The organism is Thalassospira alkalitolerans, assembly GCF_002115745.1.
Taxonomy (GTDB): Bacteria; Pseudomonadota; Alphaproteobacteria; order Rhodospirillales; family Thalassospiraceae; genus Thalassospira; species Thalassospira alkalitolerans.
The window spans coordinates 1-57671 of sequence record NZ_JFKB01000014.1; the positions used below are offsets into that span (position 1 = coordinate 1).

A 57671-nucleotide genomic window follows, 5' to 3' on the forward strand; every position below is an offset into this window, starting at 1 on the left:
AGATTCTGACAAATCATGAAACGCTCTAGTGCTTTGTTTCTGAACCCCCTGCGTCTTTATCGCAGGGGGTTTAGTTCCAGCAAATCCCATTTGTTACCGTATAGATCGGCAAAGACGGCAACAATGCCATAAGGCTCGTACCGCGGTTCTTCCAAAAACACGACACCAGCCGTTTTCATCCGCCTATGATCGCGTGCCAAGTCATCGGTATTTAGGAAAAATCCAACGCGGCCACCTGTCTGGTTGCCAATTGCCGATGTTTGCGGTTCACCGGATGCTTTTGCCAGTAACAGGCGCGTTTCAACAGCACCTTTGGGGCTGATAACCACCCAGCGTTTGCCATCCCCCATATCGCTATCTTCAATCAGATCAAATCCGACCTTGTTGACATAGAAATCGATGGCATCGTCGTAATCGGTCACGACAAGTGTGACCAGTCCGATATGGGGCATGTTCGGGAATCCTGAGGGTGGGATACTTACATCAGACCAAGGGTTTTGAACGAATTATATCCGGCCTGGCTGATGATGATGTGATCGTGGATGGTGATTTCCATCGGCTTGGCCGCATCGATAATTTTGCGGGTCATATCGATATCGCCGCGTGATGGGGTGGCATCACCGCTGGGATGGTTATGCACCAGAATGATTGCACTGGCATGCAGTTCCAACGCGCGTTTGATCACTTCACGCGGATAGACCGGGGTGTGATCGACCGTGCCGGTTTGATGGCATTCATCGGCGATCAGCCGGTTTTTGCGATCCAAAAACAGCAAATGCAATTCTTCGGTCTTGCGATGGCCCAACCGTACCCGGCAATAATCAATCAGTTGTTCCCAACTGGCAATCACCGGCAGTTCCATGGCGCGTTCACGTGCAAGGAACTGTGCACTGGCTTCGGCAATCTTGATGGCGGCAATTCCGGCTTCGCCAAGGCCCTTGGCCTTTTGCAAGTCTTCGGGGCGGGCGGCAAGCACATTGGCGAAACTGCCAAACTGCGCAATCAGGGATTTTGCCAATGGTTTGACATCGCCACGCGGCATTGCCATGCACAGCATCAGTTCCAGCAATTCATAATCGGCCAGGGCGTTTGAACCGCCCTTGATAAAGCGTTCGCGCAAACGTTGCCGATGGCCATGGTAATGCGGTTTTGGCTTTTTTTCGGTGGTTTCGGAAATTGGCAGTTCGGGGCTTTGCCCGGCGGGGATGGCATCGCGGGTTTGATCAAAAAACACCCGTGTGCCATCATCAATCTGTGCGGGCTTCGCATCAGCACGGGAAGCAGCTTTGCGATTTTCTGTGTCGCTCAAATCCGCTTCCCCTTTTGTTTGCGCCTAGGCTGTTGCCTTATTCGGCGGCTGCACTGATATCGTATGGCGGTTTTTCAAGTCCGGCCGGTGAACGGGTAAAGATTTCAAACCCGTTATCGGTCACGCCAAGCGAATGTTCAAACTGTGCGGACAGTTTGCGATCCCGCGTCACCGCTGTCCAGCCATCAGGTAGAATTTTACATTCAAAAGTGCCCTGATTGATCATTGGCTCGATCGTAAATATCATGCCCGGTTCCAGAACCAGACCTTCGCCCGGCTTGCCGTAATGCAAAATATTCGGGGCATCATGGAAGACCTGGCCAAGGCCATGGCCGCAAAAATCACGCACCACCGAAAACCGTTCGCTTTCGGCATAGCTTTGGATGGCATGGCCGATATCGCCAAGGGTCGCACCCGGTTTAACAACGTTGATGCCGCGCCAAAGTGCCTCATAGGTCACATCAACAAGGCGCTGCGCCATGACCTTGGGTGTGCCTGCGATATACATGCGTGATGTATCACCGTACCAGCCATCAAGAATGACGGTGACATCGATATTCATGATGTCGCCATTCATCAGTTTTTTATCGCCGGGAATACCGTGACAGACAACATGGTTGATTGATGTGCAAATCGATTTCGGAAAACCGCGATAATTCAGGCAGGCCGAGACCGAATTGTGATCGCGGATATATTCATCACACAATTGATCAAGCTTGCCCGTGGTCACGCCCGGAATAACAAAAGGCGTGATGTAATCGAGCACTTCCGCAGCCAGCCGTCCGGCGGCGCGCATGCCCTCGAATGCTTCGGGTCCGTGCAATTTGACTTTTCCGTTCGCCACCCGAAATCTCCTTGATTCAGCCATAAATTCAATCGTCGCGACGTTGCGACATAATTCAATGACATAATCGGACCGGGCGAAATTGGCAAGGATAGCGTCACTTTCCGTTAAGATCGCGGATCGGCAAGGCCACATTTACCGTCACTGATGCCGTATCAATGACGCAGTCATAGGCAATTGCCTCGACCCCGGCTTTGGTGGCGGCGGCAAAGCGCGCGGCATAATGCGGGTCGATATCCGATGCCAAGGCAAATTGGTGACAATCATCGCGCTGTATCAGGTAAAACATAGCGGCGCGATGCCCCTCGGCAACCATGTCGGTCATCTCGTCCAGATGCTTTGCCCCGCGGGCGGTGACGGCGTCGGGAAATTCAGCCAGACCGGGCACGGCATCGTCACGTTTCAGATGAACGTTTTTAACCTCGACATAGCAAAGCCCGCGATCTGGATCGGACAGCAAGATATCGATCCGCGAATTTTTGCCGTATTTGATTTCGCGTTTAAGTGTCGCATATCCGGCAAGTTCGGGGATTTTCCCGGCCAGTATGGCTTCTTCGACAATCGCGTTGGGATGGGCGGTGTTGATCCCAACCATCGCATCATTGACCCGGCATAATTCCCAACTGTATTTCAGTTTGCGTTTCGGATTGTCCGAAGTGGATAGCCAAACATCAATCCCCGGTTCCTTTAACCCGATCATCCCGCCCGGATTGGCACAATGGGCGGTGACCATCTCGCCATTATCAAGTTCGATATCAGCCAAAAAGCGTTTGTACCGCTTGATCAGTTTGCCGTGGATCAGGGGGTGAGGAAGTTCCATATCAAACCTTTCGGAAAACTGTTCTGACACAAACTGTCAGGTGATGAACGCGGTCAGGGTGCCAATTTCGCGGTAAAATGGTCATACATCAAGCCCTTGCGACGAATGACGATCTGATAGGAGCCATCATGCGCCAAAGCCTGCGCGATAAAATCATTGCTGTTTGCGATCGCAAAATCGCCCAAAAAGGCCCAAATGTCGGCCTGTCATTCTATGCGTTCTTCGCCAACCGCAATGATGATCCGGCCCTTCTGATGGAAGTCGCCACATGGTGGATCGAAACCCACCGGCTGGATCATTTTGAAAAGGCCACCAAAATCCGCGGGCTGGTTTTAGCCGGGATGTGATCCATTTGGCTTCAAATCTTCATATTCGACAAAACGATGGTCGGGAAACCATCGGGTAGCTGGACGGGGGCAAGCAACTTGCGAAGCTTCCCAGCTTTAACATGCTTTTGTTTGTGCAGTGTCTCGCACAAGCTGTCGAACACAGCAGAATTCAGCGAAAAATACTGTTCGAGTAGGCTGAGATGGCGTTCGCGCAGCTCGCAAAGAGCTTGGTTGTTGTGCTCGATCTCAAGGGTGTTTGTTGGGGCAGGGTAGAAAATTTGACCAGGCTGTTGGCTTAGAAATCGTTTGGCCGCGTCCATCCAATGCTCATAGCTCTGTTGCGAACCATCATGGATGATGCCAAGTTTGAATTTTTCCGCAGCTTGACCGGCAAGACAACATAACATTGCCCATTGATATTCATTCGATGCGGCAGCTTGATGTTTTAAACCGGTCCCAACGGTTGCGCCTAATCCGAATTCTGAAGGCTTGGCTATAATTTCGACATAACCGGGAATCTCGTCAACAGCAGCAAACATCATCGCGTGGCCTGCTTCGTGTATTGCGACCGTTTCGTTATCCCTCTTTGAGAATGACGGGAGCACGAAGTTTTGTATGTTCCACGCAAGCGGGTTTGTCAGTTTGCCGAAAAAAAAGGCTATGATTGCGCCAAGACAGCAAAGTGCAAAAGCGCTAGCCAAGGCAGCGAGTTCTGCCGGATTTTGGCTGAAATAGTGATATGTAGCGCCGCCAAAAGCCGAAGCGAGCCACATGGAGCAGGCAATAAAGAGCATTCCCGCAAGCCAGCTACGCACACTCAATGAGAAGGGGAACAGCAGTTGGGTCAGGAACAGGAACGCCGGGAACAGCAGTAAATAGCCAAAAAGCGTTTTAGAAAAATCATCTGTGGGATCATCAATCTTTTTGAAAACGACAAGAATTCCGGCAATCAGTAGAACACAGATCAACAGCCCGGCAACGCTTTTGATTGTTGCCTTTCCGGCAAATCCGAACTTTTTGAATTTCACGTGCTTTTCCCCGAACTGTCATCCCCCAGAAAATCAACCAGACTGACTTGCCCTGAACCACGGCGCAGCGGTTTTGGCTGGCTTTCATCCGGGGCCCATGCGGTCAGATAGATAATCTGAAATTTTGCATGGATGCGGCCGTCTTCGCGCCCATGGCGTTCGTGATAAATTGCGGCCGCGCGGGCCAATGTGCTGCGTTTGGTGAATTTTTTGGATCGGATGGCAACCAGATTGCTTTCGCCCATCCCCGAAAGGTCGCGCATCAGTTTTAGCGCGTCGGGATAATCAATGGTGATGTCATCGCAATCAACAACCGGCAGGGCAAAGCCACTGCGCTGTAACAGCGACCCGGCATCGCGGACATCGACAAACGGCGAAACACGCGGTGAAACGCCACCTTCTTCTTCGGCCTCGGCGGTCATCAGGGCTTCGCGCAGATCGCGCAGCGTATCGCCGCCCAGCATACAGGCCAGAAACAGCCCGTCGGGTTTAAGCGCACGGCGCGCCTGAAGCAGCATACCCGGCAAATCATTGACCCAATGCAGCGACAGGTTCGACAGGATCAGATCAAGTGATCCGTCGGCAAAGGGCAGGAATTCTTCGTCGGCGACAAAAGCGGTATGATCGTTTCGCATTTGCGCCGAACGGGCATAGCCATATGAAATATCGCATTGATGCAGGGTTTTGATATCGCCACGTCCGCCAATGATTTGGCCCAGTTCACCACTGTGACAGCCAATATCCACCGCCAGCGGAAACTTGCGCGTTGTATCGTCAAGCCGGTCGGCCAGGCGTTCGGCGGTTTCGGCAAACAGGAAGTTGAATGCGCTGGCCCGCTTTGCAGCACGGTCGCGGCGCAGTTTCAGGATGTGGCGATCAAAAACGGTAATCGGATCGGCCATGGGGCGAGAAGCTCCGTCAAAAGTCGTTTTACAAGTTACGACCTAGATAGAACGTCGCGCCCGCCCATGCAATCCAAGACCTGATCAAAGCGCCAGTTCTAAAGTGCGAGTATAAGCGGTTCGGCTTTGTTGTCTTCCGTTGCGGCGGGAACGGCACAGCAGATCAATGCTTCATCCGGGGCGGTTTTGGCCGATGGTCGGGTTTTATAGGTCACGTGCCCTTGCCGGATTTTGGTTCGGCAGGTGCCGCAATTCCCGCCCCGGCAGCTTGCCTCTGGCGCAAGGCCTGCATCTTCGGCCAATTCCAGCAATGTCTTGGCATCTTTTGGTTGCCAGATGGCCGAGCGGCTTGATTGTGCAAAGTTGATTTGGACTTCTTTGGTGCTGGCCGGGGCCAGCTCGGGTAATTTGGCATCGGCATCGAGGGTTCGTTGTAGCGATGTGGGGCCAAAGGCCTCGGCATGGATGCGGTTATTGGCGATGTTAAGCCCGCGTAGGCCATCATACAGGGCCTGCATAAAGGATGGCGGGCCGCAGAGGTAAAAATCAAAATCGTCAAACGGCAGCAGAGAGCGCAATAAGTTCATGTCGATATGGCCCGATGCCTCGTAATCCTTGCGCGGCTCCGCATCGGTCGGATCGGCCAGCACCCGGACAAGACGAATGCTGCCCTGTGCGGCCTTTGCCAGTTCGATGATTTCAGGATCAAAGGCCCGGTCTTCTCGGTTTCGTGCGGCGTAAAACAGCCATGTCGGCCGAAAACCGCGTGTGCGCAGCCCTTCATAGACCACATGACGCAGCATCGAGATCATCGGCGTGATGCCGATCCCGCCTGCGATCAGAACTGCCGGGCGCTTTTCGTGGGCATCTATTGAAAAGTCCCCGGCAGGGGCGCGGGCTTCGATTACATCGCCGACCTTAAGGTCATCGTGTAAATGGCTTGAAACCACGCCCTCGCGCTTCACACTGATGCGATAGGTATTGTCCGATGGGCCATTTGACAGCGTATAGGTTCGGATCAATGGTTGGTCATGGCCGGGAAGAATAACCCGGATCGGCAGGTGCTGCCCGGCCTTGTGGGGCAGGGTTCCGGCTCCGTCGATCGGTTCGAGATGGAAGGATTTGATTATTCTGTTTTCCTTCACAATCCGGGCGATTTTGAAATTTTGCCACGTAATCGCGTTTTTCATTGCCGCCATTTTACGTTCTGCCGTTTCCCAGTCGCCGGTCAGAAGATTATTGGGTGATACACCGTCGATTTGATCGCGCCAGCGGATCGGCAGGGTGGCTTTGCGCAAAATCACCTTGCGCGGGAAAACCCGCCATAAACGTTCCGCCCCCTGAAAGGCGACAATTTCCGGTCCGTCGATGATGACGTCGGCATCACCGGTGATTTGTAGGACATCGCCGGTGGCGAAATCGGTAAACACAAGGCCAGCCTTGGGATTGGACAGGATATTGCCCAGTGTATTGAAGAACAGGTTGCCGGCAAAATCGGGAATGGTCAGGCTGCCGTCAGAGCCAATGCGGACAAATCCGGGGTTGCCGCCCCGGTGTGAAACATCGACTTCGCGGTTTTCGCCGGGGCGATCAACATAGGTTGCGACAAAGAAGGTATCGGCCGCGGAAATTATCGCCCGTGCCTGTTCATCCAATCCACCGTCCAAATCCTCATACAATTTGTTTTCCGGCAATGCAGGGGCAAGCGGATCGCGGGTGAATTCGACATCGCGCAGGTGGATATATTGCGGGCAGTTGCCATAACTGTGCCCAACCCGGATCGCAAAACGGTTATCAGAATATCGGGCGATGGTGCCATTGAGGCGGTTGCGGCGTCTTGTGTGCAACTCTATCCCGATCATGCCGATGGCCTTGCCGTCATCCATCCCGGCATCGGCCGGGTCGGTTGCATCACGCGGGAGGTCGACAATAAGCTGATAGGGATCGGGCGAAGACAGGAAGCCGGGATGATTGGCGCGAAGGGTTGCCCAGACATCCCCATTGTCATCAACCGCCCCAAACACGGCAAAGGGCAGTTGCGGATAAAACTGGCGATGCTGATCAATCAGGTGGTCACGCAGAACACGTTTGCCGACCTCGGCCATGCGGGCATCGACCCCGACCAGCTTTTGCAGGTGAATTTCACCTTCGTGCCAGGGGCCATCGGTTTTGGCGCCGGACGGTGTGAATTGCAGGGGGGCAGATGAGGCAATGCGCGTGTTCATGGCAGTTTCCTTTGCGAGACAAGGGAAGTCAGGGAAGGGCCGGTCCGGGGCGGGGGATCACCGTGTCTGTGCAGGGGGAGGCCCAAGCATGGTGAAAGACCGGCCAGCCCCGTCCCGACCCGCCCCGTCAGACCGCGGCGCGCAGACCCGCGGCGGTTTGTTCGAACGGCACAAAACCCGGCAGGGCTTCAACACGTTTTAGCCATGCGCGGACATTGGCATAGGCGGCAAGGTCAACATTGCCTTCGGGCGCATTGGCGATATAGCTGTAAAGCGCGACATCGGCGATGGTCGGGTGATCAAGCGCGATCCAGTCATTGCCCGTCAGTTCGTCATCAATCAGGGCAAGGATGGCATGGGCGCGCGTAATGACTTCGTCGGCATTGAACGGCGCGTTAAACACCGTGATCCGACGGGCAGCACAGACGTCAAAGGCAATCTGCCCGGCGGCAACCGAAAGCCATTTCTGGACTTTGGCAGCCCCTTTGGCATCTTCGGGTAACCAATTGGTCGCGCCGAGTTTCTTGGCGATATAGGTCATGATCGCAATGGAATCTGAAATCACGACATCGCCGTCTTCGAGCACCGGCACCTGCCCGAATGGATTCAGTTTGAGGAATTCCGGCGATTTATGGGCCCCATTGGCGAGGTCCACCATCACGACGTCGTGGTCTACGCCCAACAGGCTTAGGAACAGATGGGCACGATGGGCGTGACCCGAGAGCGGAAAATAATGCAGCTTCATTGTTAAAGTCCTTCTTTCAGGGCGACGTTGATTGGATGTCCTGACTATGATTGTTCCTGTTAAATTGATGAATATGGTTTTCCAGGAATTTATTATTCCGTAAAATGGAATGGTTATTGGGTGTTTAGGTGGCTGATTGTTTGGCCGGGAAGGGTGGGATGGATCGATTTCAGGCGATGAAGATATTTGTCCGGGTTGTCGAAGCGCGAAGCTTCGCCGGGGCTGCGCGACAATTACGTTCAAGCCCGCCTGCGGTCACGCGCGCGGTTGCCTTTCTGGAAGACATCACCGGTGCGCGGCTTCTGACCCGGACAACACGGTCCGTCACTCTGACCGAGCCGGGGGCACAATATTATGCCGATTGTAAACGGTTGCTTGGCGATCTGGAAGAAGCCGAAGCAGCGGCGGGTGGTGCCTATGCCCGGCCAAGCGGTACATTGACTGTTACTGCCCCGGTTCTGTTCGGGCAGATGTATATGTTTCCGGTCCTGAGCGAATTTCTTGATCTTTATCCAGAGATGCGCGGCCGGGCGCTTTTGTTTGATCGTATCGTCAATATCGTCGAGGAAGGCATCGATCTTGCCATTCGCATCGGGCATATGTCCGATACATCCATGAGTGCGATCAAGGTGGGGATGGTGCGGCGTATTGTTTGCGGATCGCCGGACTATTTTGCCCAACATGGCTGGCCAAAGGTGCCCGCAGATATTGGGGCGCATAAAGTGATTGCATCAACCGGGTCGTCTGCGCCGCTGGACTGGCAATTTGGCGGCGCTCAGAAAATCAGCCTTTCGGTAAGCGCACGATTGCAGAGCAATTCGATCGAGGCCGCACGCAATGCGGCGATTGATGGGTGGGGGATGGTGCGTTTGTTATCTTATCAGGCGATACCCTTTATCGAGGCCGGGTCGCTTGAAGTGGTTCTGAGGGAGTATGAGCCCGAACCACTTCCGATCCATATCGTTCATCCCGAAGGCCGCCATGCCCCGGCCAAGGTTCGGGCTTTTATCGATCTGGCGGTAGATCGTTTACGTTCGGACAAGCGGATCAATTAGAAGATCGTATCAACCTTGGCGCGTGCTATATTTGAATGTGGTTTCAATATTTCGGGGCATCGGGTGGGGATTTTACCGTCGCAGATTGGCCGCATCATCGGTGATGTGATGAAAATCGGTTTGCGGACCGTTTTACCGCCGCGCTGTGGTGGCTGTGGCACTATTACCGATACGGTACATGCGGTTTGTGCCGATTGCTGGGCCGGATTGCGGTTCATATCCAAGCCGCTTTGTGCGTGTTGTGGTTATCCTTTCGAACTTGTCAGCGACGATCTTGGTGACGGTATCTTGTGTGGTGAATGCCTGCGCAAACACCCGGCCTTTGACGCGGCGCGGGCGGCGCTTGTTTATGACGATTTCAGCCGGAATTATATTTTGCGGTTTAAACATGCGGATCGTACCGATCTGACGCCGCTTCTGGCGCGATGGCTGTTGCAGGCTGGGCGGGATTTTTGGTCGGATGCTGATCTGATTATTCCCGTGCCCTTGCATCGAACGCGATTATTAAAACGGCGCTATAATCAGTCGGGCTTGCTGGCCGCGGCCTTGTCGCGGCAAACCGGTATTGCCTGGCATGGCACAGTTCTTCGCCGGTTGCGCAAAACGCGCAGCCTGGGCGGTCTGGGGCCGTCATCGCGCAAGCGCGAAGTTGGCGGCGCCTTTGCCATAAATGAACGCCAGGCAGGGAAAATAGGCCTTGATGGGGCGCGGGTTATTTTGATTGATGATGTGCTGACGACCGGGGCGACGGCCAATGCCTGTACACGGATTTTAAAACAGGCCGGAGCCATGCACGTCTCTGTGATCACAGTTGCACGGGTGGTGCGATGACGCGTTGCAAAATATCTGTTATAGAAACGTCATCCAACGAAATTGATCGGCCGTAATGCAATGTAAAGGCGCTGATTTTGCGCCGTCACGTGGATCATGGTCAGAAGAAAAAGGAACATAACGAGATGGCAAAAGTCGAAGTTTACGCCACCGAATGGTGCCCCTATTGCAAGCGCGCCCGCAAGCTTTTGGAAGAAAAAGGTGCCAAATACGAATTGATCGACGTGATGATGGAACCGCGTCGTAAAAAGGAAATGATGGATCGCGCCAATGGCAAACACACCGTGCCGCAGATCTTTATCAATGACGAACATATCGGCGGTTGCGACGAGTTGATGGCGCTGAATGCCAAGGGCGGCCTGGACAGTAAACTGTCGGCCTGAATGTTCGCATCATTGCGAAATTGAAAAACCCCGGTCCCTTAATTGGGCCGGGGTTTTTCGTTGGTGGTGGCACGACGGGGTCGGGGGGGGATTCAGGTGTTAGCGACCAAAGGTATCTTCCATTTCCTTGCGGAAACGGATGGCCGGATCATGGGCATTAAAATCGACATCATCCCAGGTCACGACCTGATCAACCGCGACCTTGCGTTTAAGTGTCAGATGATGGGCAAGGCCAATCGGCAGGGCATTATTGGCCTTTGACATGCGTGCAGGCATTAATTTGCCATAGACGGTGTAACCGCCTTCGCCGTCCAGCCGATCCCCCACCGCCAGTTCGCGTTTGGCAAAGGCAACCGCATCGCCCGACCATGCGCGTGGTGATCCGGTGGCCTCACCACGCAGAGCAGCAGAGGCGACCGAAATGCCAAGTTCCAGCCCGATCAAATGGTATGGTTTATACATCGCGGAATATTGACCGGTTGGATCGGTCAGAAGGCCATATTCCGAGAAGCAGCGTTTGACATAATCGCTGGGGGCTTCGAAGGTCACATAAACGCCCCAGCGCAGATCGCGAAATACCGGGCGAGTATCGCGTTCAAGGCTTGAAACCACTTCAACCGTACCTTTGCGATCCAGCAATCCACCGGTTTCTTTGGGCGAGAGCAAACGTGGCAGATCATCAACCCCGCAGGCCGGAAACCGCAGACCGACATCTTGGGGTACCAGATCGCAGGCATTGGAAACCGCCGCCATTTCTATGGCGGATTTGGTGCCATCCAAAAAGCTGTTGAAAATCTGCGGGTTCATGCCGCCAGCCTTGGCCTGTTCCGGTGTCAGGCCATAATGGGTCCAGACATCATCGGGCGTCACATGGTGATAGGCGGGCAGATATTTGGTGCCCTTGCCCGCACAGATGACATCAAGGCCAACCGCACGCGCCCAATCAACCATTTCGGCAATCAGGGCCGGTTGATCGCCATAGGCCATGGAATAGACCAGCCCGGCCTGTTCGGCTTTACGTGCCAGTAACGGCCCGGCAAGGACATCTGCCTCGACATTGACCATCACCAGATGACGGCCATATTCGATGGCCTTAAGCCCGAACCGAATGCCCGCCGCCGGGCTGCCGGTGGCATCGATGATGACCTCTAGCCCGTTGGCTTCGATCAGGGCGTTGGCATCCTCGGTAATCCATGTGGTGCCGTTTTTAAGCGCGTCATCGGGATTTGTTGCCTGATAGCGATCCTTTGGCCAGCCAACACGCGCCAATGCGTCTTTGGCGCGTGTTGCACTGAGATCGGCAACGCCAAGCACGTGATAGCCCGGATGATGGCCCGCCTGACTTAGAAACATCGAGCCGAATTTACCCGCGCCGATAATGCCAACCCGAACGGGATTGCCATCCGCAGCACGTTTGCGCAGCTTTGTATCAAGGTTCATCTAAAATTCTCCGTCACCGCCAAATTATGCTGCGGCTTGTTTCGCCACCAGTTCATCAAGGCAATCATCGGCAAGCGGGGTGATCGGGGTAAAGTCCCGATGTGCGATCCACGGTTTGCGATTAAACGCCCGGATATGGTTCGAAACAGCGCAGAGGCTTAGATAAACAATGGTGCGGTCAAACGGGCTGATATTGGGCGGGCTGGCATGGACCAGATTGCCATGGAACATCACAACCGAACCGGCGGGGCCAATTGGCGCTTCACAGCCGCCCTCGGCGGCAAGTTTGGAAACGGTTTCGCGATCCAGTGTCCATAAAGGATAGGATGTGGTTTCAAGGTCATGACCGGCCTTAAGCACGCCTGCCTTGTGGCTTTTGGGGATAAACAGCAACGGGCCATTGGCCGGGGTGACGTCTTCAAGAAACAGGGCGATGTTGAAAGCGCGCGGTTCGGGCATTTCATCGTCGCGTTGCCAGGTGCCGTAATCCTGATGCCATTGCCAGACAGCGCCATCAAAGGCAGCTTTGGCGTTGATTTTGTATTGATGCATATAGACCTGTTCATCAAGGAACTGTTCAACAGGTTCGATCAAACGGGGATGGGAACCAAGACGGCGGTGGGCCTCGTTATAGGTATGCGCAGCAAAGGCGGTGCGCGCCACACCTGATGTTTCGCGCCAGACTTCTTCGCGGTCCGATGCGTAAATACCGCGTGCTTCGGCCAGCAAAAGGGCGGCTTCTTCGCGGGAAAAAAGTTCTGGCAGAAAGACAAAGCCCTGTTCGCGGAATTCGGCAAGTGCCGTTTCGTTGAGTTTCATGATGTTCCTCCGTGTCGCATTTTTGTTTTTGTATTGCGACGATATGCCCTGTTTGGACGGTTTATGCGCCAGGCGATTCAATTGTTTTTTTGCAGTTTCTTTCATATGCGTCAGTAAACGCTGGGTGGCATTGCGTGCATGTGCAATGGCCAATCGTTCGGCTGCCGCACCATCGCCGGCCATGATGGCATCGGCGATGGCTTCGTGTTCGGTCCAGACGGGGTCAGGACCGGTTCCGGTCTGCAGGTCGGCGTGCATGACGCGCCGAACCTGCAGCCAGATTGCGGCGGATGCCTCGGGCAATAGGGGATTGCCCGAAAGGCGATAGATCGTTTGATGAAACGCGACATCGGCTGCAACAAGATCTGCGGTGGTGTTTTTGTCCAGGGCGTGGTGTCCCTGTTTAATCGCCGCCCGCAGTGCCGATTTCCGATCAGATTCCGAGGATTTTGACGCCAAACGGGCAGCAAGCCCGTCAAACGCTTCACGCAAGTCATACACATGCTGAACCAGATCGGCATCGACCGGGGCAACGCGATAGCCGCGCCGTCCCATCGGTACCACCAGTCCATCACGTCGCAACAAACCCAGAGCTTGCAACACGGGCTGCCGCGAGACATTGAGCTCCTCGGCCAAAGCTTCCTGACGCAAAGGTGTTCCGGGAGGGAGAGCACCGGAACAAAGCGCATCAACCAAACGGTCATGCACTTCGTCAGTCAGACTTTTACGACCGGAAAGCGGTTCCATCTTCAATCCTTTTTCTACATTCGGAATACTGTATACACTAATTTGAACCATGGGAAGATCAAAACGGCGGGTTTTGTCTCTGTGGTTGCGCAAGGGCATGAAAATGCGTGCTGCGATGGGATATTGCCCGATTGTGTCTTGCCGGTTGGCAGGCGACATTTCATGATTAAAGCCGAACATCGATAAAGGAGCCGACGTCATGGACCGTTTCATTGCTGCCTGTGTTCAGGTCAATGCCCGCGACGATATGAACGATAACCTTGCGCGTGCGGCGACCTATGCCCGCGATGCCCATGCGGCGGGGGCGACGCTGATTGCGTTTCCGGAAAATGTTTCCATGATCTCGTTTGGTGGGGAAAAGGTTCGCACTGCGGCCTATGACGAGGCCGCCCATCCCGCCCTGACATTTTTCTGCGATTTGGCCGTGGAACTGAAATCAACCCTGATTGTCGGATCGCTGCATGTGACGGTGCCGGGCGAAGACCGGGTGGCCAATCGGTGTTTCGTCATTGGCCCGGATGGCAAGGTCATCACATCCTATGACAAGATCCACATGTTTGATGTTGATCTGGCGGGGGGTGAAAGTTACCGCGAAAGCAAAACATTCCGCCCCGGTGATCAGGCAAGGCTTGCCAAAACCGATGTCGGGGATATCGGCATTGCCATTTGTTATGACGTGCGGTTCCCGCAGCTTTTCCGCGACTATGCCAAGGCAGGTGCGAAAATATTATCCATCCCGGCGGCCTTTACCAGAACGACCGGGCAGGCGCATTGGCACAATTTGTTGCGGTCGCGCGCCATTGAAAATGGCTGTTTTGTCATTGCGGCCGCCCAGTGTGGCGAACATCCGGGCGACCGAAAGACATTTGGTCATTCATTGATCATTGACCCATGGGGCGAAGTCCTTGCCGATGGCGGCACCGATCCCGGCTTTATCACCGCCGAGATTGATCTGGGCCGGGTCGAAGAGATTCGGCGCATGGTGCCATCCCTTCACAATGACCGGGCATATAAGCCATGCTGAGCTAGGGCGTATCGGGTTGGTGGTCAGTGATAGCTGACCACCTCGAACTCGATGCCGTTTTCATCGTTAAAGTAAAACCGGCGACCCGGCTCGTAATCCGCATGGTTGTGGGTTTTATAGCCGCCCGCCAAAATCTTTTTTTCTGTTGCGTCCAGATCATCGACCACGATCCCGATATGGTTCAATCCGCCGCGCGTGGCATAGGAATTTTCAGTGGTTTCTGCGGATGTGCCCGTGGAATAAATGGCGACATAGCTTGTATCGTTGCCGACGTGATAGGTCGTGCCATTATCCTTGGACGGGCCGTGCCAGCGGATTTTCCATCCGAACCAGTTGCACAATTGGGCGGCGGTTTTGGCCGGATCGGCAACGGTGAAATTCACATGTTCCAGAAATGCATTTGTCATTGCGTGTTCCTTTGTCTTTGTTTGCAGTTTCTTCTGTTCTAATTCCTCAAGTTAAGTTGAGGTCAAGGGGAATCGCGATGCACATGGCAATGCGCAAAATGCGGTATGCGGGGGATCACGCGGGTTCACGAAACAGTGTCGCAACGTCATTTTACGTTTGGTGTCGTTTCTTTCAGTCTTGGCACATCCAAAGATATTAACCGGAGTGTTAAAGGCGATGCTAAAGCGTATTTTACTGGCTTCTTCCCTGATGATTGGCATGTCGGGGGCGGCATTTGCGGGCGAGCAATATGTGGATGAAACCGGTTTTGCCATCAGCGGTTATGACCCGGTGGCCTATTTCGATCTGAAACAGTCAGAACCCGGTAATGTTCAGCCCCGTGCCGTGCCGGGACATGCGACGATTACAGTGGATTATAACGGTGCGACATGGGCGTTTGCATCGACCGAACATCGCGACATGTTCGTTGCCAATCCGGAAAAATATGCCCCGAAATATGACGGGCATTGTGCCTATGGCGTGGCACAGGGTGGCAAGGCTCCGGGGAACCCGAACCTGTGGCGGATTGTCGACGGGGTGCTTTATCTGAACGTCACGCCAACGGTGGTTGGTTTCTGGAGCAGTGATATCAGTGGCAATATAGACAAGTCCGAAAGTAATTGGACGTCGCTTGAGGCCGAGGGCGCATCTGCACGAAGCTGGCAGGCGATTGCCGATAATGACGGTACCTATGACGGCCCTGCCCCTGTGCAGTAAGGCTGCAAATTGACCCCCCGGCAGATTTGGTCTGCCGGGGGGTGTTTTACGAATTGCGTAAAGCTTCGACGACCGGTCGTCGATAGAGCAAGAAGGCCGGAACGGTGGCAAGGATCAGGCCGATCAGGATAAAGCCACCGGCAAGCGAAAGTTCGGACCTCGAAATTGTTGCCTGCAACGCCATGCCGGTTTCGGCGGTAAAGATGGCTGAAACCGATTGTGCAACAAGCCAGCCCAGCCCAAGCCCGCCAATCGCCCCGATCACCACAAGGATCGAGACATAGGACCAGATCGCGCCAAACACATAGCTGCGCGGGGCGCCAAGGGCACGCAGAACCGCGAATTGTTTGCGATAAAGCTGCATCAGGGCAAGGATCGCTGCCAGAATGGCGGCAACCACCAATCCCTGTGATCCCAGGGCCATCGCGCGCATCACCGAACCGGCATTGCCCAGCAAGCGATACATTTCCACCAGAACCTCGGCCGGGAAAAATGCCGTGCTGTGTTCTGTCCGAAAATCTGAACGCAGGGTATAAGCCGCCGCAACGCTTTTGGGGCGGACAACCAGTGCCGGAACACCGGGCAGGGCATCGGCATCAAAGGGCGGGCCGATATGGTCCATCACTTCATGGTCGTGCTCATGTTCTTCGTCGTGATGTTCCGCAGTTTCACCATGGTCATGATCTTCATGTTCGTCATGATGTTCTGTTGCGTCGTCATGTTCATGGTCGTGATCGTCTTCATCATGTCCGGTCGGCAGGGCATGGATATCCCAGACCTGTTCGACGGCAACGATGATCGCACTATCCCATGGGGTGCCGGTCGGGTTCATCTTGCCGACAACTTCGAGATGCACACCATGATGATGATGTTCAAGTTCGGCCTCGGCACCTTGGCCGTGGACGGGTTCGAATTCATCACCGATTTCAAGTGGTACGGCGGCACCGATCACGGCCTGTTCGATATTTTCAAACACATGCCCCGTGGCAAGTCCGTCCGAAAGATAATCAACAAATTGCGGGGTTGATCCGACGATGCTGTGATCTTGCCAGCTATCACCAAAGGCCAGCGGTGCTGCGATCTTGACGCGTGGATCGTCGATCAGGCTGGCCCAGTATTGGCCATCAAGCAGGTTGACCGCGCTATGTTGCAGGAAAATTGTATTCATCACGATTTCGGTATGGCTGCCCGGTGCGGCAATCAAAATATCGAATTTGTCGGCGGCCTGGGCACTGCCCTGACGAAGGGCGCGTTCCTGTGCGGTGATGCCAACACCAATGGCAACGGCAACCGCAATCAGCAAAACAAACAGGATGTTCATGATCCAGTGACGCCGCAGACTGGCCATGACGATGGGAAACGGGTTCATGCGTCCTCCGCCGGGTTGCGCGACACATCATCGACAAGATGACCCTTGTCGAATTTCAGGATGCGTTTGCAGCGATCAATGACATCGCGATCATGACTGACGGTGATAACGGTCCGGTTCGGTCCCGCGAGCGAAAACAGGGTGTCGGCCGCGACCAGACTGGCGGCATCGTCCAGACTGGCGGTTGGTTCATCGGCCAGAATGATTGGCGGATCGAATAAAAGGGCGCGGGCAATCGCCACACGTTGCTGTTCGCCGCGCGACAGGTCCGAGGTGCTTTTGCGCGCCATCGGCACGCCGACCTGATCCAGCAGATCATGGGCGCGCTGGCGCGTATCGGCCGAAATGCGCCATCCGGCAAAGCTTGCCGGGATCAGAACGTTTTCAAGCGGGCTGACTTCGTCGATCAGATGGAAGTCCTGAAACACAAACCCGATCGATTGGCGTCGCCAGCGATCACAGGCGCCTTCCGACAGTTTGGTGATATCGGTGTCATTCCAGTTAATTTGTCCGCGTGTCGGGCGCAAAAGGCCGCTGATCAGATAAAGCAGGCTGGATTTTCCCGAACCAGAAGGCCCGGAAATGCCGACCACCTCGCCACGGTTAATGGCAAGTGTTGGCAAGGCAAGAACCGGTGCCGCATTTTTCTGATAGCACAGTTCCAGATCCGTAATTCGCAAAAGCCCGGCAGCATTTTGGTCTGCCATGGAACTAGACGATTTCGAATTGGGCATCGACAAGTCGGACAAGGCTGACAAATCCGGTATCCTCATCTTTGGCTTCGCCGAGCTCAAGAATTCCACTCGTGACAATCATGCGGTTAAAGGCGATGGCCTCGACCATTTTACGGGTCCGGACGAAAACGATATCGACCGGCCAGTCGGCAGATGTTTCGCAAAACGGGCAAACCGACATGGGGCGGCGGGTCAGAACAAAAAACGATGCCTCGGCCTTAAGCGGCGGGGCCATGAAGCCGGTAATTTCAATACGGGTTTTTTCTTTGGCAAATGTTTTGGCCAGAACCGAAAATTCGGCCTGGTTTTTGTAAATATCGGTAATTTTGATCCGGTCACGTGCAAAGGCAGACGGCGCAATTAGCATTCCGGCGGTTGCGGCAGTACCTGCAATAAAGGTGCGACGTCCGATGATCATGGGAATCTCCATTAAGGAAAAAACCGGCCGCAGCGAACTGCGACCGGCAATATTTGGGCTATGCGTTATTTCGAAGCCATACGGTCTTCGATTTTCGAGGCATAGGACATGACGTGATAGATGAAGTTCTGTTCAACGACGCCGTGGAACAGGTGCGACCAGGGACCGGCCGCAAAGATGGCAACATCGTCACCGGCATGGGTTTCGCTGCTCATCGGAATCAGGGCCGGCTGAAGGAAGTCAACGTCGGTGGTATCGACATTGGCAAGGTCAGGACGAAGTTCGTCTTTAAGTGCGCCCGGACCGTTCATGTAACCAAGGGTGGTGTAAGCTTTGCCATCATCGGCTTTGCCCTGTGACAGGCCAAGGATCGGATTGCCACGCTCGGCATAGCCGGAAATGGTCATGGTGTGCGAATGGTCGGCCGTGACGATGATCAGGGTGTTTTCCATGTCGACTTTGCTCATGGCTTCCTTGACCGCGTCATTAAGGGCGACGGTGTCTTCAAGCGCACGGGCAGCATTGCCTTCGTGGTGGGCATGGTCAATACGACCGGCTTCAACCATCAGGAAGTAGCCTTTGTCATTTTTCGACAGGATATCGATGGCTTTGCCGGTCATTTCGGCCAGGCTCGGTTCACCACCGGCATCTTTCGCACGGTCGGCTTCGTATTCCATGTGCGACCGGTCAAACAGGCCCAGAACATGTTTGGCTGATGCGACGTCAATCGCGTCAAACTGTTCTTTGTTCCAGATATAGGATGCGCCTTTGCCTTTGGCATCGACCCATTCCTTGGTCAAATCGCGACCATCGGTACGGCTGCCAGTTTTGCCTTTGTCTTCGGGATCGTTCATCGATTTGTCGATGAAGTTACGGCGACCGCCACCGAATGCAACTTCAAAGCCGTCGCCGGCTGGCCATGCGATCATCTGGCTTGCGATATCCGGGCAACCATCTGCTTTGGCGGCATCGGAAAGATCCGCATCATTTTCCCAGTTACGGTCCGCGGTGTGGACATAGGTTGCAGCCGGGGTGGCATGGGTCAAACGGGCGGTGGAAATTACGCCGGTTGACATGCCTTGTTCTTCAGCCTGAGCGGCAAGGCTTTTGACCGGGTGGGCCAATTGGGCTTTGCAGTCGCCACGGGCAACTTCGGAACTGACGCCGATGGTGCCGTTATTCATTTTTACGCCAGCCATCATTGCCGATGCGGTCGGTGCCGAGTCAGCGATCTGGGCGTCATGGGTATAGGTCTTGGACAGGGCAACATTCGGGAAGGTGCCAAAGACAAGGCTGTTGCTTTCGCCGTCAACGCCGCGCTTCTGACCTTCATAGATGCGTGCGGCGGTTACGGTCGGAATGCTCATGCCGTCACCAACGAACAGGATAACGTTCTTGGCGCGGTTGGTATTGACCTGCTCGTGCAGTTTCTGCTGCAGGGTCTGCTGTGCAGCGACGAAATACGGATCATTGGCCTGCGGCAGCATATCAGCGGCAACAGCAACGTTCGCGCACATGGCACCAGCCAGTGCGGAGGCAACAAGAAGGCGTTTCATTTCGATGTTCTCCCTTATCGAACTGTGTGTTCGGCCACGCGATATACATGCGACGAACGGTGCGCATTGTAAAAATCGCGAGAGGCGTTTTCGTGAAGGAAATGTTATCGATCTGTTACGCTGTTCATTCGGGCGCACGGGATGGTGCATTTGCTCGATGTATGTCGGTGGTGCATCCGGTGCATTGAACCTGACGGGGGCTTGGTGGTTGAAATCCTTCTAAATTTCCGATGGTTTGTCAGGTCGCCCTGAACCGATGCGATTTGCACCGGATCAGGGGCTGACTTTGGCCTGACTTTGGCCTGGCCTTATTTTGAATTATCCGGCGATTTCGCCGCCATCCTGTTTGGTGATGGCAAGAACCGACGGGCGCGGTGGAACACCATCGGCAAAGTCCGGCCAGCGGGTGCTGGGCGCGTCATAGGTCGAACCATCTGCCGGATGCTGAACGGCGACGAACAGGGTTTTGCCATCCGGGGTGAATTCCGGCCCGCACATTTCCGCCCCTTCCGGGCAGGCAAAGAAGAATTTGGTCAGGGCGCGACCGGCTCCTTCAACGTCTGTGGCGTGCATGCCGTCCGGGATATCGGATTTCGGGGCACCATCGGTGGCAATCCACAGGCGCCCCTTGTGATCAATTGCCAAATTGTCCGGGCAGGAAACCCAGCTTTCGGCGCCGGGATGGTAAACCGACTTGTCATCGGTGTTGGCCGGATTGCCCCCCAAAAGGAAAATATCCCATTCAAAGGTTGATGCCGTGTGATCGGCATCCTTGCCCATGCCGCCGGGCGGGGTAAGTTCGAGCACGTGACCATGGATGTTTTTGACACGCGGATTAGCGATGTTTGGTTCTTTGCGTTTCGAATTGTTGGTCAGCATGACGTAAACCTTGCCATTGACCGGGTTCGGTTCGACGTCTTCCGGGCGGTCCATTTTGGTCGCGCCTAGAAGGTCGGCTGCGCGGCGGGTTTCGATCAGGACGTCGGCCCGGCTGTCAAAGCCGTTTTCTGCGGTCAATGGGCCTTCACCATGAATGATCGGCATCCAGTTGACGGTGCCATCGTCGTTGAATTTGGCAACATGAAGCGTGCCATCTTCAAGGATGTCCATATTTGCCGCACGGTCATTCGGGTTGTATTTTTTCGATGCAATGAATTTGTACAGATAATCAAACCGCTGATCATCGCCGGAATAGGCGACAACGGAATTATCCTTGTTCAGGAAGACGGTCGCACCTTCATGCTTGAACCGGCCAAGGGCCGTGCGTTTTTTCGGTGTCGATGATGGATCATAGGGATCAAGTTCGACCATCCAGCCGAATTTGTTCGGCTCGTTCGGTTCTTTTTCAACATTGAAACGGTCGAAATGGTTGACCCAGCTATACCAACTGTCCGGTTCGATGCCGAGGCGCTTGTAATTGCGTTCTTCGTTGGTTTTGGCGATGTCGCCGCCAAAGTAACCGTTAAAGTTTTCTTCGGCGATCAGGATGGTGCCCCAGGGCGTCTTGCCACCTGCACAGTTATTCAGGGTGCCGATCACCCGCGTTCCGGTCTGATCCGTACTGGTTTTCAGGCGGTCATGGCCTGCTGCGGGGCCGGTGATCACCATTTCGGTTTCAAGGGCGGAAATACGGCGCGCATATTGCGATCCGTCAACAACCTGCCATTTTCCATCGGTTTTTTTGATTTCAAGAACCGAATGACCGTGGGCGGCGATTTCATGCTGTGCCTGTTCCTTGGAGGCGCCCATTGGATCTTTAAGGCTCGGCCACATCAATTCGGCATTGGTGTATTCATGGTTGATACACAGTAAGCCATGATCGGAATTGTTCGAACCGGCGGGCAGTGGTAGGTAACCGATGAAATCGTTGTTATAACCGAACTGTTTGACCTGGGCCGCGGCATCAACTGCACCCGGAACATAGGCCGGGGCATCTGCCACAACCTTGTCGCCATGACGGATCAGTATATTGGCATCATAACCGTCGGCAACCGTGTGGGATTTGGCAATTTTCTGCGGGATCGACTTGAAGGTCAGCGTTGATGCATCCTGCGCGCGGGCCATGCCCGTTGTTACAATTCCGGCACCGGCAACGGCGGACGTCGCCATCAGGCCTTTGAAAAATCCACGGCGTGTCAGACGGGCATTGATCAGGTCGGCAACACGGGGATTGTTGGTCGGGTTGGATGGAATGTCATCGCGGTCTTCGATGATTTCAAACTGTTCGTTCATGATCTCTCTCTTTATCAAGGCGGAAACGGGTTTGGCAAAAATGCCTTAAACCAGGCGTTTCGCGCATGACAAATTTGTTATGTTATAACGTATCATTTAGAGGGAGTTTGAAACGCGATATATCTTATTGGAAAACCGCAGGTTTAAATAAGTGCCGGGCGTCCTGTCCTGACGTGGACAGCTTTTCATCACGTGCTGATTTTGGGGTTCCGTGCCGATATGAATTGCTTTACGGCGACGGGGATTTTGCCGTTCGAAACTTCCCCTTGCTGGAATGTGTTTATGTCCCAATCGGAAAAAACGCGGGCCAGTTCATCAGCTTGCAACAGGAAATCCGGGGATCGCGGGCGGCCGAATTTTTCATTTCCGGTCATGAATGTTTCGTACAATATGGTGCCACCCGGCTTTACAGCTTGGCATAGATCATCGAACAACGGACGATGCAGATAGTTGACCACGACGATAAGATCGAATGCCTTGTCTTTAAATGGCCAAACCCCGCATTCAAGATCGTCCTCGACCCAATTGATTGCCGGGTTTCGGGCCCTGTCTGTTTTGGAAAGGTCGCGATCAATTGCCGTGACTTTCCAGCCATGATCCGCCAGCCAAAAACTGTGACGCCCGCCACCACAGGCAAGATCAAGTGCAGTTGCGCCGGGGGCCGGGCAGGGCGGGCAATGTGATGTAATCGTGTGCGATGGCATTAAGGATGACATTTTCATAAATCTTGGTTATTGAATGTTCGGCCTTAAACTGGCATTCCGGTCTGATGCGGCTATATCATTGATATCAAGTCGCCTTGCAACTTTTACGGTTTCCTTGAACAAATGACAGCATGATCCTCTTTCAGCTTAAATGCGAACATGATCACGAATTTGAAGGTTGGTTCAAAGACGGTGCCACGTATGAGGCCCAGTCTGCCAGCGGTGAACTGTCATGCCCGCATTGCGGGACGGTGAATGTCGGCAAGGCATTGATGGCTCCAAGGTTGCGGACATCGCGCCAGAAAGACGAGGCGGCGGAAAAAAGCCGCCAGGTCGCCATGGTCGAAGCGACCAAAGCCGCCGTTGCCGAAATCCGCAAGCAGGTCGAAGGAAATTGCGAGCATGTCGGCAAAAAATTCGCCGAAGAAGCCCGCAAAATCCATTACGGCGAAACCGAAAAACGCGGCATTTACGGCGAAGCCTCGTTAAAGGAAACCGCCGAACTGATTGATGAAGGCATCGATGTTCATGCCCTGCCTTGGCAGGATGATATCAAGAAAAACTGACGAAAGTGTTGCGCAAATCCCCCCGTCAGGTGATGGCATTTGCGCAAAAATCCCCAAGTTGGTCGATGGGCGACGTGATTACGCGTCCGCAGGTTTTTGCGCGATGACCATGTAATTGATGTCAAGATCGCGCGGTGCCACCGACCATTTATCGGTGATCGGGTTATAGGCAACACCGGTAATATCCACCAGATCCAGTCCCGCGCCGCGCAAAAGGCCGGACATTTCAGACGGTTTGACAAATTTGCGCCAGTCATGGGTGCCCGCAGGCAACCAGCGCAGAATGTATTCCGCGCCAAATTTGGCCAGTGCCAGTGATTTCAGCGTGCGGTTCAGGGTGGCGACAAACATCAAGCCGCCCGGTTTCAAAAGGGCGGCACAGGCCTGCATGAAGAATTGCGGATCATCGACATGTTCGATGACTTCCATATTCAGGACGATATCGAATTGTTTGCCTTCATCGGCCAGCATTTCCGGGGTGCAATTGCGATAGTCGATTGCCAGCCCGGATTGGGCGGCATGGACTTTGGCGACTTCGATATTGTTTTCGGCGGCATCAATCGATGTCATTTTGGCCCCCATGCGGGCCAATGGTTCGGATAACAGGCCCGCACCACAGCCGATATCGATGATTTCGACATCTTTCAAAGCATCGATTTGATGGGGGTCGCGACCAAGATGGGCGCAAATGTTGTCGCGCAGAACCTGCAACCGTATCGGATTGAATTTGTGCAGCGGTTTCATCACCCCGTTCGGGTCCCACCATTTTTCGGCCATGGCCGAAAAGCGCGCAATTTCATCGGCGTTGGCGGTGCGGCTGTTTTGGGCGGATGCGTGCGACATGGGCGGCTCCGAAGGCATGATATTGATTTTGTTTTGCTCTGCCCTGTTTACGCGGGCAGGCACGGCAAGGCAACACCCTGCTTGTGTGATGGGTTAACCGATCAGATCATTTATCAGATGATTTGCAAGCCCGTTCAGGCTGCGTGAAATATGAATATCGGGAACGTCGCGGTTTTCATGCCACTGGGCAAAGGCCCACGGACCGCGCAATAACCAGCTTGCCTGCATGCCATGGCGGATTGCCGGATAGATGTCGTTATCAAGCCGGTCGCCGACGTACAGGATATCTTGGGCATCAATGCCGGTTTGGTCGATCAGGGCATTGAAAAATGCCGGATCGGGTTTGCGCAGGTTCAGCCGGGCCGAACTGGACATCCAGTCGATATTGATGGGCAATCGGGACAGGACATCCTCGGTCGATTGGGGCTGATTGCCGCAAATGCCGATTTTGATGCCGCCAGATTGCAAATTGCCAAATGCGGGAACAACATCGGGGTATAAATCATCCAGCCCGACATCAAGCAGGTCGGGGCTTCGCCATGTTTCCACTGGCAAGTCGGAAAACCGCGCAAGTTCTTCCAGGATTTCACGAAATCCCAACCCCCGCGTCAGCGCAATACCGGCAACGGCACTGACGGTAAATGGGGGGATGCCAAACCGGGCGGCAATGCGATGCCATATTCCGGTTTCATCAATCAGCGTTTCCCCAACATCAAAGATAACCATTGCCGGTTTGCGGAGCCGGACGGTTACAGGCATATCTGGCATCGAATTTGGTCCTTGATCAGGTCGGTATTGTCTTGGCTGTCTTGTGCCAAAAGGGATTAAAAAGGGATATGTGCAATGCATTAATTACGGGCGATATCAGGGTTTCTGGGTAAAGCATCGCGTGGTCTTTTGCGGTTTTTGCCAATTGGAATGCATTCAGATCATTTTGTAAGATTAAAATGCAACCATACGCAATTTATCCCTGCGTTGATGCTTGTTTCCAGAAGAGTAAGGCAGTATTGATAACGCCGCCCGGATCAGGCCGCGCGCCGCGTTGCTGGCTTGCGCCAATTGATCGAGGGCCGGATCATATGCCATCTTTTTCGGAACTCCGATGGGATGGCAAGTTTAGCGGGGATGCTTCATGGCCCGTATTGTCATGAAATTTGGCGGCACGTCGGTCGCTGATGTCGAAAAGATCAAGAATGTCGCCCGCCGGGTCAAGTCCGAGGTCGATGCCGGCAATCAGGTTGCCGTTGTCGTTTCGGCCATGTCGGGCAAAACCAACCAATTGGTCGGCTGGGCTGATGAAATTTCGCCGATGTATGATGCACGTGAATATGACGTGATCGTTTCATCGGGGGAACAGGTTACCGTCGGACTTATGGCGATGGCGCTGCAAAGCATTGATGTGCCTGCACGTTCATGGCTTGGCTGGCAGATTCCGATCAAGACCGATGGCGCACATGCCAAGGCTCGTATTCAGGAAATTGATACGACCGAACTCGACAAGCGCATGAATAGCGGTGAAGTCGTTTGCGTTGCCGGTTTTCAGGGAATTGCGCCTGACAATCGCATCACCACGCTGGGGCGTGGCGGTTCGGATACGTCGGCGGTTGCCCTTGCGGCGGCGCTAAAAGCGGATCGTTGCGATATTTATACCGATGTTGACGGCGTCTATACTACGGATCCGCGCATCGTGCCCAAAGCGCGCAAGATCGAAAAGATCACCTACGAAGAAATGCTTGAACTGGCATCGCTTGGTGCGAAGGTCCTTCAAACCCGTTCTGTCGAGATGGCCATGAACCATCGCGTCCGGGTGCAGGTCCGTTCGTCCTTTAGCGATGTAGAAGGTACACTTGTTGTAGACGAGGACGAAATCGTGGAACAGGAAGTTGTCAGCGGGATTGCCTATAGTCGTGACGAAGCCAAGATCACCTTGGTGAAAGTCGCCGACAAACCGGGAATCGCTGCTTCTATCTTCAGCCCGTTGGCTGATGCGAATATCAATGTCGACATGATCGTGCAGAACGTTTCTGAAGACGGTAAAAGCACCGATATGACCTTTACCGTGCCGCGTGGCGAATTCAAGCGTGCGCTTCAGGTGATCGAAGGTAATTCGGTCAATATTGGTTACAAGGAATTGCTGAGCACGTCCGATGTGACCAAGGTTTCAATCATCGGTGTTGGTATGCGATCCCATGTTGGGGTTGCCCGCAAGATGTTTGAAACGCTGGCGGAAAAAGGCATCAACATTCAGGTCATTTCGACCTCGGAAATCAAGGTCAGTGTTCTGATCGCCGAGGAATATACCGAACTGGCCGTTCGTGCCCTTCACACCGCATATGGTCTGGACGCTGAATAATTTAACAACCTGGAACTTTATCGTTTGCGATTAAGTCACTGTTAAATTGCGTCAATTATTACATACTAGCTGGAACTATCGGTTTCGGCCTTTATGATGAAATGGCAGGGAACCTTAGGTTTCCTGCATTTCTGCTTTGGGGTATTTGAAATATGAGCAATCCGAAATTCGATGTAGCACGCGCCCGCCTTGAAAATTTGTGGGCGGCGGGCAAGGAATTTCTGGGAACGGATTACGCCATTATGGCTGGCGCAATGTCCTGGGTTTCCGAACGTCACCTTGTGGCGGCGGTATCAAATGCCGGTGGTTTTGGCGTGATTGCCTGCGGATCGATGACGCCGGACCTGCTATCAGCGGAAATCGCCGGGACCAAGGCACTGACCAACAAGCCGTTTGGCGTCAATTTGATTACCATGCACCCGATGCTGGATGATCTGATCGAAGTTTGCCGTGAACATGAAGTTGGTCACGTTGTTCTGGCTGGTGGGTTGCCGTCCTCGGCAGCAATTAAAAAAGCCAAAGAATTTTCCAAGGTCGTTTGTTTCGCCCCGGCGCTGGTTTTGGCGAAAAAACTGGTGCGTTCGGGTGCGGATGCGCTGGTGATTGAAGGCAGCGAAGCCGGGGGGCACATTGGCCCGGTATCGTTGACAGTTCTGGCTCAGGAAATCCTGCCGGAAATCAAGGATGTGCCGATCTTTTGTGCGGGCGGTATCGGTCGCGGCGAAGCCATTACCGGGTTGCTTGAACAAGGTGCTGCCGGTGTGCAAATTGGCACACGCCTTGTCTGTGCCAGCGAATGCATTGCCCATGCCGATTTCAAAAAGGCCTTTATCCGTGCCAGTGCGCGCGATGCGGTCAGCACGGTTCAGCTTGACGACCGGTTCCCGGTTATTCCGGTTCGCGCCCTTGCAAATAAAGGGACAGAGGAATTCCGCGAAACCCAGCGCAAGGTGATCGAGAAATTCCGCGCCGGTGAACTTGATCAGGGTGCCGCCCAGCTTGAAATCGAACATTACTGGGCAGGCGCTTTGCGCCGTGCGGTCATCGATGGTGATGTCGAAGGCGGATCGGTTATGGCAGGACAATCGGTTGGTATGGTAAAGAAAGAACAACCGGTAGCCGAAATTCTTGAAGAACTGGTCGAACAGGCCGTTCAGTCCCTCGCACAAAGAGACAAATAAGCCCGATGAGCATACCGTCCGCCGCAGTCACTGGTCCGCGACGCCTTTTAAAGCGCGTTCGCGACGTCATGGCTGGCCCGGGGACCGCTGAGGAACGCCTTGGAAAGATCGTGACCATTATTGCGGCCGATATGGTGGCCGAGGTCTGTTCTGCCTATGTGATGCGTGCGGGCGAGGTGCTTGAGCTTTTTGCGACATGCGGTTTGTCGGCCAAGGCGGTTCATATGACCCGCCTTCGGGTTGGCGAGGGGATTGTCGGTTATGTTGCGGCCCATGCGCGCCCGCTTAACCTTAAAGACGCGCAAAGCCATCCAAATTTTGCCTATCGCCCGGAAACCGGTGAGGAAATCTATCATTCCATGATCGGTGTGCCGATCCTGCGCGGGGGCCGTATCATCGGTGTTCTTGCGGTGCAGAACCGGACTGAGCGTCTTTATTCCGAGGACGAACAGGAAGCGCTTGAAAATGTCGCCATGGTGCTGGCCGAAATGGTCGCCGGTGGCGAGCTTGTCAGCCGTGATGAATTGCTTCCGACCGACGGGATTGCATTGTTACCGTTGCGATTGGGCGGCGCACGACTTGCGCCGGGGATCGGCAAGGGTATTGCCGTTCTGCATCAGCCACGCATCGTTATCGATCGGATGGTGTCCGAGGATCCGGAAGAAGAACTGACCCGCCTGCGCGAGGCAATGCACGGCCTGCAGAGCCATCTCGACAAGATGCTGGAAGCTGTTTCAAGTTTTGAGCGCAATGGCAGTGGCGATGATCCGGGGGACATTCTTGAAGTCTATCGGATGATCGCACAGGATACCGGCTGGTTGAACCGGATTACCGAGGCTGTACATACCGGTTTGACTGCCGAAGCCGCCGTGCAAAAGGTGCATGATGATACGCGCGCACGCATGGCACAGGTCAGTGATCCTTATTTGCGCGAACGTTTGCACGATCTTGAAGATCTGGCCAATCGCCTGTTGCAGCATTTATCGGGGCAATATCAGTCGCCTGCTTTTGGCGATTTGCCCGATCACATCATTCTGGTTGCCAGCAATATCGGCCCGGCCGAGCTTTTGGACTATGACCACACGCGGTTGCGGGGGCTGGCGCTTGAGGAAGGGTCGCATACTTCGCATGTGGCGATTGTGGCGCGCGCGCTTGATATCCCGGTTTTAGGCGGGGTCAAGGGCGTTCTTGACAAGGTTGAAACCGGCGATCCGCTGATTGTTGATGCGGATAATGCGCAATTGTTTGTCCGGCCAACCGAGGATGTCCGATCGGTTGTCGATGGTGCATTGAAAGCCCGTGCGCAGCGCAAGGTGCTTTATGCCCAGATGCGCGATTTGCCTGCACGGACCTGTGATGACATTGATATATCGCTGAATGTGAATGCCGGTCTTTTGATTGATGTGCCCCATGTCATCGAAAGCGGGGCCGATGGGATTGGCCTGTATCGGACGGAAATTCCGTTCATGGTGCGATCCGCAATGCCCGATATTGTCGATCAGACACGGCTTTATACCCGAATTTTCGAACAGGCCGAAGGCCGCCCGGTTGTTTTTCGTACCCTTGATGTCGGTGGTGACAAATTGTTGCCCTATTGGCAGGATATGACAGAAGAGAACCCGGCGATGGGCTGGCGTTCGATCCGTATTACACTGGATCGGCCTGCTGTGCTTGTCCATCAATTGCGCGCACTGATCCGGGCTGCCCATCAACGGGATCTGTATGTCATGTTCCCGATGATTGCCGAGGTCGCAGAATTCGATCAGGCGAAGGGGCTTTTGGATCAGCAACTGAAACGCGAAGCGCAACGCGGCTATGTACCGAACCGGGTCGAGGTTGGAGCAATGTTGGAGGTCCCGGCGCTGATATGGCAAGCGCCGGCCCTGTTGGCGCGTGTCGACTTTTTGTCGGTTGGGACCAACGATTTGTTGCAGTTTATGTTCGCTGCTGACCGTGGAAATCCGCGGATCGAGGGGCGTTACGACACGCTTTCGCCAAGTGTGTTTGCCTTTATGCGGCAACTTGTCACATTGTGTGATGAACGAAATGTGCGTTTGACCATCTGTGGCGAGATGGCCGGGCGTCCGTTGGAAGCGATGGCACTGATTGGATTGGGTATTCGACGCTTGTCTATGGCGCCTGCTGCGGTTGGTCCTGTAAAGGAAATGGTCCGAAGCATGAATGCCAGAAGCGTTGAGGACTATGTCTTGTCTGTGATGAATAGTTCCAGCAGATCATTGCGATCCCGTCTTAAGGCTTTCGCAATAGATCACGGTGTAAAACTTTAAAAACAATCGCCTTTGGTGGGGGCATCTGCTATTTTTATTGCTAGATCGTAACGTGGGGGTGCGGAGTTGGCGATCGGAAAGCGAAAGGAAGATCATTTGGACGAGCAATCCGGGGGGCGCTTGCGTTTCAGGCCGCTGCCTGGGAATGGGCCGTCAAATGATATCAAGATGGAAGCAGATACCAGTTATTCTTCGGATCAGATGGAGATAGGACGTCTTCTGCGACACACCAGGACAAGCCTGGGTCAAAGTGTGGAAGATGTTTGCAAGTTACTGCGTATCCGTAAGATTTATATCGAGGCGATCGAGAACAGCGAGTATTCGGTGTTGCCCGGTGGCCCGTATGGCATGGGCTTTGTCAAAGCCTACGCCGAACATCTCGGACTTGATAGTGCTGAAATCGCACGTCGTTTTCGTGCCGAAAGCAATGCACCGGACGTTCGTTCGGAACTTAGTTTCCCGAAACCTGTTCAGGAAAGTCGTGTTCCCGGCGGTGCCGTTCTTTTGATTGCGGCATTGCTTGGCATCGGTGCGTATGGCGGGTGGTACTATCTGTCTAGTCAGGGCAAAACCATTGCCGATCTGGTCGATCCGCTGCCTGAACGTCTGGCAAGTTATACGTCAGGGGGTGCTGATTCCACGCCGGAACGCAATTTGGAAAATGCAGCGGACGCGCATGCGGCCGAAGCCGAACCAATGGTCGATGCCCAGATAGTGGAACCGGTCGAAGAACCCGTGACGGAAATGGCGGAAGCCCCGGTTGCGGAAAATACACCGGTAATCGTTGAAGAAACTCCGGCTGAAAGCGCAGAAGCGCCAGTTGTGCCAGCTAAAAAGCCAGCCGCCGTCGCCGAGGTTGCCGAGACACCGGCAGCAGCAGCGCCTTTGGCCCCGGCAACCGAAACCGCGGCTGTTCCGGCCGCGCCCACGGTTGATGAAGTTGGCGGTGGTCGTGTCTTTGGTTCGGTTAATGTCGATAGCCGTGTCACCATCGAAGCGGTCGAAACCAGTTGGGTTCGTATCCGCGAAGCTGATGGCAATATCTTGCTGACCCGGATGCTAAGTGCTGGCGATACCTATCGCGTGCCGAACCGGAACGGATTGATGCTTGAAGTTGGCAATGCCGGGGCACTGACCTTTAGCATTGATGACAAGGAAGCATTGCCCGTCGGTGAGTATGGTGCCGTGATTTCGGACTTTTCGCTTGATGTTGAGGCACTTGAAGGGGCCGGTCAGACGACCGTTCAATAATTGCGCCCGCCATTGTTGCGATGGTATCAGCATTGATTTTGGAAAAGCGGCCTTACGGGGCCGCTTTTTTTATGACAGCTTTGCAAAATGTGACGGAAAAACCATAAGGCAACGGTTTCTAATCACCACTTGATAAGCTATATAGTCGGGCAGGATGCAGAACACCTTTAGAATGAGTTCTGCTGCGCGAGACACAGATTTGCTTGGAACTGGAAATGAGCGTCCGCCCTTATCGAGATATTGATCGTCGGCATAGCCGCAAAATTCGCGTTGGTAATGTCGAAGTCGGCGGAGATGCGCCGATTACGGTGCAGTCGATGACCAACACGCTGACCACGGATGTGAATGCGACCGTGGATCAGATTTTGCGCCTTGAAGAAGCAGGTGCCGATATCGTTCGGGTTTCCTGCCCGGATCAGGAATCGACAGCCGCGCTGAAGGACATCATCAAACAGGTGCATGTTCCGATCGTTGCCGATATCCATTTCCATTATAAACGCGCGATTGAAGCCGCCGAAGCCGGTGCGGCATGCCTGCGCATCAATCCGGGCAATATCGGTTCGAACGATCGTGTGCGCGAAGTCGTCAAGGCAGCCAAGGACCATGGGTGTTCGATGCGTATTGGCGTCAATGCCGGGTCGCTTGAAAAGGAATTGCTGGAACGTTACGGCGAACCCTGCCCCGAGGCGATGGTTGAAAGTGCATTGAACCACGCCAAGATCCTTGAAGATCAGGACTTTTACGAGTTCAAAATCTCGGTCAAGGCGTCCGACGTGTTTCTGGCGGTTGCGGCCTATTACGGCCTGGCCGAGGCCTGTGACTATCCGTTGCATCTGGGGATCACCGAGGCAGGTGGTCTTCGCAGCGGTACCGTGAAATCGGCGATTGGCATGGGGAACCTTCTGTGGGCCGGGATTGGCGATACACTGCGTGTGTCCCTGTCAGCCGACCCGGTTGAAGAAATCCATGTCGGGTATGACATTCTGAAATCGCTTGGCCTGCGGACGCGCGGCGTGCAGATCATTTCCTGCCCGTCCTGTGCGCGCCAGGGCTTTAACGTGGTTGATACCGTGGCCGAACTTGAAAAACGACTGGCCCATATTTCAACCCCGATTTCGCTGTCGATCATTGGCTGTATTGTCAATGGTCCGGGGGAGGCGCGTGAAACCGATATCGGTTTGACCGGTGGTGGTGGCGGGAACCACAAAATGTATATTTCCGGCCGTCCCGATCACAATGTCAGCACGGAAAAAATGGTCGATCATATCGTTGAATTGGTCGAAGAACGTGCGGCCCGGATCGAGGCCGAAGAAGCTGCAAAACTGACTGCCGCAGAATAGCACGGCAGAATTGACGAATTTTGGCTTTCCGCCATCACGGTGGAAAGCTATTTTCATGTTCATATGAGTTTGTGTTGATTGTATTTGGCGCAAATATCTGGAATTCAAGTTAGATCGGAGACCCAAAGTGGCATCGCTTCAACCCGTCCGTGGCACGCATGACCTTCTGCCGGAACAGAATCGTCTGCAGGATCATATCGCGCAGGTCGCGCGCGACATTGGCGAGTTGTATGGCTATCATCGCATGTCCACGCCGATCTTTGAATTTACCGAGGTTTTTGCCCGGACCCTTGGCGATACGTCCGATGTTGTGACCAAGGAAATGTACACGTTTGAAGACCGCGGCGGCGAACAGGTCACGTTGCGTCCCGAAGGCACGGCGGGTATTGCACGCGCCTATATCTCGAACGGTATGCAGCAGATGTCGCCGGTCAAGGTTTCGTATTATGGCCCGATGTTTCGCTATGAACGGCCGCAAAAAGGCCGCCAGCGCCAATTCCACCAGATCGGTGCTGAATTGCTGGGTGTTGAACAGGTCGCGGGCGATATCGAAATGATCGCCTATGGCGCACATATCCTTAAATCGCTTGGTTTGTGGGATAATATCTCACTGGAACTTAACACGCTTGGTGATCCGGAAAGCCGGGCGGCATACCGCGATGTGCTGGTTGATTATTTCAAAGGCCATTTCGATAAGCTGTCCGAAGACAGCCGCGCGCGCCTTGAAAAAAATCCGCTGCGTATTCTTGATTCCAAGGACGACGGGGATCGCGAACTGGTTGCCAATGCGCCGCTATTTGCCGAATACCTGAACGAACACAGCCAGGAATTCTTTAAATCATTGACTGGTGGTCTTGGGGATATCGGCATTGGTTATGACTTAAACCCGCGTCTGGTGCGTGGTCTTGATTACTATTGCCATACCTGTTTTGAATTCACGACCAACACCCTTGGTGCGCAGGGCACCGTGATGGCCGGTGGCCGTTACGATGGTTTGATTTCGACCATGGGGGGCCCGCAGACCGCCGGTGTTGGCTGGGCGGCGGGCGTTGAACGTCTGGCGCTGATGGTTGGCGAAGCCCCGGCAGCACCACGCCCGGTTGCCCTGATCCCGATGGGGGATGCCGCCGAGGCAAAATGCCGGACATTGGCGCAGACATTGCGTGAAGCCAGCATTGCGGTCGAGCTTGGCTATGCCGGGAATATGAAAAAACGCATGAAACGTGCGGACAAGGCCAATGCCCGTTTGGCGGTTATCCTTGGCGATGATGAATTGGCCAAGGGCGTTGCCCAACTGCGCGACCTTGATAGTGGTGAACAGCAAGAAGTTGCGTTGGATCAGCTTGCTGGCGTAATCGGCAAAAGGTGAGTTTGGGGTGACAGACGCATTCTCGCGTGAAGAAGCCGGAGATTGGCCGCTCGATCGCCTGATGGTGATCGGGACCAATCATCGGCGCTCTAGCGAGGATACCCGTGATCGTCTGTTCATTGACGAAGCCCGTTTACCGCAATTTTTATCGGCGATTTTGCAAGCCCGGCTGGGGCAGGCGGTTGTGGTTTCAACATGCAATCGCACCGAAATCCACCTTTTGGCATCCGAGGCCGAACGCGGGCGTGAACGCCTGATCGATTTGCTGGCACTCTGGGCGGATATTGATCGCGATAAACTGGCAAGTGAACTTTACATCCGGTCTGGCCGGGATGCCTTGCGCCACGTCTTTGCCGTTGCCGCGTCACTTGACAGTTTGGTGATTGGCGAGCCTGAAGTGTTTGGTCAGGTCAAGGATGCCCACCGGATTGCGCGTAAACATCAGCTTGTCGGGCGTGAACTGGAACTGGTGTATCAAACCGCCTATGCCATTTCGAAAAAGGTGCGCAGCAAAACCGGGATCGGGCAGGGCGCGGTTTCGATTGCCGCCGCCGCGCAATCGGTGGCGCGCGATCTTCATGGTGATATCGCCAATTGTACCTTATTGCTGGCCGGTGCCGGGGATATGGGGGAATTGATCGCAGCATCCCTTGCCGAACGCGGCATGGGGCGGGTTTTGGTAACTGACAGGTTGGCCGCACGGGCGCGGTTGGTTGCGCGACGGCTTGATTGCCATTGGTCGGAAATGGAAGATTTGGACCGTTTGCTGGCCGAGGCCGATATGGTCCTGACCGCAGGTGGTTCACGGCGTTATATCATCGATAAGGTGCGCGCGCTGGCGGCGATCAAACGGCGGCGCTATCGCCCGGTTTTGATGATCGATACGGCCGTTCCCGGTGATATTGATCCGCAGGTCGATGAAATTGACGAAGTGTTTTTCTATCGGCTGGAAGATCTTGAAAAGATCGCCGCCGAAGGGCGCGGCGGCCGCGAGGAAAAGGCCGACGAAGCCTGGGCCCTGATCGAGGAAGAGGTCGAGCATTTTGTGCGCGGCCGGGCGCAACGTGCCGCCGTTCCGGCGATGGCCGATCTTCGGGCGCATTTCGAAGCCGTACGTGATGACGCGCTTCGCGAAAGTCATGGGGATGCGGAAAAAGCAACCCGGTTGCTGGTCAATCGGTTGTTGCATGCACCGACCCAAGCGCTTAAAGACCTTGCGGCGACAACCGATGGTGCCGGTACGGTTGAATGGATGAAGGCGCAGAAGCTTCTGACCCGTTTGTTCCCGTTACAAACCGGAAATGATAGTGTCAAAGCCGATAATATTGATGAAATCCCGAAGGAGAAAAAAGAGTGAGTCTGGACCCTGGTAAACTTGATGGCGTTGTGCGCCGGTTCGACGAGCTCAAATCTCTGCTATCGGGGGGGGCGGTGGATGGCGGTTCGTTTGCCAAGCTGTCGCGCGAATATGCCGAATTATCCCCGGTTGTCGAAGCGGTCGAAAAGGTCAAAAAGCTGCGTTCTGATCTGGACGGTGCGCAGGAAATTCTTGATGACGGCTCTTCTGATCGCGATATGCGCGACATGGCCGAAGCCGAAAAATACGAAATCCTTGAAGAACTGCAAACCGCAGAACACGACGTAAAGCTGTTGTTGCTACCCAAGGATGACGCGGATGAAAAGAACGCCATTCTTGAAATCCGGGCTGGCACCGGCGGTGAAGAAGCCGCCCTGTTTGCGGCTGATCTGTATCGCATGTATCAGCGATATGCCGAAAACCGTGGCTGGAAGTTCGAACAGATGGATGCCAATGAAAACGATATTGGCGGTTACAAGGAAGTGATTGTCAACGTATCGGGGGCCGGTGTGTTTGCACGGCTTAAATTCGAAAGTGGTGTGCATCGTGTGCAACGTGTGCCGGTCACAGAAGGTGGCGGGCGTATTCATACCTCGGCGGCGACTGTGGCTGTTCTGCCCGAGGCCGAAAGCGTTGATATCCATGTTGATCCCAAGGATTTGCGCGTTGATACCTATCGCTCGCAAGGGGCCGGTGGCCAGCACGTTAACACCACTGATAGTGCCGTGCGCATTACCCATATCCCGACCGGTGTGGTTGCCGCCAGTCAGGAAGCAAAATCGCAGCATAAGAACAAAGAGAAAGCGATGAAGATGTTGCTGTCGCGCCTGTATGATCAGGAACGCGAAAGCAAGGATAATGCGCGTGCGGCGGATCGCAAGTCGCAGGTTGGATCGGGGGATCGTTCGGAACGTATCCGGACCTATAACTTCCCGCAGGGGCGTGTGTCTGATCATCGGATCAATCTGACGCTTTATCGCCTGGATGATTTTATCGCCGGTGGCCCATCGGTTGATGAAATGATTGATGCCCTGATCGCCGAAGATCAGGCACAGAAACTGGCCGAGATTGAGAATTGATCAAATGACGGCAAATGATGCCCGCACCCCGAATAATGCGGCGACGCTTGGTGATCTGATGACCGAGGCCGTGGCCGCCCTTCGTGATGCCGGTATTGATAATGCGCGTATGGACGCACGCATTCTTTTGTCTGATGCCGCCGGTGTTGATAGCAGCCGTATTGCGGCCTGGCCCGAAGATATCGTTGCGGATGATAAATCCACCAAATTCCGCGACATGATCGCGCGCCGCCTGAAACGTGAGCCGGTGTCGCGTATTTTGGGGCAACGTGATTTTTGGCGTCACAGCTTTAAGCTTTCCCCTGAAACACTGGACCCGCGCCCTGATAGCGAGACAATCGTCGAACTGGCGCTTGACTGGCTTGAAGACAGGGATGCACCGACGGTGCTTGATTTTGGAACGGGTACCGGGTGTCTTTTGTTGTCGATTATTGGTGATTTGCAAAACGCCCGTGGACTTGGCGTTGATATAAGCCAAGGCGCGGTAGCCTGTGCACGTCAAAACGCCGATCAATTGGGGTATGGCGGGCAGGTTGAATTTCGCGTTTCCGATTGGGATCAGGCCGTTACGGATGACGAACGGACCGAGGGTTTTGATCTGGTTGTATCCAATCCACCCTATATCACACGTGATGAAATGGATGATCTATCCCCGGAAGTAAGCCGGTTTGATCCGCGTTTGGCCTTAACCGACGAAGGTGACGGGCTTGGTGCGTACCGGATTTTGTCACGGGTGGCGTTTGGCCTCGTCAAACCAGCGGGGTTTGTTATTTTTGAAATTGGTCAGGGGCAGGAAAATGCCGTCGCCCGGCTTTTGGTTGAGGCGGGATTTGTCGGTGTTGAATATCGCGAGGATCTTGGCGGGATTGTGCGGTGTGTTGCCGCGAAAAAGACCCGCTGTGCCGTTGGTCGCTGCGTTATCTGAATGGTATTCCGTACTGCCGCAAAAAAACGGTGAGCATTAAAAAAAACAGTTGGAATAACGCGTCAAGCCATATAAGTTGGTTTTTACGGGCCGGGTGCCCGACGCGCTATGATAGCGCCGTGTTCCCCTGTAAACAGTAACAAATCTCCGTTCCTTTATTGGTATCTGGCTGATTTATCGCGGTGCCTTTTAACCGGTACTGTTTAGCGGGAAATATGTTTTTCAGACGAAGTGGTTCCAGGGCCTTTAAATTGGTCCGGATTTGTCCTTCAACACCAAAGACATGTTGATATGAGAAATAACAATAACAACAACAGTAATAATAGTAACAATAACAACAACAATAATAATAAACGTCCGCGCGGTCGGCCTCAGCCGAATAAACGTCCTGTAAGTCCGAAGTTCCAAACTTTTGATAGCAACGGTCCGGACGGGCGCGTTCGTGGAAACGCCCAGCAAGTTCACGAAAAATACGTTTCGCTGGCCAAGGATTGCACGGATGATCCGGTTTTGGCGGAAAACTATTATCAGTATGCTGAGCATTATCATCGTATTCTGCAGGCGGCGGTTGACTGGGAAAACCAGCGTCGCGAAGAACGCGGTGAAAACAATCGTCCGCAGCGCACGGATCGTAATGAGCGTAGCGACCGCACTGATAGTACGGAGCGTAACGAGCGTACGGATCGTAATGAGCGTAGCGATCGCACTGATAGTGCGGAGCGTAATGACCGTGCTGATCGTAACGAGCGTAATGACCGTACGGATCGTAACGAGCGTACGGAGCGTAATGACCGTGCTGATCGTAACGAGCGTACAGAGCGTAATGACCGTACGGATCGCAACGAGCGTACGGATCGTAATGATCGTACGGAGCGTAATGGTCGGAGCAACAATCGCCCGGTCCGTGACGAGCGCAACGAAAATCAGAATGGCGATGACAGCGACAATGCTGCCAGCCAAGATAACGTTGCAGCGGTTCCTGCGGAAAACACTGCCGATAATGGCGATAACACCGTGAATGAAGCCGTTGCTTCTGCAAGTGAAGCCGTTGTTACTTCTGCGACGGATAAGAATGACGTCGAAGAGGCGCCGGTAAAACGCGCACCGCGCGCACGCCGTGCTCCGGCACGTGGTCGTCCGCCTAAAGTCGCAGCAGCCGTTGCTGGCGAAGGCGAACAGCCATCTGTTGAAGTGGTTGCCGCCGCCGATGACGGCGATGTCACAACTGCTGACGGCGAAGAAAAGAAACCTCGCAAGGCTGCTGCGGCAACCAGTCGGACACGTGGTCGTCATCCGACGGCGCGTCGTGGCCGTAGCCGTGCTGCTGGCCGTGAAGATGGCGAAGAAGGTGAAAGCGAAGATAAACCTGCGGAACCTGTTTCCGCCTGATCGCTTGGCCAATATTGAATTCAACAAACCCCGTCGGAGAAATCCTGCGGGGTTTGTTGTTTTGGTCGATGGGCGTGTTTGTTCATGTGCTGGAAGCCAGCTTTACAAGCGTTAACTGTGACTTGGTGCTGCAAAACCTTGCGTTATCAAATGTGTAATATGATGCAACTGGTGATTTTAACTGGTATCACTTTATGGCAATGAGGCCTGCAATATGATCGGTGAACGAAAGACAGTCACATGGGGTGGGGACGCTTCGCCGCAAGACAGGTAATTAATTTGGGGGATCGGTGATGGGTACAGGTTTGTTCCGGGTCATCATGGTGCTGTTATGGGCGCTTGGTGGGATGGTTGTCGCACTTGGCCTGTTTAACGGTGACTATGAAATGGCCCTTTTGGGCGCGGTCTGTTTTATCATTCCGATGTTTCTGCCGCTGGTCGTGATTATGCTAAATCGGATGCAATCGTCATCGGGCAGTAAAGCTCCGTCCTTATCGCCGATGCAGGCTGCGAAGATGAAGGCCGAAGGCCAGTGGGCCAAGGTCGAGGATCTGGATGCACGCAAACTGCTTGAGGCCAAGCCGTCCCTTGTTCTTGGCCGCTGGGGGCCGGAAAAGCGGCTTTTGGGGGCGTCGGGCCTGCGCCGGGTGATTACATTTTCCAGCAAACCCGAAGAATATTACCGCGCCTCGGCCGAGCCAAACGCCCTGCTGCACAGCGGTAGCCTGTTTGTATATGAACGCTTTGGCAGTATTTACCGTGTGGTACAGGACCGTCGAAAAAAGATGGGCCAACGGGTGATCCTGATTGATCCGCATGGGCAGGCCGCTGAGGAAAGTGATCAATTTAATCCGTGCGATTTTATGCGCCCGCAGGGCGAAGGCTTGATCGCCGATGCCGGGGTGATCGCCGATACCCTGTTGGCACCGGTCTTTGTAAAGGAACTGGACGAGCAGAAAATACGTGTAGCCCGGACGCTTTTGCAGGGTTTTATCGTTTATACATTTCAGAAAAGCCTGAAGGATAATCGAAGCCTTGCGGAAGTCCGGCGCAATTTGGTCATGCCGTCGCAGCGATTTTATCAAATTATTGAAGAACTGATGAGCATAGAATCCGCCGATGGCCGGATTTCCGATGTTGCCCTGACGATCCTTGATATGACCGAGGATCAGCGCATGTCGATTATCGAAGCATGTCGGATGGCAACGGCCGATTTTGATAATCCGGCGATTGCACGGATGATCAGCAGCAGCACATTTGGCGTTGAAGACCTTATTGGCCGACCGGTATCGATCTTTATTGTCGGGCAAATGGGCGGGGACAGTCCCGATACCCAAACCGCATTCAGCCGGGTGATGATTGGTGCCGTGATGCAGTTGATTGGTCGACGTGAATGGAAAAACGGTGATCCCGAATTTCTGGTTCTGTTTGACGGGATCGAGGCCGTCGGTCGCATGCCGCTGTTTGAACGCCTTTTGGGGGGCGGTTTTGGCGATGGCATGATTGTTTGGCCAGGGTTTTCCGGTGTCAGTGGCTTGATGGATGTTTGTCTTAATTGGGAAAACGTTGTGGGCCGGGCCGATGCGATTTCAGTTCTGAGCCAGGATGGGGCGTTCAACCTTGACTGGGTTTCCGGTCTGACAGCGATGTCGAAATTTGATGATACTGGTGGTGGTGGCGGCAATGACCGACCAGTGCATCTGCGCCCGCAAGACAATCAGCCGATTTTGCGATCAGCCGAAGTTGCCCGCTTTCCCGATGATGAACAAATTCTGTTCCGCAAGGGGGTTCCGCCGATCCGCGCCCATCGGATTGATTGGTATCATGACGATATGTTCCACGGGATGGCCGTCCACGCCCCGACCTTTAATTGATGCCGATCAGAGTTTAACAGACGGCAATTGCCGCCTGTTAATGTAGGGCTGCTGTTATCTGGAAAGTCGGGGCAATCTATTGGGTGATGGTGATTTCATCGCCGGGGTGGATGGTGCCGTTTTCAATCGCTTCGACATACACCCCCATATAAAGGTGGTTCAAACCCTTGCGAAGTTGCAGGGGAACATTGATGTCTGACTCGGCAGTGTCAGGATTGACGCTGGTTGCCTTGCATCGGGTGATCGGGTGGATGACGCGAAACTTGATGTCATTGACTTTAACGATCTGGCCTTCTTCCCATTTCAGTTCCGTCCAGGGATCAAGCCCGTCAATCAACAGGTTGCCGCGGAACCGCATCGGGTCGATTTCCTTTTGAACGATGCGGTCACTGAAATCGCGTACCGATGCCAGATTGATCACCGAAATATAGGGTTCTTTCATATCGCCAAAGCGGACATCGGGGACCGAATGGATTTTCGGTGTTCCGGCAATATCATTTTTCAAAAACGCCTTGAGGAAATCCTCGATGACAGTGCAGCCCATTTTATCGGCAAGGTTGCCCTTGCAGATGGCGCGACCATTGCGAAGGATCGTCAGTGTTGTGGTGGCGGCGTCATACTCGGTGCCAAGTTCAGCCAGTTTGGGTGTGTTCACCAATTGCAGGAAATTGCTTTTGCGGGCCCATTCATGAATGCCATCCTGCCCGACCGATGATTGGGTCGCGATGATGAAACGGCGATCATCTTGCAACATCTGATGTGCACTGATTTCGGCAGAAGGCATTTCAATGCCGCGCAACCCTTTGACAGGATAACGGTTGATGGCTTTAAGCTGGACGGTCATGGCGTTCGATCCTGTTTGGCCCATGATGCATGCTGGAAACGCGGCGATCTGACATGCGGGCCGACTATATGACAAGAGGTGACGTTAAAGACTTGTATTCCCAAGGGCAAGTATTCCAATCGTTATTCTGACGTCAAATCAGGGAAGAATGCCAACCCATTTGCCTGCATTCTTGAATGATGCTGCGTCGGATAATTAATTCTTGCCGCTTTTGCCGGGGAATTACCTTGCAAACATCCTGAACTGAGACATATCAAAGACGTCGGCGATGGAAAGATTGATAATTTCTATTGTGGATGAAACCACTTAAGGTCGCGGATGCTTCAGTGAAGGTCCGCATGGTGTAGTACTGTTAGCTCAAGGAGTAACAGGCATGGAATTTGAAAAGTTTACGGACCGGTCCAAAGGTTTTCTTCAGTCTGCGCAATCACTGGCGCTGCGTGAAAACCATCAGCAATTTGTACCAATCCATTTGTTGAAAGTGCTGCTGGACGACGAAGAAGGCTTGGCAGCCAATCTTATCAAGGCAGCGGGTGGAAAGCCCAAAGTCGCACAAACCAGATGCGCCGAAGAACTGGCCAAACTGCCCAAGGTATCGGGCGGTAATGGACAGATTTACCTGTCATCTGAATTTGCCCGTTTGGTTGATCAGGCGCAGGAAGTGGCAAAAAAGGCTGGTGACAGTTATGTCACGGCGGAACGTTTGCTGCTGACCATTGCGCTTGATCCGAAATCAACTGCGGGCAAGGTTCTGGCGGATGCGGGGCTTACCGCACAGGCCCTTAACGGCGCGATCAACGATATTCGCAAAGGTCGCACGGCGGACAGTTCCGGGGCTGAAAGCCAGTATGACGCCCTTAAAAAATATGCCCGCGATCTGACCGAGGCCGCCCGCGAAGGCAAACTTGATCCGGTGATTGGCCGGGACGAGGAAATCCGCCGTGCCATTCAGGTCTTGTCGCGACGGACCAAGAACAACCCGGTGCTGATCGGTGAACCTGGTGTTGGTAAAACTGCCATAGCCGAAGGTCTGGCGCTGCGTATCGTTAAGGGCGATGTACCCGAAACGCTTAAGGACAAGAAACTTCTATCGCTTGATCTTGGGGCGTTGATTGCCGGTGCCAAATTCCGTGGCGAGTTCGAAGAACGTCTGAAAGCGGTTATGTCCGAGATCGAGGCCGAAGCAGGTCAGGTCATTTTGTTCATCGACGAATTGCACACATTGGTCGGGGCAGGCAAGGCCGAGGGATCGATGGATGCCTCGAACCTGTTGAAGCCAGCACTGGCGCGCGGTGAACTTCATTGCGTTGGTGCGACCACGCTTGATGAATACCGCAAGAATATCGAAAAAGACGCGGCCCTTGCGCGGCGTTTCCAGCCGGTATTTGTATCTGAGCCGACGGTTTCCGACACGGTTTCGATCTTGCGCGGGATTAAGGAAAAATACGAACTCCATCACGGGGTGCGTATTGCCGATAATGCACTGGTCGCGGCGGCAACGCTTTCTAACCGGTACATTACGGATCGGTTTTTGCCTGACAAGGCCATCGATTTGATGGATGAGTCTGCATCGCGCCTGCGGATGGAACTGGATTCCAAGCCCGAGGAAATTGACGAGCTTGATCGCCGGATTATTCAGCTTAAGATTGAACGTGAAGCCCTTAAAAAGGAAGAGGATCAGGCATCGAAAGATCGTCTTGGCCGTCTGGACAAAGAGCTTTCTGAACTTGAAGGAAAATCGGCCGAGCTGACCGCGAAATGGGAAGCCCAGAAAAAGGAACTGGCGGCATCGACCCATATCAAGGAACAACTTGATCAGGCGCGCGGCGAACTGGAACGCGCCATGCGTGACGGAAGCCTTGAACGTGCCGGGCAACTTCAATACGAAGAAATTCCGGCATTGGAACGGTTGCTTGAACGGGCCGAAGACGATCAGTCCGACGGCATGAAAGAAGAAGCGGTAACTGAAAAACATATTGCTTCTGTCGTGTCGCGCTGGACGGGTATTCCGGTTGATAAAATGCTGGAAGGCGAACGCGAGAAACTTTTGGGCATGGAAGACATTCTGCGCAAACGCGTGGTGGGTCAGGATGAAGCCGTCAAGTCGATTGCGAATGCTGTACGGCGTGCCCGTGCCGGATTGCAGGACCCGAACCGTCCAATGGGATCGTTCCTGTTCCTTGGTCCGACAGGGGTGGGTAAAACCGAATTGACCAAGGCGCTTGCACAGTTCCTGTTTGATGATGAACAGGCGATGGTCCGCATTGATATGTCGGAATTCATGGAAAAGCATGCGGTGTCGCGTCTTATCGGTGCGCCCCCGGGATATGTTGGCTATGAAGAAGGCGGTTCCCTGACCGAGGCAGTTCGGCGTCGTCCCTATCAGGTGGTTTTGTTCGATGAAGTCGAAAAAGCCCACCCGGATGTGTTCAACGTTCTGCTTCAGGTTCTTGACGAAGGTCGATTGACCGATGGGCAGGGCCGGACCGTTGATTTCCGCAATACGTTGATTATTCTGACTTCTAACCTTGGTGGTGACATTCTTGCCAATCAGGAAGCCGGTCATGACAGCGGCGAATTGCGCAGTCAGGTGATGGAAATTGTTCGGGCATCGTTCCGTCCAGAATTCCTGAACCGGTTGGACGAGGTGCTTTTGTTCCATCGTTTGCAACGTGAACAGATGGGCAAAATTGTCGAGATTCAATTGAGCCGCCTTGATAAGTTGCTGTTGGATCGCAAGATTACGCTGGAATTGGATGAGCTTGCCAAAAGCTGGCTTGCCGATAAGGGATATGACCCGGTTTATGGCGCACGTCCGCTTAAACGGGTGATCCAGCGGTATCTGCAAAATCCGTTATCGATGCAGATTCTTGATGGGTCGATCAATGATGGTGATACCGTCCCGGTTTCAGCAGAAGGTGGCCATTTGTTATTGAATGGCAAGAAGGTCGAGCTGGTCGATTGATCTGCCTTGACGCCTGATCTTTGTAAAACCCCGGTCATTGATCGGGGTTTTGCCTTTTCATCGTCACGATATCATAGCAGGATGGTACAAATCTGAAACCAAAGGGACGGTCATGAAAAACCAACCGGCAAAATTCAAAACATTCGCGCGGCTGATTGCATCGGCATCCGTTCTGGCGCTGCTGGCCGGGGCCGGAAATACGGCATCCGCGCAGTCGTTTTTTGACAAGGCCAAAGAAGCCCTTGGCGGTGTTATGGAAAAGTCCGGAACGTCGACATCGGAAAGCAGTTCTACGTCGCTGGCGGGATTGTCCCAGGACACCATTGCCGATGGATTGAAACAAGCCTTGGACAAAGGGGTTGAGGTCGTTACCAGCAATCTTGGTGTTACCGATGGTTTTAATGCCGATCCGGTGGCGCATATCCCGTTGCCCGATACGGTCAAGCGTGTTCAATCATTGCTCAGTGCTGCCGGGCTTGGCAGTTACGGCGAAGAAATCGAACTTCGGATGAACCGGGCGGCTGAAACCACCATGAAGGATGCCGGGGGCATTTTGGTCGACGCGGTCAGCCAGATGACCCTTGATGATGCCAAGGGCATTTTGGAAGGGCCGGATGATGCGGCAACATCCTATCTTCGCCGTGTCTCGGGAACGAATATCGAGGATAAGCTGCGCCCGGTCATCACCGATGCCATGTCCGATACCGGTGCCTTGCAATTATATGATCAAATGATGGGGCAATATGCGACCCTGCCAATGGTGCCCGATGTTAAGGCATCCCTGACCGATCATGCGACGGAAAAGGCGAAGGATGGGCTTTTCTATTACATCGCACAGCAAGAAGCCGATATCCGCAGTGATCCGGCACAATGGACCACGGATGTTCTGAAAAAGGTCTTTTCGGCTGTTAACTAAATTGTATCGATCCTGACCTTAGTGCAAGGACGCTGGCAGGGATTGCCAGCGTTTGCGCATGGCGTCGATCTTGTCATCCGGGACGCCGTGAATATTGCCAAACCGGCCATGGCATTCGATGATTTGAAGCGAGACATGATGGCGTTCCGCCATATCGAGATAGGCCTGCATTTCCCAGATTTCACTGAATGTATTGGCCACGATCACACTTTGACCAAGCGAAAGGTTCTTTTCGCATTCGGTTTCGCATTGGCTGTGCGCATCGCGTAATTTGCGCCCGTCAAACCGGTAATTTCCCGCCCTGTCGATCATGAATTGATCGGCTTCCAGATGGCAGGCACCGTTTGATGTGCTAATCGTTTCGGCCAGCGTTGATTTACCTGATCCGGGAAGCCCCCGGATCAGGGTCAAGGTTGGTTTTTGGGAGGAACGAATTGTCATTTCCCCTGATTATGATCCGCTGCGCTTGCGCTGATAAAGCGCATTAAGTTGCGCGCCATAAGCGTCACGGATTTTGTGGCGACGGATTTTCATCGACGGGGTCAGCATTTCGTTATCGATTGAAAACGCTGTCTCGGCAAAGATAAAGCTTCGGACTTTTTCAATCGTTGAGACGCGCCGATTGACGATGTCGATGGCAGATCGGATTTTCTTGCGGAATTCTTCGTTGGTGCCAAGGGCATCGATGTTGTTGTCGATCCCGTTTTCTTTGGCGAACTCGCGCATGAAATCTTCGTCCGGCCACAAGACCGCGACCAGATAGGGTTTATCATCGCCGTAAACCATGGCTTGGGAAATTTCGGTCTCAAGGGTCAGAAGCCCCTCGATCCGCTGTGGCGAGATATTGTCGCCCCCCGAATTGACGATGATATCCTTTTTGCGGTCTGTGATGACAAGGCTGCCTTCTTCGTCGAACTTGCCGATATCGCCGGTATGCAACCAGCCATCAATGATGGCGGCAGCGGTGACTTCGGGCAGGTTCCAGTAACCTTTCATCATGCTTTCGCCACGCAGCAGGATTTCGCCATCCTCGGCAATCTTGGCCTCGGCCCCGACCATCGGCGGGCCGACCGAACGCAGTTTGTTGTTTTCGGCACGGTTGCACGAAACCACCGGGGAAAATTCGGTTTGGCCGTATCCTTGCAGGACACGAATGCCGCACGATACGAACAAGACGCCCAATTCGTAGTTTAGCGGCCCGCCACCCGATACCATTGCCTTGATCCGCCCCCCGAAACGCTGGCGCAATTTTCGGCGCAGCAGAATTTCGCATAGCAGGTTCTGGATTTTTTCGATCAGGGTCAGACGCTGTTTTTCATAAGTCTTGCGGCCAAGCTTGAGCGTCAGGTTAAACAGCTTTTGCTTGAAGCCGCCTTCCTTTTCGACCATGCGGCTCATACGCTGATAAAGCATTTCATAAAGGCGCGGCACGGCCGTCATGATGGTTGGGCGGACTTCGGCCAGGTTGGCGGCCAGCTTGTCAATGCTTTCGGCGTAATAGATTTGGGCGCCGATGCTCATGGGGAAGTAAAGCCCGGCGGTATGTTCATAGGAATGTGACAGCGGCAGGAAAGACAGGAAGACTTCGTCCTCGATGCCCAGTGTTTCGATGATGTCAAACGCCCCCATGCAGTTTGACAGGATCGCGCCATGGCTTAACATCACACCCTTGGGCGCGCCGCCGGTGCCCGATGTATAAATCAGGCAGGCCAGTTGATCGCGCTTAATGCCCGAAACCCAGGCGTCAACATCATCGGTCAGACCGCGACCCTGCGAAATCACATCCTGCCAGCGGGTGATGGTGATATCGCCGACAAAGCTTTGGCCCCAGTCTTCCATCGTGATTGCATGACGGCAGCGACCACTATCAAGGGCAGCGTGCAAAAATGGCTGGGCCAGTTTTTTGGTCGAAATAATGGCAATGCCCGCACCGCTATCTTCGATCGCGTGCAGATGATCGCGTTCGGTATTGGTGGTATAGGCCGGAACCGTTAAGGCGCCGACACACATGATTGCCAGATCGGCAATACCCCATTCGGTGCGGTTCTCCGACACCAGAAGAACCCTGTCGCCGGGGCGGACACCGATTTTGTAAAGCGACCTTGCCAGGGCGCGCACCTGATCGGCGGCGTCATTCCAACTGGTCGCAATAAATTCCCCCGTCTCGCCGTCCTTGGTCCATAAGAACGGTGCATCCCCGTATTTTTCAGCTTGTTTGAAAAACATCGACGGCAAGTTCTGCCAATCGGCATAATCCTGCAGTTTCGTCATGACGCTTCCTTGCCTGGTTGTCGTTTCTATTGTCGTTAAAACAGTGATCTTTGCGTCACTGTTCAGGCCGAGGCCCGGCCGTGATGGTAATGCTTGTCGGTGGCTTCGAAAAGCACTGTCTTTTCCATCGCAGATACGCTCGACTGATCGTTTTTGTTATCAGGGATTGCGTTGTTGCGCAGCCGGAAAATGATGATCGGGGCGTTCAAATGCATGGCAAGTCACATCATTGGAAAAATTCGTTGATATTGATTGATCTTAGCGATTTCCCAAGCCGGGTTCAAACCGCTATTGTTAATCTGAAATTTCGCCCGGTTCGTATGCTGATAATGGCAAAGCTGTGATCTGCACTGGCATAGCTGGCTTTGGCATCATATATCGGGCATGAGTGTTTGGGACCGCAAAGGTCCGATTGCCTTATTGACTGTCTGGAGGACAAATGAACGCGATCGACAAGAATTTGCCGACTTGGGATCTGACCGATCTCTATAACGATCCCAAAGACCCGGCCATCCGGCGCGATCTTGATGATGCCAAAGCCCGTTCTGATGCCTTCCAGAAAACCTATCAGGGCAAGCTTGCCGGTCTTTCGGGCGATGAACTTGCCGCTGCAATTGCCGAATACGAAGCCGTTAGCGAAGTGTGCGGCCGGATCGGCTCGTTTGCGCAGCTGCTGTATGCCGGGGATGGCTCGGACGCGGCCATTGGCCAGTTCTATCAATCCGTTCAGGAAGAAATGACCAGCATTTCCAGCCTGTCGCTGTTCTTTGGGCTTGAAATCAACCGCATTGAAGAAGACGTTCTTTCGGCGAAATATGACGAAAGCGAAGCCCTGCGTCGCTATCGTCCGTGGTTGGATGAAAACCGGGCGTTTCGCCCGCATCAGCTTTCGGATGAGGTCGAGCAGGTTTTGCATGAGCGCCGCGTTGCCGGATCAAGTGCCTGGGTGCGTTTGTTTGATCAGACGATGGCCGATCTTCGTTTCCCGTTGAACGGTGAAGACCTGACGATGTCCGATGTCGCCAATATGCTGTCTTCGACCAAGGTCGAGGAACGCAAGGCGGCTGCCAAATCCATCGGTGATGTGCTGGGCAAGAACATCAAACTTCTGGCCCATATCACCAATACGCTGGCCAAGGACAAGGAAATTGACGACCGGTTGCGCAAATTTGCAACCCCGGTTTCGGCACGCAACCTGTCCAATCAGGTCGAAGACGAAGTGGTCGAAGCGCTTAATTCCGCTGTGGCAAGCAGCCATGCCGATCTGTCGCATCGATATTACCGCCTGAAAGCCAAATGGTTTGGGGTTGATCAGCTTGATTATTGGGATCGCAATGCACCGCTGCCCGATGATGATGACCGTCATATCGCATGGGAAACCGCGCGCAGCACGGTTCTGAAAGCCTATGGTGAGTTCTCGCCGGAACTGGCGGAAGTTGGTCAGAAGTTCTTTGATAATCCATGGATTGATGTGCCGCCGCGTGCCGGAAAATCATCGGGGGCCTTTGCCCATCCGACGGTGCCATCGGCGCATCCGTATCTGTTGCTGAACTATCATGGCAAAACCCGCGATGTGATGACGCTGGCCCATGAACTTGGCCATGGCGTGCATCAGGTTTTGGCCGGCGAGCAGGGCTATTTCCTGTCTGATACGCCATTGACCCTAGCCGAAACCGCATCGGTATTTGGGGAAATGCTGACGTTCCAGTCGATGTTGCGGGCGGAAACTGATCCGAAGATGAAGCGCATCATGTTGGCCGGCAAGGTTGAGGATATGCTCAACACCGTCGTGCGTCAGATTGCGTTCTTTGAATTTGAAAAACGCGTTCATGAGAAACGCCGTGAAGGTGAATTGACGGTTGATGAGATCGGCGAGATCTGGATCGCCGTACAACATGAAAGTCTGGGCGATGCGATTAAATACGAGGACGAGTATAAATATTACTGGTCCTATATCCCGCATTTCATCCACTCGCCGTTTTATGTCTATGCCTATGCGTTTGGCGATTGCCTCGTAAATTCACTGTATGACGTTTACGAAAATGCCGAAGACGGCTTCTCGCAGAAATATTTCGATATGCTGAAAGCGGGCGGCACCAAGCGGCATCAGGAATTACTGGCGCCGTTTGGTTTGGATGCGTCCGACCCGGCATTCTGGCAACGCGGTTTGAACATGATCAAACGCATGATCGACGAGTTGGAGGAGCTTTCCTAAGATGAGCGATGACGACGATTACACCGCCCCTTCGGAAGAAAATCGTTTCGGCGGGCGGGTTCGTCGTTATGCCAAGGTGGGGGCGTCGGCCGGGAAACTGGCCGCGCGCCTTGCCACAGGAAAAATGTTCGGCGGCGATATTGATCATGCAAAATACGCCGCCGAGCTAACATCCGCGCTTGGCGGGCTTAAGGGCCCGTTGATGAAGGTCGCGCAAATTCTGTCGACCATCCCCGATGCTTTGCCCAAGGAATACACCCAGGCCCTTGCCACCCTTCAGGCCGATGCGCCCAGCATGGGGTGGTTGTTTGTCAAACGTCGCATGCGCAGCGAACTTGGCGCGGGGTGGCAATCCCGCTTTGCTGAGTTTAGCCATGATGCGGTGGCGGCGGCATCACTGGGGCAGGTTCACCGTGCGACGCTTTTGGATGGGCGCGATGTCGCCTGCAAACTGCAATATCCAGATATGTCAGCAACGGTCGAGGCTGACCTTAAACAACTACGTGCTGCCTTTGCGATTTATCGCCGTTATGACAGCGCGATTGATGCCGAAAATATCCAGTTGGAACTGAGTGCTCGCCTGCGCGAGGAACTTGATTACGAACGCGAAGCCCAAAATATGGGGCTTTATCGTCATATGCTGGCGGCCGAGGATTGCGTGCATGTGCCCGAACCGGTTGCAGAATTGACGACCAAGCGTCTGTTGACCATGACTTGGCAAACGGGCCAGAAATTCCAGAACTTTCTTGATGGAAATCCCGATCAGCAAGCGCGCAATCAGGTGGCGCTGAATATGTTCCGGGCGTGGTATGTGCCGTTTTATCGCTATGGTGTGATCCATGGTGATCCGCATCTTGGCAACTATTCGCTCCGCGATGATGGTACGGTTAATCTGCTTGATTTTGGCTGTATCAGGATCTTTACACCCACCTTCGTCAATGCCGTGATTACGTTGTACGAGGCGCTTCGTGACAAGGACGAGGATAAGGCGGTTTTTGCCTATCAAAGCTGGGGCTTTGATAATCCATCACGGGAACTGATTGATGTTCTGAACATCTGGGCTGGCTTTGTTTATGGCCCGATCCTTGATGATCGGGAACGCCGAATGGATGAAACCAATTCGGTGGCCTATGGCGCAGAAGTTGCCGGGAAAGTTCATCGGGAACTGCGCCGTGTCGGTGGCGTCAAGCCGCCGCGTGAGTTTGTTCTGGTGGACCGGGCGGCCGTTGGGCTTGGCGCAGTGTTCCTGCGTCTTGATGCGCATCTGAACTGGTATCAGATTTTCAATGATCTGGTCGGTGGTTTTGATGTTGATAAGCTTGCGCGTAATCAGGAAACGGCCCTGCAATCTGTGGGGTTGGTCCGCCCCGAAGACTGATTATCCCTTGCGCTTATAAACGCAATCTTCTGGTCGCATTGTTATGCATGACGTTTGGGGGCGTCCTGAATTGCATCGGCAAATTTGCGCATCAGCCGTGCCAGATTGTCGATATCTTGTTGGTCCCATTCTTCAAATATTGCCAGACCAAGCCGTTCACGCGCCTGATCTATGGCGTCGGTCATTTTCTTGCCGAGGGGGGCGATGATTGCATGCCGGACGCGTTTATCGGTTTGCCCCGGTTCGCGTTTGATCAGGTCGAGGCTTTCAAGTTTGGCGACCTGTCTGCTGACGGTGGTGTGGTCACGGCCAACCCGGTCGGCCAAATCAACAACCCCGATCGGACCCAGTTTTTCAATAACGACCAGTAACGGGAACAGGGCGCGATCCAGCGTGATGCCTGCTTCATTCATCATGTGTTCGTCGCGTTGCGGGCGGTTCATGACGCTGATGATATCGATCAGGGCGGTGTGAAGGGTTCTCATCTGTTTTTTAATATGTGTATTTTGCACGCTTTTCGTTGACACGAAGTGTTCCCCAATTTATGTGAATAATACACGCACTATTGCATGGCGCATGGTGGCGATGCCATGGGAATTTGTGGTGGAATTCTTGGTCTTTTTACGCAGACCAAGCCGGAACCACCACGATGCGACCCGTTACATATCGGATGACATAATGCAGAAATTTCTTTCCTTACGCAGTTGGGCGACGCAACTCACAATCGGCTCCTTTCTGTTGATGTCGGGAACGGGAATTCTTTTGTTTTTTGAATTTGAAGAAGGACTTACAGCCGTCGTCCATCAATGGCTGTCCTGGTTCTTTGTCATCGGAGCCGTGGCGCATATTGTCATCAATTTTCGACCCTTCAAAAATCGCCTGAAATCCGGCTGGGGCAAGGCCTGTGTGGTGGTCTTTGGTGTCGCTTTTATGGCATCCTGTTTTTCCTGGGGAATGGTAACCGGCCCGCAATTGGAGCGCCCGATTGAGGAGGCACTGGTTTATGCACCCTTGTCTGCATTGGCGGCGGTAAGTCAGATCAGTTCGGATGACCTGATCCGAAAGCTTGCAGGGCACGGCGTTACCGCAAGCAGCAACCAATCGATTTATGATTTGTCGATCCGTTCCGGTGTTGACGAGAATGAATTGCTTGGATTTGTTTTTTTGTCGAATTGATATCGGCCAACCTGTTCTCGATATGCAGGCTGCGTGACATATGCCTTTGTTTCGCGCAGCCCGATTGATCGGGGCAAGGTGCAATCTGCAATCTGATAAACGGTTGGTTCCTGTGGCGTCGAAACCGAATCGTCCGACCTGTATTTATCAGATGCGAGTAGCAGCGCGCGCGAAAGAGGATGCAATTCCTGATTTCGGCGGGCATTGTTTGTCTGGCACAAGTCCGGCAACAAGCGATTTTTTCATTTTCCCTGCTTGCCTCATGGTTGATTTGGTGAAAACCTATGGGTGTGTTTGTCAATTAAAGTTAACTTTTCACGATGGCTGAAAATAGGGGAAACTATCGCAAATCAATGGCCTAATTCTATCTTGTCAGGATCAGGACCTGTTACCGGATGGAAATAATCTGTGCGGAAAGTCACACATGATTACATTGATGTGATGTGAACTTAAATTAAGTTAAACTGATTTTTTATCGGTTTTTGATATTGTCGAAGCCGGGAAGAAATCGCATCTTGCATTCAGCGCAGACAAGGCAGGGCGTCATTGATTGTTTGTCCTGAGCACCAGTGGCGGGTGGGACCTGACTTGTTACCAAGGCTTTGCGGCCTTGGAGTGCGTGGTGGGAAAGCGGGCGGTTTCTTCTGTTAAAGCGGAAGAACCGCCTTTTTTCTTCCCGGGCAAGGGGTATCGTGGCCAATCTGGTGCGTTGCGTGCCAGATATGGATCACGTTGTATAAAAACGATAAAAACAAAAATACCGTGCTTATTCATGATGTTTAGGGAAGGAGGTTGAACGCGATGAAACTGGCCGTTCCAAAGGAAATATGGCCCGGGGAAAAGCGCGTTGCCGTCACGCCAGACACCGTCAAGAAATTGATTGGTCTGGGGTTTGACGTTGCAATCGAAGCTGGTGCCGGAACAGATGCCGCCATACCGGATGATCGCTTTGCCGATGCCGGGGCGACAATCGTCAAAACGATGAAAGCCACCGTCAAGGATGCCGATGTCATCCTGAAGGTGCGCCCGCCGGTCGTGGATGGCAAAACCGACGAGCTTGCCGCCTATAAAAAGGGTGCAGCCGTTATTGCCTTGCTGGATCCCTATGATCGCAAGGATCTTATTGAAAAAATGGCGGCGGCGGGAGTTTCGTCCTTTGCCATGGAACTGATGCCGCGTATTTCACGCGCACAGTCGATGGATGTTCTGTCGTCGCAATCCAATCTGGCCGGTTATCGGTCGGTTATTGATGCCGCCCATGAATTTGGCCGGATTTATCCGATGATGATGACGGCCGCCGGGACCTTGCCGCCCGCCCGTATTGTTATTGTCGGCGCTGGTGTTGCCGGGCTTCAGGCCATCGCAACGGCCAAGCGTCTTGGTGCGGTGGTGTCCGCGTTTGATGTGCGCCCGGCTGTTAAGGAACAAGTGCAATCCCTTGGCGGGACCTTTATCGAAGTCGACGAAGACGATGCTGCCGATGGTGAAACATCTGGTGGTTACGCCAAGGAAATGTCGGATGAGTACAAGGCCAAACAGGCTGCCAAGCTTAAAGACGTTTTGGCCAAAACCGATATCGTGATTACCACGGCCCTGATTCCGGGCCGACCTGCGCCGCAAATCGTCACTGCCGATATGGTGGCGGGCATGAAGCCGGGATCGGTGATTATCGATCTTGCGGCGGAACGTGGCGGCAATGTTGCCGGGGCGAAACTTGGCGAAACAATTGTCACGGCCAATGGTGTTAAAATTATTGGCCCGGAAAACATCACAAGTTCCGTCGCCACCGACGCGACCGCGATGTATGCCAAGAACCTTTTGAACTTCATCACGCTGTCGGTCGACAAGGATAAGGGCACGCTGGTCTTTGATCCAAAAGACCAGATTATTGCCGAAACCATGCTGACCTGTGATGGCAAGGTTGTTCATCCGAAATTCGGTGGCGAGGAGGTGGCAAATGGCTGATCAATCCGTAACCCAGAATGCAAACGAGCTGCGCGATGCAGCCCTGGGGCTGGCCGAAAAGGCCGCAAAGCTTGCCGATAATCTGGCCCATCAGGCTGGTGATATGGCAACGAGCGCAACCACGGTTGTCCATACAAGCGGTGTTAGCCCGACGGTGCTTGGCCTGACGGTGTTTGTTCTGGCCTGCTTTGTTGGCTATTACGTTGTGTGGAAAGTTACCCCCGCCCTTCATTCGCCGTTGATGGCGGTGACCAATGCCATTTCATCGGTGATTATTGTTGGTGCGCTTTTGGCGGCTGGCCCGATTGAAATGAACCTGTCCAAGGTCATGGGTTTCCTTGCCGTGGTGCTGGCATCGGTCAACATCTTTGGCGGTTTCATCGTGGCGCAGCGCATGCTGCACATGTTTAAGAAAAAGAAGTAGGGGGAACACACAATGTCGGAAAACCTGTCGGCTTTTCTGTATCTGGTGGCGTCCGTCTGCTTCATTTTGTCGCTGCGCGGTTTGTCTTCACCGGAAACGGCACGTAACGGGAATATCCTTGGCATGGTGGGGATGGCGATTGCCATTCTGACCACCTTGGCATCGCCCGAAGTCGTGTCATACACCACCATTATTGTCGGTATTTTGCTCGGCGGTGCGATTGGTACAGTCATCGCACTTAAGATCAAGATGACAGCGCTGCCACAGCTTGTTGCGGCGTTTCACTCGCTGGTTGGATTGGCGGCGGTATTTGTCGCCAGCGCGGCGCTTTATTCGCCGGGTGCCTATGGCATTGGCACGGCGGGTAATATTGGCGTGGCCAGCCTGATTGAAATGGGCCTTGGCGTTGCCATTGGGGCGATTACCTTCACCGGTTCGCTGGTGGCCTTTGGTAAACTGCAGGGCATTGTTTCGGGAACCCCGGTGCGCTTTACCGGGCAACATATGCTTAACCTTGCGATTGCCATCGGTATTTTGGTGTTTGGCATTATTGTTGTCACAACTGAAAGCCATATGGCGTTCTGGATACTGGTTGCACTGGCACTTGTGCTGGGTATTACCCTGATCATTCCGATTGGCGGGGCGGATATGCCGGTTGTTGTCTCGATGCTGAACTCCTATTCGGGGTGGGCAGCATGTGGCATCGGCTTTACGCTTCAGAACAACGCATTGATCATTACCGGTGCGCTGGTGGGCGCGTCGGGGGCGATCCTGTCCTACATCATGTGCAAGGGCATGAACCGATCGATCTTTAACGTCATCTTTGGCGGTTTCGGAACCGATGCGGGGGCCGCGGCAGCGACCCTTGGCAGCGATGGCGATCGGACGGCCAAATCAGGCTCCAGCGATGATGCGGCCTTTATCATGAAGAATGCATCCAGCGTCATTATCGTGCCGGGTTATGGCATGGCGGTGGCACAGGCACAGCATGCGCTTCGTGAAATGGGTGATATTCTTAAGGCCGAAGGTGTCAACGTTCGCTATGCCATCCACCCGGTGGCCGGACGTATGCCGGGCCATATGAACGTGCTGTTGGCCGAGGCCAATGTGCCCTATGACGACGTGCTTGAAATGGACGAAATCAACCGTGATTTCGGCACTGCGGATGTGGCTTTTGTGATTGGTGCCAATGATATCACCAACCCGGCGGCCAAAACCGACCCGTCATCACCGATCTTTGGTATGCCGATCCTTGAGGTCGAAAAGGCCAAAACGGTGCTGTTCATCAAACGTTCGATGTCGGCGGGTTACGCTGGTATTCAGAACGAGTTGTTCTTTAAGGACAACACGATGATGCTGTTTGGGGACGCCAAAAAGATGTGCGAAGAAATCGTCATGCATCTCGATAACTGATCGAATATTACAGTTCGGACAAAAAGGGCGGCCATTGGTCGCCCTTTTTGTTGTTTGGCCTTCCGAAATCATTTTAGGATGGGTAACAAACTGCCATATGTGCCGAGGTCTGAAATGCCATCTTTAATTGATGTCCGGATTGAGACTGAACGACTGATCTTGCGGTGTGTCGAGGAAACGGACGCCGATGCTATTGCAGCCTTGATGACGTCAGACATTAGCCGTTGGTTGGCATCATGGAAGATACCTTATACGCGTGAAATGGCACTTAAGCGGATAGAAGATAGCCGACAGAAAGCATTGGACGGCGAAGCTTTGCCGCTGGCGGTTGTTGAAAAGCGAACCGGTGATTTTATCGGGTGGGTGTCGCTTTATCGTTATGCTGCGAATCCTGATCGCGGTGTTGTGGGGTATTGGCTTGGTCAGCCGTTTCAGGGAAAAGGATATTTTCGGGAAATTGGCGCGGCCTTTTTGCAGACGGGGTTCCGCTTGTTTGAACTCGCCGTTATTGAGGCAGGTGCCCAGCTTGAAAATGAAGCATCATTTGGGGTGATGCGATCCTGGGGAATGCGTGAAGGTGAAACACGTACGGATTATTCCTCTGCACGGGATCGCGAGGAGTTGTGCAGATATTTCGAAATCACCCGGGAAGATTTCGAAATATGATATGTCCTGATTATCGGGCAAAAAACCAACCTGCCCGGTTTGCTCCGATGCGGATCTGGCTTTAAGGCATATCCGATTTTAAGGTGATAACCTCGCCATCAACTGTGAAATTGCCGTATCCGCAATGATGGATCGTGCGCGGCGTTTTTTGCATCGGGTCGCGCCATGCGTGAACGACTTCGAGCACGAAGATGTTGTAGTCCTTGACCATGCGGGTATCACGGACCTGACATTCCAGATTGGCGAAACACTGGGTGATCAGGGGGGCGCAAACGTTCCTGGCCGGGGCAGGGGTTAGGTTGAAAGTTGCAAACTTGTCTGTTTCGCGGCCCGAACAATTGCCAATGCCAACCACGGCTTCGGCCATTTCCACGGATGGAATGGCGATCACGCATTCGCCTGTCTTGTGCAGAGCTTCATAGCTGTGGTCGCCAGCACTGACCACGCAGGCAATCATCGGCGGGGTGAATTCGACCATCATGTGCCAGGACATGGTCATGACATTGTTCTGGCCGTCATCGGCGGTGGTCAGTAATACCACCGGTCCCGGTTCGATCAACTGATAGACTTTTTCAAGCGGATAGGGTTCGGGCTGCATGGGGCGTCCTCCGGCTTTTGATTTGCTTTGGCCAGGAGGGTATCAAAAATCGTCTTGGTTGAAATTGATATATGATATTGACGCCGTGGCGGCGAAGGGGCAGGGCAGAAAAACCAAACCCGCCCGGATTGCTCCGAGGCGGGCTTGGCGCACGGGTCCGATTTTAGCGAACTAAAACCGATCGTGCAGTATCACGTTCGAGGAACCCCGAAAGTGAAAAAGACTAGAAGCCTTCGCGCTCGATGCGCTTACGCTCCAGCTTGCGGGAACGACGGACTGCTTCCGCCCCTTCGCGAGCTTTCTTCTCCGACGGCTTTTCAAAGTGACGACGAAGCTTCATCTCACGA

General features: G+C 53.7%; 53 protein-coding genes (1 of these 53 running past the window's edge). 27 read left to right on the forward strand and 26 right to left on the reverse strand.

Features of this window, described 5'->3' with window-relative positions; translation table 11 throughout:
* Positions 1-56 precede the first annotated feature (56 nt).
* The 4 genes from TALK_RS17200 to sfsA form a co-directional block, all read right to left on the reverse strand.
* Positions 57-452 carry a VOC family protein gene (locus TALK_RS17200; RefSeq protein WP_085620388.1) on the reverse strand — a complete coding sequence of 132 codons (396 nt, stop codon included), beginning with the start codon at positions 450-452 and terminating at the stop codon, positions 57-59.
* A gap of 26 nt (positions 453-478) precedes the next feature.
* Entirely contained in the window at positions 479-1309 is an 831-nt protein-coding gene (radC, locus tag TALK_RS17205; RefSeq protein ID WP_085620389.1) for a RadC family protein, read from the reverse strand.
* A gap of 37 nt (positions 1310-1346) precedes the next feature.
* Entirely contained in the window at positions 1347-2177 is an 831-nt protein-coding gene (gene map / locus TALK_RS17210) for a type I methionyl aminopeptidase (protein ID WP_169715062.1), read from the reverse strand.
* 73 nt (positions 2178-2250) lie between these two features.
* Positions 2251-2973: a DNA/RNA nuclease SfsA gene (gene sfsA, locus TALK_RS17215; protein ID WP_085620391.1), complete on the reverse strand. Its 723-nt coding sequence runs from the start codon at positions 2971-2973 to the stop codon at positions 2251-2253.
* Between the two features lie 128 nt (positions 2974-3101).
* Between sfsA and TALK_RS17220 the strand changes: the two genes are divergently transcribed.
* Positions 3102-3320 carry a DUF6500 family protein gene (locus TALK_RS17220; RefSeq protein WP_085620454.1) on the forward strand — a complete coding sequence of 73 codons (219 nt, stop codon included), beginning with the start codon at positions 3102-3104 and terminating at the stop codon, positions 3318-3320.
* An 11-nt stretch (positions 3321-3331) separates the two neighbouring features.
* On the opposite strand, the gene TALK_RS17225 is transcribed toward TALK_RS17220, so the two are convergent.
* From TALK_RS17225 to TALK_RS17240, 4 genes are all read right to left on the reverse strand, one after another.
* Positions 3332-4330 carry an FtsH/Yme1/Tma family ATP-dependent metallopeptidase gene (locus tag TALK_RS17225; protein WP_085620392.1) on the reverse strand — a complete coding sequence of 333 codons (999 nt, stop codon included), beginning with the start codon at positions 4328-4330 and terminating at the stop codon, positions 3332-3334.
* Positions 4327-5232 (reverse strand): methyltransferase domain-containing protein, encoded by a 906-nt coding sequence (locus TALK_RS17230; protein WP_085620393.1) that lies wholly within the window; start codon positions 5230-5232, stop codon positions 4327-4329. The genes TALK_RS17225 and TALK_RS17230 overlap by 4 nt, the downstream gene beginning before the upstream one ends.
* A 98-nt stretch (positions 5233-5330) precedes the next feature.
* The gene (locus TALK_RS17235) at positions 5331-7457 is read right to left on the reverse strand and encodes a 2Fe-2S iron-sulfur cluster-binding protein (protein ID WP_085620394.1); all 2127 of its coding nucleotides are present in this window, start codon (positions 7455-7457) and stop codon (positions 5331-5333) included.
* Between the two features lie 127 nt (positions 7458-7584).
* The gene (locus TALK_RS17240) at positions 7585-8202 is read right to left on the reverse strand and encodes a glutathione S-transferase family protein (RefSeq protein WP_085620395.1); all 618 of its coding nucleotides are present in this window, start codon (positions 8200-8202) and stop codon (positions 7585-7587) included.
* Positions 8203-8360: 158 nt separating this feature from the next.
* On the opposite strand from TALK_RS17240, the gene TALK_RS17245 reads away from it, so the two are divergent.
* The 3 genes from TALK_RS17245 to grxC all read left to right on the forward strand — a co-directional run bounded on the left by TALK_RS17245 (position 8361) and on the right by grxC (position 10471).
* Positions 8361-9257, forward strand: a complete 897-nt coding sequence (locus tag TALK_RS17245) for a LysR family transcriptional regulator (protein ID WP_085620396.1) — start codon at positions 8361-8363, stop codon at positions 9255-9257.
* 63 nt (positions 9258-9320) lie between these two features.
* Positions 9321-10088 (forward strand): ComF family protein, encoded by a 768-nt coding sequence (locus TALK_RS17250; protein WP_139833871.1) that lies wholly within the window; start codon positions 9321-9323, stop codon positions 10086-10088.
* Between the two features lie 125 nt (positions 10089-10213).
* A complete protein-coding gene (gene grxC, locus TALK_RS17255; RefSeq protein WP_037991032.1) occupies positions 10214-10471 on the forward strand; it encodes a glutaredoxin 3 in 258 nt (85 codons plus the stop codon).
* 99 nt (positions 10472-10570) lie between these two features.
* On the opposite strand, the gene TALK_RS17260 is transcribed toward grxC, so the two are convergent.
* Together TALK_RS17260 and TALK_RS22305 are read right to left on the reverse strand one after the other, a co-directional pair.
* Positions 10571-11911, reverse strand: a complete 1341-nt coding sequence (locus TALK_RS17260) for an NAD(P)H-dependent oxidoreductase (RefSeq protein WP_085620397.1) — start codon at positions 11909-11911, stop codon at positions 10571-10573.
* Between the two features lie 24 nt (positions 11912-11935).
* A complete protein-coding gene (locus TALK_RS22305) occupies positions 11936-13477 on the reverse strand; it encodes a phytanoyl-CoA dioxygenase family protein (protein WP_245830009.1) in 1542 nt (513 codons plus the stop codon).
* Between the two features lie 199 nt (positions 13478-13676).
* Between TALK_RS22305 and TALK_RS17275 the strand changes: the two genes are divergently transcribed.
* Complete coding sequence (locus tag TALK_RS17275; RefSeq protein WP_085620398.1) at positions 13677-14501, forward strand: carbon-nitrogen hydrolase family protein; 825 nt, start codon at positions 13677-13679, stop codon at positions 14499-14501.
* A gap of 23 nt (positions 14502-14524) precedes the next feature.
* On the opposite strand, the gene TALK_RS17280 is transcribed toward TALK_RS17275, so the two are convergent.
* On the reverse strand, positions 14525-14908 hold the full coding sequence (locus tag TALK_RS17280) for a VOC family protein (RefSeq protein WP_085620399.1): 384 nt from the start codon (positions 14906-14908) through the stop codon (positions 14525-14527).
* A gap of 217 nt (positions 14909-15125) precedes the next feature.
* On the opposite strand from TALK_RS17280, the gene TALK_RS17285 reads away from it, so the two are divergent.
* The gene (locus TALK_RS17285; RefSeq protein ID WP_085620400.1) at positions 15126-15665 is read left to right on the forward strand and encodes a YHS domain-containing (seleno)protein; all 540 of its coding nucleotides are present in this window, start codon (positions 15126-15128) and stop codon (positions 15663-15665) included.
* A gap of 46 nt (positions 15666-15711) precedes the next feature.
* Here the strand turns inward: TALK_RS17285 and TALK_RS17290 are convergent, their stop codons facing one another.
* From TALK_RS17290 to TALK_RS17315, 6 genes are all read right to left on the reverse strand, one after another.
* A complete protein-coding gene (locus tag TALK_RS17290) occupies positions 15712-17034 on the reverse strand; it encodes an FtsX-like permease family protein (protein WP_085620401.1) in 1323 nt (440 codons plus the stop codon).
* Complete coding sequence (locus TALK_RS17295; RefSeq protein ID WP_085620457.1) at positions 17031-17741, reverse strand: ABC transporter ATP-binding protein; 711 nt, start codon at positions 17739-17741, stop codon at positions 17031-17033. The genes TALK_RS17290 and TALK_RS17295 overlap by 4 nt, the downstream gene beginning before the upstream one ends.
* 4 nt (positions 17742-17745) lie before the next feature.
* Positions 17746-18186, reverse strand: coding sequence for a hypothetical protein (locus TALK_RS17300; protein WP_085620402.1), 441 nt, complete (start codon positions 18184-18186; stop codon positions 17746-17748).
* Between the two features lie 65 nt (positions 18187-18251).
* A complete protein-coding gene (locus tag TALK_RS17305; protein WP_085620403.1) occupies positions 18252-19742 on the reverse strand; it encodes an alkaline phosphatase in 1491 nt (496 codons plus the stop codon).
* Positions 19743-20060: 318 nt separating this feature from the next.
* Entirely contained in the window at positions 20061-21974 is a 1914-nt protein-coding gene (locus tag TALK_RS17310; RefSeq protein WP_085620404.1) for a PhoX family protein, read from the reverse strand.
* Positions 21975-22162: 188 nt separating this feature from the next.
* Positions 22163-22690, reverse strand: a complete 528-nt coding sequence (locus tag TALK_RS17315; protein WP_139833872.1) for a class I SAM-dependent methyltransferase — start codon at positions 22688-22690, stop codon at positions 22163-22165.
* 119 nt (positions 22691-22809) lie between these two features.
* On the opposite strand from TALK_RS17315, the gene TALK_RS17320 reads away from it, so the two are divergent.
* The gene (locus tag TALK_RS17320) at positions 22810-23244 is read left to right on the forward strand and encodes a DUF1178 family protein (RefSeq protein WP_085620405.1); all 435 of its coding nucleotides are present in this window, start codon (positions 22810-22812) and stop codon (positions 23242-23244) included.
* Positions 23245-23322: 78 nt separating this feature from the next.
* On the opposite strand, the gene ubiG is transcribed toward TALK_RS17320, so the two are convergent.
* The gene (gene ubiG, locus TALK_RS17325) at positions 23323-24087 is read right to left on the reverse strand and encodes a bifunctional 2-polyprenyl-6-hydroxyphenol methylase/3-demethylubiquinol 3-O-methyltransferase UbiG (RefSeq protein WP_085620406.1); all 765 of its coding nucleotides are present in this window, start codon (positions 24085-24087) and stop codon (positions 23323-23325) included.
* Positions 24088-24180: 93 nt separating this feature from the next.
* Complete coding sequence (locus TALK_RS17330; RefSeq protein ID WP_169715063.1) at positions 24181-24855, reverse strand: HAD family hydrolase; 675 nt, start codon at positions 24853-24855, stop codon at positions 24181-24183.
* Between the two features lie 364 nt (positions 24856-25219).
* Here TALK_RS17330 and TALK_RS17335 point away from each other — a divergent pair, with 364 nt between their 5' ends.
* From TALK_RS17335 to TALK_RS17385, 11 genes are all read left to right on the forward strand, one after another.
* Positions 25220-26440, forward strand: coding sequence for an aspartate kinase (locus tag TALK_RS17335; RefSeq protein ID WP_085620408.1), 1221 nt, complete (start codon positions 25220-25222; stop codon positions 26438-26440).
* A gap of 152 nt (positions 26441-26592) precedes the next feature.
* On the forward strand, positions 26593-27621 hold the full coding sequence (locus tag TALK_RS17340; RefSeq protein ID WP_085620409.1) for an NAD(P)H-dependent flavin oxidoreductase: 1029 nt from the start codon (positions 26593-26595) through the stop codon (positions 27619-27621).
* 5 nt (positions 27622-27626) lie between these two features.
* Entirely contained in the window at positions 27627-29909 is a 2283-nt protein-coding gene (gene ptsP / locus TALK_RS17345; RefSeq protein WP_085620410.1) for a phosphoenolpyruvate--protein phosphotransferase, read from the forward strand.
* A gap of 201 nt (positions 29910-30110) precedes the next feature.
* Complete coding sequence (locus TALK_RS17350) at positions 30111-31160, forward strand: helix-turn-helix domain-containing protein (RefSeq protein ID WP_281251313.1); 1050 nt, start codon at positions 30111-30113, stop codon at positions 31158-31160.
* 215 nt (positions 31161-31375) lie between these two features.
* Positions 31376-32500, forward strand: a complete 1125-nt coding sequence (ispG, locus tag TALK_RS17355; protein WP_085620411.1) for a flavodoxin-dependent (E)-4-hydroxy-3-methylbut-2-enyl-diphosphate synthase — start codon at positions 31376-31378, stop codon at positions 32498-32500.
* A gap of 127 nt (positions 32501-32627) precedes the next feature.
* Positions 32628-33869 carry a histidine--tRNA ligase gene (gene hisS / locus TALK_RS17360; RefSeq protein ID WP_085620412.1) on the forward strand — a complete coding sequence of 414 codons (1242 nt, stop codon included), beginning with the start codon at positions 32628-32630 and terminating at the stop codon, positions 33867-33869.
* Between the two features lie 7 nt (positions 33870-33876).
* Positions 33877-35226 carry a glutamyl-tRNA reductase gene (gene hemA, locus TALK_RS17365; RefSeq protein ID WP_085620413.1) on the forward strand — a complete coding sequence of 450 codons (1350 nt, stop codon included), beginning with the start codon at positions 33877-33879 and terminating at the stop codon, positions 35224-35226.
* A complete protein-coding gene (gene prfA, locus TALK_RS17370) occupies positions 35223-36305 on the forward strand; it encodes a peptide chain release factor 1 (RefSeq protein ID WP_085620414.1) in 1083 nt (360 codons plus the stop codon). Before hemA ends, prfA begins: the two co-directional genes overlap by 4 nt.
* Before the next feature lie 4 nt (positions 36306-36309).
* Positions 36310-37230, forward strand: coding sequence for a peptide chain release factor N(5)-glutamine methyltransferase (gene prmC / locus TALK_RS17375; protein ID WP_085620415.1), 921 nt, complete (start codon positions 36310-36312; stop codon positions 37228-37230).
* Positions 37231-37521: 291 nt separating this feature from the next.
* Positions 37522-38619, forward strand: a complete 1098-nt coding sequence (locus tag TALK_RS17380) for a DUF4167 domain-containing protein (RefSeq protein WP_139833873.1) — start codon at positions 37522-37524, stop codon at positions 38617-38619.
* 293 nt (positions 38620-38912) lie between these two features.
* Positions 38913-40493 carry a type IV secretory system conjugative DNA transfer family protein gene (locus TALK_RS17385; RefSeq protein ID WP_085620417.1) on the forward strand — a complete coding sequence of 527 codons (1581 nt, stop codon included), beginning with the start codon at positions 38913-38915 and terminating at the stop codon, positions 40491-40493.
* Positions 40494-40569: 76 nt separating this feature from the next.
* Here the strand turns inward: TALK_RS17385 and TALK_RS17390 are convergent, their stop codons facing one another.
* Positions 40570-41337 carry an MOSC domain-containing protein gene (locus TALK_RS17390; protein ID WP_085620418.1) on the reverse strand — a complete coding sequence of 256 codons (768 nt, stop codon included), beginning with the start codon at positions 41335-41337 and terminating at the stop codon, positions 40570-40572.
* A 373-nt stretch (positions 41338-41710) separates the two neighbouring features.
* Here TALK_RS17390 and clpB point away from each other — a divergent pair, with 373 nt between their 5' ends.
* Positions 41711-44302 (forward strand): ATP-dependent chaperone ClpB, encoded by a 2592-nt coding sequence (gene clpB / locus TALK_RS17395; RefSeq protein WP_085620419.1) that lies wholly within the window; start codon positions 41711-41713, stop codon positions 44300-44302.
* Between the two features lie 112 nt (positions 44303-44414).
* Positions 44415-45218: a DUF4197 domain-containing protein gene (locus TALK_RS17400; RefSeq protein WP_085620420.1), complete on the forward strand. Its 804-nt coding sequence runs from the start codon at positions 44415-44417 to the stop codon at positions 45216-45218.
* Between the two features lie 18 nt (positions 45219-45236).
* Here TALK_RS17400 and TALK_RS17405 read toward each other — a convergent pair whose 3' ends face one another.
* The 3 genes from TALK_RS17405 to TALK_RS22155 form a co-directional block, all read right to left on the reverse strand.
* Entirely contained in the window at positions 45237-45659 is a 423-nt protein-coding gene (locus TALK_RS17405) for an ATP-binding protein (protein ID WP_085620421.1), read from the reverse strand.
* A gap of 9 nt (positions 45660-45668) precedes the next feature.
* Positions 45669-47489 carry an AMP-dependent synthetase/ligase gene (locus TALK_RS17410; RefSeq protein WP_085620422.1) on the reverse strand — a complete coding sequence of 607 codons (1821 nt, stop codon included), beginning with the start codon at positions 47487-47489 and terminating at the stop codon, positions 45669-45671.
* 62 nt (positions 47490-47551) lie between these two features.
* Positions 47552-47704: a hypothetical protein gene (locus tag TALK_RS22155; RefSeq protein WP_169715064.1), complete on the reverse strand. Its 153-nt coding sequence runs from the start codon at positions 47702-47704 to the stop codon at positions 47552-47554.
* 224 nt (positions 47705-47928) lie between these two features.
* Here TALK_RS22155 and TALK_RS17415 point away from each other — a divergent pair, with 224 nt between their 5' ends.
* Together TALK_RS17415 and TALK_RS17420 are read left to right on the forward strand one after the other, a co-directional pair.
* Positions 47929-49704 carry a M3 family oligoendopeptidase gene (locus TALK_RS17415; RefSeq protein ID WP_085620423.1) on the forward strand — a complete coding sequence of 592 codons (1776 nt, stop codon included), beginning with the start codon at positions 47929-47931 and terminating at the stop codon, positions 49702-49704.
* Between the two features lies 1 nt (position 49705).
* Positions 49706-51082, forward strand: a complete 1377-nt coding sequence (locus tag TALK_RS17420) for an ABC1 kinase family protein (protein ID WP_085620424.1) — start codon at positions 49706-49708, stop codon at positions 51080-51082.
* Positions 51083-51123: 41 nt separating this feature from the next.
* Here TALK_RS17420 and TALK_RS17425 read toward each other — a convergent pair whose 3' ends face one another.
* Positions 51124-51567, reverse strand: coding sequence for a MarR family winged helix-turn-helix transcriptional regulator (locus TALK_RS17425; protein WP_211274841.1), 444 nt, complete (start codon positions 51565-51567; stop codon positions 51124-51126).
* Positions 51568-51760: 193 nt separating this feature from the next.
* Between TALK_RS17425 and TALK_RS17430 the strand changes: the two genes are divergently transcribed.
* The 5 genes from TALK_RS17430 to TALK_RS17450 all read left to right on the forward strand — a co-directional run bounded on the left by TALK_RS17430 (position 51761) and on the right by TALK_RS17450 (position 56726).
* On the forward strand, positions 51761-52258 hold the full coding sequence (locus tag TALK_RS17430; protein ID WP_085620426.1) for a hypothetical protein: 498 nt from the start codon (positions 51761-51763) through the stop codon (positions 52256-52258).
* Positions 52259-53059: 801 nt separating this feature from the next.
* On the forward strand, positions 53060-54223 hold the full coding sequence (locus tag TALK_RS17435; protein WP_085620427.1) for a Re/Si-specific NAD(P)(+) transhydrogenase subunit alpha: 1164 nt from the start codon (positions 53060-53062) through the stop codon (positions 54221-54223).
* Positions 54216-54647: an NAD(P) transhydrogenase subunit alpha part 2 gene (locus tag TALK_RS17440; RefSeq protein WP_085620428.1), complete on the forward strand. Its 432-nt coding sequence runs from the start codon at positions 54216-54218 to the stop codon at positions 54645-54647. The genes TALK_RS17435 and TALK_RS17440 overlap by 8 nt, the downstream gene beginning before the upstream one ends.
* Positions 54648-54659: 12 nt before the next feature.
* Positions 54660-56060, forward strand: coding sequence for an NAD(P)(+) transhydrogenase (Re/Si-specific) subunit beta (locus TALK_RS17445; protein ID WP_085620429.1), 1401 nt, complete (start codon positions 54660-54662; stop codon positions 56058-56060).
* A 114-nt stretch (positions 56061-56174) separates the two neighbouring features.
* On the forward strand, positions 56175-56726 hold the full coding sequence (locus TALK_RS17450; RefSeq protein WP_169715065.1) for a GNAT family N-acetyltransferase: 552 nt from the start codon (positions 56175-56177) through the stop codon (positions 56724-56726).
* Between the two features lie 61 nt (positions 56727-56787).
* Here TALK_RS17450 and TALK_RS17455 read toward each other — a convergent pair whose 3' ends face one another.
* Together TALK_RS17455 and rpsU are read right to left on the reverse strand one after the other, a co-directional pair.
* Positions 56788-57324, reverse strand: a complete 537-nt coding sequence (locus TALK_RS17455) for a flavin reductase family protein (RefSeq protein ID WP_085620431.1) — start codon at positions 57322-57324, stop codon at positions 56788-56790.
* A 223-nt stretch (positions 57325-57547) separates the two neighbouring features.
* On the reverse strand, positions 57548-57671 hold the 3' portion of the coding sequence (gene rpsU, locus TALK_RS17460; protein WP_007091098.1) for a 30S ribosomal protein S21. It continues 80 nt past the right edge of the window; 124 of the gene's 204 nt are visible here — the last part of the coding sequence; the start codon falls outside the window, past its right edge; the stop codon is at positions 57548-57550.

Coding starts and splice junctions, on each gene's coding strand:
- TALK_RS22155 (WP_169715064.1), bottom strand. CDS start 47,704: ATGCATTTGAACGCCCCGATCATCATTTTCCGGCTGCGCAACAACGCA.
- TALK_RS17445 (WP_085620429.1), top strand. CDS start 54,660: ATGTCGGAAAACCTGTCGGCTTTTCTGTATCTGGTGGCGTCCGTCTGC.
- TALK_RS17450 (WP_169715065.1), top strand. CDS start 56,175: ATGCCATCTTTAATTGATGTCCGGATTGAGACTGAACGACTGATCTTG.
- TALK_RS17280 (WP_085620399.1), bottom strand. CDS start 14,908: ATGACAAATGCATTTCTGGAACATGTGAATTTCACCGTTGCCGATCCG.
- TALK_RS17420 (WP_085620424.1), top strand. CDS start 49,706: ATGAGCGATGACGACGATTACACCGCCCCTTCGGAAGAAAATCGTTTC.
- TALK_RS17330 (WP_169715063.1), bottom strand. CDS start 24,855: ATGCCAGATATGCCTGTAACCGTCCGGCTCCGCAAACCGGCAATGGTT.
- TALK_RS17405 (WP_085620421.1), bottom strand. CDS start 45,659: ATGACAATTCGTTCCTCCCAAAAACCAACCTTGACCCTGATCCGGGGG.
- TALK_RS17385 (WP_085620417.1), top strand. CDS start 38,913: ATGGGTACAGGTTTGTTCCGGGTCATCATGGTGCTGTTATGGGCGCTT.
- TALK_RS17285 (WP_085620400.1), top strand. CDS start 15,126: ATGCTAAAGCGTATTTTACTGGCTTCTTCCCTGATGATTGGCATGTCG.
- ptsP (WP_085620410.1), top strand. CDS start 27,627: ATGAGCATACCGTCCGCCGCAGTCACTGGTCCGCGACGCCTTTTAAAG.
- TALK_RS17415 (WP_085620423.1), top strand. CDS start 47,929: ATGAACGCGATCGACAAGAATTTGCCGACTTGGGATCTGACCGATCTC.
- sfsA (WP_085620391.1), bottom strand. CDS start 2,973: ATGGAACTTCCTCACCCCCTGATCCACGGCAAACTGATCAAGCGGTAC.
- TALK_RS17235 (WP_085620394.1), bottom strand. CDS start 7,457: ATGAACACGCGCATTGCCTCATCTGCCCCCCTGCAATTCACACCGTCC.
- TALK_RS17260 (WP_085620397.1), bottom strand. CDS start 11,911: ATGAACCTTGATACAAAGCTGCGCAAACGTGCTGCGGATGGCAATCCC.
- TALK_RS17455 (WP_085620431.1), bottom strand. CDS start 57,324: ATGCAGCCCGAACCCTATCCGCTTGAAAAAGTCTATCAGTTGATCGAA.
- TALK_RS17335 (WP_085620408.1), top strand. CDS start 25,220: ATGGCCCGTATTGTCATGAAATTTGGCGGCACGTCGGTCGCTGATGTC.
- TALK_RS17440 (WP_085620428.1), top strand. CDS start 54,216: ATGGCTGATCAATCCGTAACCCAGAATGCAAACGAGCTGCGCGATGCA.
- ispG (WP_085620411.1), top strand. CDS start 31,376: ATGAGCGTCCGCCCTTATCGAGATATTGATCGTCGGCATAGCCGCAAA.
- TALK_RS17315 (WP_139833872.1), bottom strand. CDS start 22,690: ATGTCATCCTTAATGCCATCGCACACGATTACATCACATTGCCCGCCC.
- TALK_RS17310 (WP_085620404.1), bottom strand. CDS start 21,974: ATGAACGAACAGTTTGAAATCATCGAAGACCGCGATGACATTCCATCC.
- TALK_RS17240 (WP_085620395.1), bottom strand. CDS start 8,202: ATGAAGCTGCATTATTTTCCGCTCTCGGGTCACGCCCATCGTGCCCAT.
- TALK_RS17390 (WP_085620418.1), bottom strand. CDS start 41,337: ATGACCGTCCAGCTTAAAGCCATCAACCGTTATCCTGTCAAAGGGTTG.
- TALK_RS17200 (WP_085620388.1), bottom strand. CDS start 452: ATGCCCCATATCGGACTGGTCACACTTGTCGTGACCGATTACGACGAT.
- TALK_RS17350 (WP_281251313.1), top strand. CDS start 30,111: ATGGAGATAGGACGTCTTCTGCGACACACCAGGACAAGCCTGGGTCAA.
- TALK_RS17300 (WP_085620402.1), bottom strand. CDS start 18,186: ATGATCATCGGACGTCGCACCTTTATTGCAGGTACTGCCGCAACCGCC.
- ubiG (WP_085620406.1), bottom strand. CDS start 24,087: ATGTCGCACGCATCCGCCCAAAACAGCCGCACCGCCAACGCCGATGAA.
- TALK_RS17305 (WP_085620403.1), bottom strand. CDS start 19,742: ATGAAACGCCTTCTTGTTGCCTCCGCACTGGCTGGTGCCATGTGCGCG.
- TALK_RS17425 (WP_211274841.1), bottom strand. CDS start 51,567: ATGAGAACCCTTCACACCGCCCTGATCGATATCATCAGCGTCATGAAC.
- TALK_RS22305 (WP_245830009.1), bottom strand. CDS start 13,477: ATGGAACCGCTTTCCGGTCGTAAAAGTCTGACTGACGAAGTGCATGAC.
- TALK_RS17320 (WP_085620405.1), top strand. CDS start 22,810: ATGATCCTCTTTCAGCTTAAATGCGAACATGATCACGAATTTGAAGGT.
- TALK_RS17295 (WP_085620457.1), bottom strand. CDS start 17,741: ATGGCAGACCAAAATGCTGCCGGGCTTTTGCGAATTACGGATCTGGAA.
- TALK_RS17400 (WP_085620420.1), top strand. CDS start 44,415: ATGAAAAACCAACCGGCAAAATTCAAAACATTCGCGCGGCTGATTGCA.
- TALK_RS17220 (WP_085620454.1), top strand. CDS start 3,102: ATGCGCCAAAGCCTGCGCGATAAAATCATTGCTGTTTGCGATCGCAAA.
- TALK_RS17230 (WP_085620393.1), bottom strand. CDS start 5,232: ATGGCCGATCCGATTACCGTTTTTGATCGCCACATCCTGAAACTGCGC.
- TALK_RS17290 (WP_085620401.1), bottom strand. CDS start 17,034: ATGAACCCGTTTCCCATCGTCATGGCCAGTCTGCGGCGTCACTGGATC.
- TALK_RS17275 (WP_085620398.1), top strand. CDS start 13,677: ATGGACCGTTTCATTGCTGCCTGTGTTCAGGTCAATGCCCGCGACGAT.
- grxC (WP_037991032.1), top strand. CDS start 10,214: ATGGCAAAAGTCGAAGTTTACGCCACCGAATGGTGCCCCTATTGCAAG.
- TALK_RS17435 (WP_085620427.1), top strand. CDS start 53,060: ATGAAACTGGCCGTTCCAAAGGAAATATGGCCCGGGGAAAAGCGCGTT.
- clpB (WP_085620419.1), top strand. CDS start 41,711: ATGGAATTTGAAAAGTTTACGGACCGGTCCAAAGGTTTTCTTCAGTCT.
- prmC (WP_085620415.1), top strand. CDS start 36,310: ATGACGGCAAATGATGCCCGCACCCCGAATAATGCGGCGACGCTTGGT.
- TALK_RS17245 (WP_085620396.1), top strand. CDS start 8,361: ATGGATCGATTTCAGGCGATGAAGATATTTGTCCGGGTTGTCGAAGCG.
- TALK_RS17340 (WP_085620409.1), top strand. CDS start 26,593: ATGAGCAATCCGAAATTCGATGTAGCACGCGCCCGCCTTGAAAATTTG.
- TALK_RS17410 (WP_085620422.1), bottom strand. CDS start 47,489: ATGACGAAACTGCAGGATTATGCCGATTGGCAGAACTTGCCGTCGATG.
- TALK_RS17430 (WP_085620426.1), top strand. CDS start 51,761: ATGCAGAAATTTCTTTCCTTACGCAGTTGGGCGACGCAACTCACAATC.
- TALK_RS17380 (WP_139833873.1), top strand. CDS start 37,522: ATGAGAAATAACAATAACAACAACAGTAATAATAGTAACAATAACAAC.
- map (WP_169715062.1), bottom strand. CDS start 2,177: ATGGCTGAATCAAGGAGATTTCGGGTGGCGAACGGAAAAGTCAAATTG.